Origin of the sequence: Nocardia sienata NBRC 100364 (assembly GCF_001613205.1) — a bacterium.
In the GTDB taxonomy this organism is placed as follows: domain Bacteria; phylum Actinomycetota; class Actinomycetes; order Mycobacteriales; family Mycobacteriaceae; genus Nocardia; species Nocardia sienata.
In genome coordinates this window covers 1-56788 of sequence record NZ_BDBX01000032.1, presented here as the reverse complement: position 1 = coordinate 56788, position 56788 = coordinate 1, and the positions used below count along the sequence as shown (strand labels likewise).

Sequence of the window (56788 nt, the reverse complement as noted above, 5' to 3'; positions counted from 1 at the left end):
GGGCACCGGAAGTTTCGCTCCGATCGCCGACGCCGTCGCGGCGGCCACGGTGGCCGCCCGCGATACCGGCACCGGCGGGTTCATCGCGGATATCGGTGCGGGTACCGGCTACTACCTGGCGCGTGTTCTCGACGCGGTTCCGGTGGCCCGCGGGATCGCCTTGGACATCGCCAAACCGGCCGGCCGCCGGTGCGCCCGCGCTCATCCACGCGCCGCCGCGGTGGTGTCCGACGCCTGGCGTGGCCTGCCGATCCGCGCGCACACTCTCACCACCGCGCTGTCGATATTCGCGCCGCGCAATCCGGACGCCGTGGCCCGGGCCCTCGGTCCCGGCGGCCGCTATATCGTCGTCACGCCCACGGACCGGCATCTGGCCGAGCTCATCGATCCGGTCGGCATGGTCACTGTCGACCCCGCCAAGGATCGCCGCCTCGCCGAGGCCATGACCGGCCGTTTCACCCGCACCGATGGCCGCACGGTCGAATATGCGATGCCCCTGTCCCGGGCCGATATCGCGAACCTGGTGGCGATGGGCCCGTCCGCCCACCACGCCGACGACGCGACGGCGCGGATCGCCCGCCTGCCCGACCCCTTCGAGGTCACCGCGTCGGTCACCGTGGGCACCTACACCCCGGTCTGACCTCACCGCCCACGCGCGGCGGCGGTGAGAACGGGGCAATCACACCGGCACAGCGGGCAATCCACTCGCGACATCGGCCTGATCGCCGAGTAACACGGTGCTGATGTCCTTGTTCTATGCGGATACCGACATTCGGCAAACGAAAAGAAACCACCACGACCATCTACGAGCAGATCGGCGGCCATGAGGCACTCGAAGTAGTCGTCGCGGATTTCTACACCCGTGTCCTCGCCGACGAGGAACTGGCCGGTTTCTTCAGCGGGACGAACATGTCCCGGCTCCGGGGCAAACAGGTCGAATTCTTCGCGGCGGCACTGGGCGGGCCCGAACCCTATGCGGGCGCGCCGATGAAACAGGTACATCAGGGACGCGGGATCACAATGCACCATTTCAACCTGGTGGCCGGGCACCTGACCGATTCACTGACGGCGGCCGGCGTCGACGAGGAGACCGTCGCTCGGATCATCGCGGCCGTCGCCCCGCTGTCCGACGACATCACCTCGGCGTCTTCCTCTGCCTGACGGACCGGCGAGGAGCTCACCGTTTGCAGACGGTGTGGTACACGGCCAGGGTCTGCTCGGCGATCCGGTACCAGTCGAATTCGGCCTGGGCGCGGCGACGGCCGGCCGCGCCCAGCTCGGCCGCTCGCGCCCGGTCCAGTGCCAGCTCGTTGATCGCGCTTGCCAGCGCGCGCTCGTAGGCGCCGGTCGCCCCCGCCTCGAAATGCACCAGCCGGCCGGTCCGGCCGTCGGCGACCACCTCGGGGATCCCGCCCACATCGGAGGCGATCACGGCGGTCGAGCAGGCCATGGCCTCCAGGTTCACGATTCCCAGTGGTTCGTAGACCGACGGACAGACGAAAACTGTGGCCGCCGCCAGCAGCTGCCGGATCTGCTCGGTGGGCAGCATCTCCCGGACCCAGAACACATTGCCCCGGCGGCGGTGCAACCCGGACACCGCATTCGCGACCTCGGCCTCCAGTTCCGGCGTGTCCGGCGCGCCCGCACACAGGACCAGCTGGATCTCCGGATCGATGTCGCGCGCCGCCCTCAGCAGATGGCCCACACCCTTCTGCCGGGTTATCCGCCCGACGAACACCGCCAGCGGCCGGTCCGCCCGGACACCGAGTTCGTCGAGGATACGGCGGCTACCGGGCTCCGGCGGGCCGGGATGCCAGACGTCGGCGTCGATCCCGTTGCGCACGACGTGCACCCGGGTGGGATCCAGCGCGGGATAGGCGTCCAGTACGTCGCGGCGCATCCAGTCGCTCACCGCGATCACCGCGTCGGCGTGAAAGAGTGCGTTGCGTTCCGACCAGGACGAGAGCCGGTATCCACCGCCCAGCTGTTCGGCTTTCCACGGTCGTCGCGGTTCCAGCGAATGGGTGGTGACCACGTGCGGGATCCCGTAGAGGGTGGCGGCCAGATGCCCCGCCAGGCCCGAATACCAGGTGTGCGAATGGACCACGTCGGCCACGCCGACCGCGTCGGCCATCCGTAACTGTGCCGACATCATCCGGAGGGCGGGATTGGCGCCGTCGAGGGCCGGATCGGGTCCGTGCACCTGCGCGTTCTCGCGCGGTACGCCCATACAGTGCACGGTCACCGCGCTCATCCGCCGTAACCGGGCCACCAGTTCGGTCACGTGAACGCCCGCGCCGCCGTAGACCTCGGGTGGAAACTCTCGGGTCAGCATGGCCACCCGTAGCTCGTCGGCCGCGGACAACTCGGCCGCGCCGCTGGAACCGGAACTCACCGATTCACGGTAGCCGCCGAGCGGTCGATGCCCGCCGACCACCTCGTTCGGTAGTTTGGCACTGTGAGGAGCCAGCCGCACGTACTAGGAATCGTGCTCGCCGGTGGTGAGGGCAAGCGGCTCTTTCCGCTGACCGCCGACCGGGCCAAGCCGGCCGTCCCCTTCGGCGGTGCCTACCGTCTCATCGACTTCGTGCTCAGCAATCTCGTCAATGCCGGTTTCCTGCGGATCTGTGTGCTCACCCAGTACAAATCGCATTCATTGGACCGGCATATCTCCCAGACCTGGCGGCTGTCCGGTTTCGCCGGTGAATACATCACGCCGGTTCCCGCCCAGCAGCGGCTCGGGCCGCGCTGGTACACCGGCAGCGCCGACGCCATCATGCAATCGCTGAATCTCATCTACGACGAGGATCCCGATTACATCGTGGTCTTCGGCGCCGATCACGTCTACCGGATGGACCCCGAACAGATGGTGGCCCACCATATCGACTCCGGGGCCGGGGTCACGGTGGCCGGTATCCGGGTGCCGCGCAGTGAGGCGGGCGCTTTCGGCTGTATCGATTCCGATGAATCGGGCCGCATAATCGGTTTCCTGGAGAAACCGGCCCATCCGCCCGGTATCCCCGACGACCCGAATTCGACCTTCGCCTCGATGGGCAACTATGTGTTCACCACCAAAGTGCTGGTGGATTCGATCAGGGCCGATGCCGAGGATTCCGATTCCGACCACGATATGGGTGGTGACATCATCCCCAGCCTGGTTTCGGCGAGTCAGGCGTCGGTCTACGATTTCGCCGACAACGAGGTGCCCGGCGCCACCGACCGCGACCGCGGCTACTGGCGTGACGTCGGCACAATCGACGCTTTCTACGAAGCGCATATGGACCTGGTCTCGGTCAACCCGGTGTTCAACCTCTACAACCGGCACTGGCCCATCCGGGGCGCCGCGGAAAATCTCCCGCCGGCGAAATTCGCGCGGGGTGGCCTGGCCCAGGAATCGATTGTCGGGGCGGGCAGCATTCTGTCCGCGGCGACCGTTCGCAATTCGGTGCTCAGCGCCAATGTGATGGTCGACGACGGAGCCACGGTCGAGGGCAGTGTGCTGATGCCCGGGGTACGGGTCGGACGGGGTGCGGTTGTCCGGCGCGCGATCCTGGACAAGAACGTCATGGTGTCCGAGGGCGAGATCATCGGCGTGGATTCCGAGCGCGACCGCTCCCGCTTCGCGATCAGCAACGGCGGTGTGGTGACCGTCGGCAAGGGCACCTGGGTCTGACGGATACGGAAGTGCCCCCTTCTCGACGGAAGGGGGCACCTGGCGTGCGGCGGCGGGTCAGCGGACGTCGCGGCCCCGCACCCCGGCGAGCCCGGCCGCGAGCAGCACCGCGGCGACCGCCGTGACCGCGACGACCGGAGTCGCGGTGAATTCCGACCCCGGCACCCTGGGCGCGTGACTGAACGGTTCCAGGTCGCGGAACCATTGCGGAGCGCCGGAGAACGAACCGAGCAGGAACACCGCGATCGCGGCGGTGAGCAGTCCCCAGGCCACCGGCGTCCAGCGCGGCACCAGCCCGAACAGCGCCAGGGTCACCCCGGCGAAGAACCAGATCGCCGGAAGCTGGACCAGCGCCGCGGCCACCACACCGGGCAGTTCCCCGCCGATATCGTCCTTGGCGAGACCGTAGGCCACCCCACCGAGCAACCCCGCGGTCAGCATGATCACCACGGGTCCACCCAGCGCGAACAACAGGTGGCTGCCGGCCCAGCGCAGCCGGCCGACGGCCCCACTGAGCACCGATTCGGCCTGGTGGCCGTTCTCCTCGCCGAACAGGCGCAGTGTCGCCGAGACGGCGTACGCCGCCCCCGCCACCCCGAGCATGGTGAAGGCGTAGGAAATGAACGAATCCTCGATCGATTCGGAGCCGCCCATCCGGGTGATCAGGTCGCGCAACGTCTGGTTCGCGGCGAAGCTGTCCCCGATACCCGCCACCACACTGCCGATCACCAGGCCGTAGAGACCGACCCCGATCGTCCAGGCCAGCAGCGTACCGCGTTGCAGCCGCACCGCCAGGCCGAACGGTCCGGCCAGGCCCGCACCCGCTGCCGGCGCCCCCAGTCGTTCCGCGATGAGACCCGCACCGACATCGCGGCGGCGCAACAGCGCGTAGGCGACGGTCAGCAGCACCACCAGCAGGGCAAGGTGCAGTAGCAACACCCACCAGCGGTCACCGGCGTACGGCCGCACCTGCAACGACCAGCCCTGCGGGGACAACCACGTCAGCGGGCTCGCCGGGCCGGCCCCCGCGCGGGCGTCACCGATCGCCCGCAGGGTGAAGGTGACCGCCAGCACCGCGAACGCCAGCCCGCGCGCCAACCGGGCACCTGTGCAGACCTGCGCCGTCACCGCGGCCACGGCCGCGAACGCCATGCCGGATCCGGCCAGCGCGAGCCCGAAGGCCAGCGATCCGCTCGCCGGGACATCGGTCGCGCTCAGGCTCACCGCGCCGAGCAGACCTGTGAGCAGTGAGCCACCCAGCGCCAGGACGAGCGCGGCCGTCAGGTTCGCGTAGCGACCGACCGAGGTGGAGGCCAGGATCTCGCTGCGCCCCGTCTCCTCTTCGGCCCTGGTATGCCGGATGACGGTGAGGATGGTGGCCACCGCGATCAGGGTGTGGAACATCCCGGCCTTCCAGATACCCACCGCGCCGATCGAGGTGTTGTAGATCGGGCCGTACATCGCCAGTTGCGCCGGGCTGGCCAGGACGGTGGCCGCGAAGGAGGCGCGATCGGCCGCGGTGGGATACACCGAGTCGATACTGGCCACATAGACCCCGCCCAACGGCAGGGACAGCAGCAGGATCCACAGCGGCGCCACGATCCGGTCGCGGCGCAGGTACAGCCGCAGCAGCCGGGCGGTCCCGGTGAATCCGGTGCGGCCAGGCCTCGTATGGAGCACGCTGTGCCGTGCTCCGGCGACGACGGTCGTCATTTCCGCGCCTCTTCCAGTTCGCCGGCCTCCTGGCCGTTGATCGAGTAGTGCCGCATGAACAGTTCTTCCAGCGTCGGCGGGCGGCTGGTCAGGCTGCTGACACCGGTATCGCCCAGGACGCGGATGAGTTCGGCCAGATGTTCGCCGTCGACCTGGCAGCGCAGGGTGTGATCGTCCATACTCACATCGGCCACCCCGGGCATCGCCGCGATATCACCGGGATCGCCGGTGAGTTCTGCGGTGATCGAGGTGCGGCTCAGATGCCGCATGGACGACAGCGTGCCGCTCTCCACCGTGCGCCCGGACCGGATGATGGTGACCCGCTCGCACAATGCCTCGACCTCCGAGAGGATGTGACTGGACAGCAGCACTGTCGCCCCCCGCTCGGCCGCCTCGGCGACGCATTCCCGAAAAACCTGTTCCATCAGCGGGTCCAGGCCGGAGGTGGGCTCGTCCAGCAGCAGCAGCCGGGCGTGCGAGGAGAAAGCCGAGACCAGCGCGACCTTCTGCCGGTTGCCCTTGGAGTAGGTGCGTGCCTTCTTCCGGGGATCGAGCTCGTAGCGTTCGATCAGTTCGGCCCGGCGCGTGGTGTCGAGCCCACCGCGCATCGAGGCCAGCAGGTCGATGGTCTCGCCGCCGCTCAGCGACGGCCACAGGGTCACATCTCCCGGCACGTAGGCGATCTCGCGGTGTAGCGCCACCGCGTCCGCCCAGGGGTCGCGCCCGAGCAGCCGCACCTCGCCGGAGGTGCGCGCCAGTAGGCCGAGCAGCACCCGGATGGTGGTGGACTTGCCGGCTCCGTTGGGGCCCAGGAATCCGTGGACCTCGCCCTCGGACACTTCCAGGTCGAGGCCGTCCAATGCCCGGACCTGACCGAAGTGTTTGTGCAGATCCCGGATCCGAATTGCCGAAATCATCGTGTCTCCTCGTGGGACAGAGATAGAGCGTTGATGGAGAGGGTTCGTCGGCGCGGCGGATCGGACGCCGCGCCGGCTCAGTGCGCGTCGCCGGCGGTTGGGGCCGGCGCGGGCGTTTGTGGTGGGTGCGCGGCGGCCGGTGTCTCCGCGCGGCCGGCGGTCGGCGCGTCCGACGGTGGCGATACCCCGTGTTCGGTCCGGCCCGCGGCATCGGCCAGGACGGCGTCGAGCATGGTGGAGTCGGGCAGCAACCCTTCGGTGAAGATCTCCAGAGCGGGCAGCAACATCTGGTCGCCGTACTCCCGCAGCGCCTGCCGGTAGTCGACCGCGCCCGACGCTCCGGCCCGCAGTTGGATGAACAGCAGCATGCCGCCGCCGTTGACGGTCGCCAGATAGCGTGCCATCACTTTCAGGTCCCGCGGCCGCCGGACGGCGCCGGAGGCGATACCGGCTTCCAGGTACTGCTCGACGTCCTCGACCATGTGCTCGAACATCGATACCGCGAGATCGCCGCCGGCCTGGAAGCTGCGCATCATGTAGGCGATGATCGGGGCGAACTCCTCGATTTCGGCCAGCTGTTGCAGCAGATTCCCCGACGACGGCCGGTTCATATAGCTCATCTTCGATTCGCGGATGACCGCGCGCACATGATCGTCGCATTCGCGGCGCAACCCGTCCTTGGAACCGAAATGATGGTTGACCAGGCCCGGCGATACGCCCGCGGCCGCCGCAATGGCGCGTACACCGACCCCGAAGCCCGCCTCGCCGAACAGGACGAGCGCGGCGTCCCGGATCCGGGCCCGCGTGGTCAGATCATCGCTTGAACGCATGTTCAATACGTTAAACATACGTTCAACCGTACGCAAGAGGTGGCGCCGTAGAGATTTCGTAAAGACGTCCCGCTCAGGCCTCAACGATTACGACGAACATGCGAAGAAGCAGGTCGAAGCCGTGCACCAGCGCCGGGAACCGCTGGATCCGGCCTTCCCTCGCGCACCGACGGATAGACCCCGTCCAAGCTGCCCGGCACCGGTTCGCGTGGCGACCCGCCCCCGCAGAACATGGTCTCGACCGAGCGCTCCGCACCATCTCGGCAATATCGCAGCAATACGCCGGGGGGTCGACGTGATGCGGCCACAGGGGCGGCGGCCGATCCCGGCCGCGCGGCTAGCCCTTGGACGCGCAGAGCAACCCGTCACCGAGCGGGATGAGCACGCTGGTCAGCCCCGGATCCTCGGCCACGTACCGGGTCGCCGAACGGACCGCCTGGGTGGCCGCGTCGCGATTCGCCGGATCCGGGACCCGGCCGCCGAGCAGTGCGTTGTGCAGCAGTACCGCCCCACCGGCCCGCAGCAATCGCACCGCCTCCACGATGTACTGCGGGTGCTCGATCGGGGAGGCATCCAGGAACACCAGGTCGTAGGCACCGTCGGCCAGCCGCGGTAGTACGTCCAGCGCACGCCCGTTGATCAGCCGGGTCCGGGCGAGCGGGATATCGGCGGCCCGGAACGACTCCTTGGCCGCCCGCTGGTGTTCGGGTTCGGAATCGATGGTGGTCAGCGTGCCGTCCTCCCGCATACCGTCGAGCAGCCACAATCCGCTGACTCCGGCACCGGTGCCCACCTCCACCACCGCCCGCGCGTCCAGCAGTTGCGCGTACATGCTCAGCAGCGCGCCGACCGACGGCGGTACCGGAGCCACGCCCAGCTCGGTGGCCCGTTCGCGGGCGCTGACGAGTACCTCGTCCTCGACGACGGATTCCTCCACGTAGGCGAGATTGAGCTCCAGGTTCGATGCCACGCCCAAGAGGCTATGCCAAATGCGGCGATGCCGGTCGCAACATTCTCAGGTGTCCCTCAGGATCCCCATAACCGCCCCATACCGGGAGACGGAAGAGTGATGGCTACGCAAGACCAGCCGACCGAGCGCACCGCGCGGGAACAACGGAGTACCGATCCACCGTTGTACCCGATGAACGACGGCCCGAACAACGGGCCGCGTAGGAGAGCTTACGCCTCGGTCCCGATCAGGAGGTTGTCGCCATCCACATGGTCGATGCGGCACGCGAGTCCGCCACCCTGCCCGCACTACCCCGGGCCGACCGTTCGGCGACCGCCGCCGGGCACGGCCTGCCGGGGCCGGACGAATTCGGCCCGCGGCCGTTTACCGGGCCGGATTCGGAGGTAGCCGCGCAGCACGACCCGGTGACCGAGGACCCCGCTCCACCGGACGCCCTGATGGAGGTGCCCGATATGTCCAGTACCGACGAGCGAGCCGAGGAATACGACGCTACCCAGGCCGTGGTGGCCGATGCGTCGTCCGAACTCGACAGCATGCTGCCGCTGACCGGTACCGCCGCCTTCGACGCCACCGGCGACCGCACCGTGATGCCGACCTGGGACGAACTGGTCCGCGAACACGCCGACCGGGTGTACCGGCTGGCCTACCGCCTCTCCGGTGACGCGCAGGACGCCGAGGATCTGACCCAGGAAACCTTCATCCGGGTGTTCCGGTCCCTGTCGAACTACCAGCCCGGCACGTTCGAGGGCTGGTTACACCGCATCACCACCAACCTCTTCCTGGACATGGTCCGCCGACGCAGCCGTATCCGGATGGAGGCACTACCGGAGGACTACGATCGGGTGCCCGCCGACGGCCCGGGCCCCGAGCAGGTCTTCCACGACGCCAGGCTGGATCCGGACCTGCAATCCGCGCTGGATTCGCTGGCCCCGGAGTTCCGCGCCGCGGTGGTGCTCTGCGATATCGAGGGACTGTCCTATGAGGAGATCGGCGCGACCCTCGGCGTGAAACTCGGCACGGTACGCAGTCGAATCCATCGCGGCCGGCAGGCACTGCGCGAGTATCTTGCGCATAATGGAGTCGAGGAGCGTTTCGCCGCCGAGGCGAGCTTCGGGTGATCCTGCGATCATGACACCGGGATCACAGCAGTTTGTGATACCGGTCGGGAAGGATGGGCAGCGAATGAGTGGCGACTCCGAAACGCCCGGTCGTCGTTCCCCGCAGTTCCACTCCACCGAACATCTGGCGAGCGAGGCAGTCGCCGCCTACGTCGATGGCGAACTGCGGATGAATCCTTATCTTCGCGCGGCCCAGCACCTTTCGGTGTGCCCGGAATGCGCGGCCGAGGTCGAGGCCCAGCAGCAGGCGCGGATCGCGCTGCGCCGCGCCTCCCAGGTCTCGATTCCCACCGGCCTGCACGACAGCCTGTCCCGCATTCCGCTGGCCGAACCGCCCAGCGGCGCGCAATCGCGCAATTCGGCCGGAAATCAGCGCAACGAGGCGGTATTCGGCTTCACGAGCCAATCTTTCTCGGCAACCTTCGACAGCTTCCGGTGGTCGGTGTGGTGGCGCAAGTAGAGTTTGCCGCGTGAGTTCCGAACCGACGCAGAATTCCCCTGCCGATAACGCTCATTCGGCGGACGAAAACGGCACGACGACCGACAACGGCACTCTGCGCCCGCCCGATGCGCCCGTGTTGGCTCCGCGGCCGGTCTATCGGCCCCATGTGGACTCACATACCGCGAATGCCTTCCGCCGACCGTCGGGTCAAAATGGATCCTTCGCCACACGCCCGGCCCGCCCGGACAACGACCCCTCGGTCCGAGTGGCCCCGAAGGGACCGCCGCCCGCCGTGCTGGCCGAAGCCTTCGGCCGGCCCGCCGGGTCCACCGAACTACTTCAGCGCGATCCCGACGCCGGCAACGAGCGCGAACCGGTGGCCGGCCCGGCCGATCCCTGGCGCGATCCGGATTCGGCGGCCCGCCTCGGCGCGCCGGCACTCGCCACCCCGGCCGCGCGAGAACTCCCACGCGCCGAGCAACTCTCTGCCCGGCAGGTGCTCTTCGGGTCCCGGGTAGCCCCCAAGGCGCTACTCGTCCTCGGTGCGATCGCACTGGCGATCGGGCTGGTCGGAGGTCTGGTCGGCCGGTTGACCGCGGAAACCGCCTCGACCCTGACCTCCCGCAAGGTAAGTCTCGAACAGACCGACAGCGATCAGCCGCACGGCCCGATCGCCCAGGTCGCCGACGCGGTATTGCCGTCGGTGGTGTCCATTCGCACTACGGTCGGCGACAACGGCGCCACCGGGTCCGGGGTCGTCATCGACGGCAACGGCTATATCGTCACCAACAACCACGTCATCTCCATGGCGGCGCAGGACCAATCCGGGCGTGCCCGGATCCAGATCACCTTCTCCGACGGCACCCGGGCACCGGCCGATATCGTGGGGCGCGACCCCAAAACCGATCTCGCGGTACTCAAGGTGGATGTGAAAAATCTCACGGTTGCACAGCTGGGCAAATCGGATGACGTGCAAGTGGGAGACGCGGTGCTGGCCATCGGATCCCCGCTGGGCCTGAGCAAAACCGTCACTTCCGGCATCGTGAGCGCGCTGCACCGCCCGGTGAAACTCGAAGGTGAGGGCAGCGATACCAAGGCGGTGATCGACGCGGTGCAGACCGATGCTTCCATCAACCCGGGTAATTCCGGTGGCGCGCTGGTGGACGCGGACGGCCGGGTCATCGGGATCAACACCGCCATCCGCAGCGAGAGCGGCGGTTCGGTGGGCCTCGGCTTCGCCATCCCGGTGGACCAGATGACCCAGGTCGCGCAGACCCTCATTCGCGACGGGTCGATCCATCACCCGATGATCGGGGTGAGCGCCCGGCAGAAGACCGTCGCCAACGAAGTCATGAGCGGTGCCGAGGTCGCCGATGTGCAGCCGGGCAGCCCGGCCGCGAACGCCGGCATCGTCGAAGGCGATGTGATCGTCCGGATCGGCGACCGCGAGGTCACCAATCCCGACGAACTGGTCGTGGCGGTTCAGACGAACAAGATCGGCCAGACGGTGAACGTCCAACTCATCCGGGAAGGCCGCCAGGTGGACATCCCGGTGACGCTCGCCTCCGACTGACCCGCTGGTCGCGGCGCCGGGTAGCCTGTAGGGGTGTTCAGCAGTATCGGGTGGGGCGAGATGCTCGTGCTACTCGTCGCCGCCCTCGTGATCCTCGGTCCCGAGCGCCTGCCCGGCGCCGCGCGGTGGACTGCGCGCAGCCTGCGCCAAGTACGCGATTACGCCACCGGCGCGACATCGCAATTGCGGTCCGAACTCGGGCCCGAATTCGAGGAGCTGCGTAAACCACTCGCCGACCTTCAGGAATTACGCGGTATGTCACCGCGTTCGGTGGTGACGAAACATCTGCTGAACGGGGATGATTCCCTTTTCAAGGATCTCGACGGGGCGCTGCCGGACAGCAAGAATGTGCTGGGCACGCACAGCGGCATGCCAGATTACCCTATGCCCAAGTTGGATAAACCCTTGGAGCGCAACGAACGTCCCCCGATCGATACCGACGCCACCTGATCGTCAACCAGGCTAGACGCAGTTTAGCGTCTCCCTGTCTAGACTTCGCACATGTCGGCCGATGACGTGGCGCGAATATTCGCGATCGAAGACAAAGTCGAGCGACTCAAGGCCGCCACCGATGGAGTCGCAGCGGCTCAGCAGACCATCAACGAGCTCACCCGAATTCGGCGCGCGGTGATCCGGGAGTTACACGCCGAGGGGTGGACTTTCGCCAGAATCGGTGCCGCGGCGGGACTTTCGCGCGCCCGGATCCACCAGGTGAGTACTCAGGGCCCGGCGCCGGAGGGATTGTTCTTCGGGCACGGGCCGCTGACGCTGCTGATCCCGGATACCCGCGCGGGCAGGCTGATCGGAGCGCCCGACCCGGCGGCGGCGCCCCGGTTGGCCGAACAGCTGAGGGAACTCGGCTTCTCGGTCACCATCGAGTCCTTCGCCCCGGGACGCCCGATCGACCTGCTCCGGGACGGCCTCATCGTGATCGGCGGCCCGGAACTGTCACCCAGTCTGCGGCATCTCATCGCCGCCGACCCCCGCCTGCGCCGCGCGGTGGCCCGCCCCGGGGACGGCCGCCGCGGTATCGAGGACCGCGCCGCCCGGCGTATCTACCGGCCGGCCAGCCCGGAACCGCACGATATCGCCTATCTCGCACGGCTACCGCGCCCGGACGGCCGCGGATCGATCCTGGTTCTCGACGGTCTGCACGCGCCGGGCTCGCTCGGTGCGGTACGGCTGCTGGCCACCCGGTTGGCGACCCTGCACGAACGAGCGGCCAACCGCCGCTTCTCCGTACTGATCGGCGTTCGTTATGAGCGCACCACCGGCGAACCCGTGGACGCCGACCTGCTCACCCCCGTATATCTGCACGAACCGATGGATTCACGCCCTCAGGCGGTACGTCAGCGGCGCTGACCGCGACGCCGCCGGAAACCGCAAAAGATCGGCGGTCGGTACTGCCGACACGCCGGAAACACCGATAGCGACAGCGAATATTAGCTGGTCGAAGAATTGCTACTGTGGTGCGCAGTAGGCCGATTTTTCTTTTACCGCGACCGGTTACCCGGGCCCGACGATTCGATAGCCATAGCATTACTCGGCACCCTGTGGTGCACAGCGGCGATTGTCGGCTCCGGAAAATATTTCGTGGAGGCGCAGGTGAACGCGTTGATCATCCTGGCGGTGGCCCTGGTCGCGGTGGGCTTGCTGATCACCGTCGTACTGTGGCTGCGCGCCCCGCATTCCGCCGAAAGCGAGTATGTGACGGTCGCCGAACTCCGTGCGCGTCTGGAAAACGAACAGGAGCGCGGCGAAGAGGAAGAACCCGAGGAGCGGGGCGAAGAGGTAGCGGCCGAGGAGGCCGACGGGGATGAGCCGGAAACCGGGGGAACCGGAGCCGGACCGGAGCCGGCCGCGGAGGCCGGCAGACCCGCGGCCTCCGTCGTCACACCACCTACGTCCACCGGCTCCGGATCCGATACTCCGCCCGCCGCGGAATCCGCCCCCGATACCGGAATTGCCGGACCCGAACCTTCCCACCGCCCGACGAAGCAGCCCCGAGACGAACAGCCGCCGAAGGCCGGTGGCGAACCCACCGCGGGAACCGCTGACGAACCACCGGCGGGGGAACCGGGCCCGGATCACTGACGCCGGCGGATGCCGGATTCCGGCTCGGTGCGCTCAGGCGGCCGCGACGTCCGGCCGGATCGTGTTCATCGGCGGCCGATCGACCAGATCGACCGCGGTGCTGTGCGGTGTGAACTCGTCCCCGATCAACGGGAACTGGGTGAGCGCGGCGCCCGAATCCGGGACGCCGCTGCGGCCGAGCACAGTACCGAGGATTTGCCGACTCATCACACCGAGATCGGCCAGCGGACGGTTGCGGTGGGTGCGAACCCCCAGATTGACCTGCCCGATCGCGCCCAGACCCAGGCGGTCGTAGGTATCGAGCAGCAACCCGATCTCCACGCCGTAGCCGGGGGCGAACGGAACCGCCGTCAGCAACTCGCGGGTGCCGGCGTACTCACCACCCAGCGGCTGCAACACCTGGCTCAGTCCCGGCCGCAGTGCGGCCAGCAGTGGCCGGGCCACGAGCTCGGTCACCCGGCCGCCGCCGTGGGCGTCCACCCCGCCGCCGTGCCGCAGCGGTCGCCGGTAGTACGCCTTCACCAGATGCAGATCCGGAGTCGTGAGCAGCGGGCCGAGCAACTTCGGCACAAAAGCCGGGTCCGGGTCGATCAGGTCGGAATCGACGAACGCCACCAGATCACCGGTGGTGACCGCCAGCGAACGCCACAGCACCTCGCCCTTCCCCGGGGCGGGTTCCAGCTCGGGTACGGCCTGCTCCCGGGTGATCACCTCCGCGCCGGCCGCGCGAGCGCGCTGGGCGGTGGCGTCGGTCGACCCCGAATCCAGCACCACCAGCTCGTCCACCAGAGTGCCCAGCAGCGGACGGATGCTGGCCACCACCTCGGCGACGGTTCTCTCCTCGTTCAGCGCGGGCAGTACCACCGATACGGTGCGCCCGGCCTTGGCGGCGACCAGATCGGTCACCGGCCAGTCGGGGGCGTCCCATGTGTGGGTCGACGCCCAGTCGAGCTCGTGATGGGGGAATTTCATACGAGACCTCGCAGAGTTCGTACAGGGGGCCGGATGCCCTGGATCGCGGCGATCATGTCCACGACGCGACGCGTCGCGGCGACCTCGTGTACCCGGAAAACACGAGCGCCGGCCGCGGCCGACCACGCTGTTGCCGCCAATGTGCCCTCCAGCCGTTCGGAAAGTCCGACACCTAATGTCTCTCCGATGAAATCCTTGTTGCTCAGCGCCATCAAGACCGGCCATCCGCTTTTAACAAGAACGTCCGCTGCCCGCAACAGTGCGAGTCCGTGATAGGTGTTCTTCCCGAAATCATGGGTGGGATCGATGAGGATCGAATCCCGGCGCACCCCCGCGGCCGCGGCCTCTTCCGCCGCGCGCACCACGGTATCGGTCACCTCCGCCACCACATCTGTGTACCGGACCCGGTACGGCCGCGTGCGCGGCACCGCTCCGCCGGTATGACTGCACACGATCCCGGCCCCGGTCTCGGCCGCCACCGCCACCAACTCCGGATCCGCACCCGCCCACGTGTCGTTGATCAGATCCGCCCCCTCGGCCACCGCGGCCCGCGCCACCTCCGACCGCCAGGTATCCACACTGATCAACAGCTCGGGATAGCCCTCCCGGATCGCCGCCACGAACGGCACCACCCGCCGCGACTCCTCGGCCGCGTCCACGTGTTCGCCCGGCCCCGCCTTCACCCCGCCGATATCGACCAGATCGGCACCCTCGTCCACAGCCCGCGCCACCGCGGCCAGCGCGGCGGAATCGCTGAAAGTCGCGCCGCGGTCGTAGAAGGAATCGGGGGTGCGATTCACAATGGCCATCACCAGCGCGCGATCGGTCGCGACGGTCCGGCCGCAGAGTGTCGGCAACGGCCGGACGGGCTCGAACATGAACCGAGTTTATGGCGCGCCTTCGGCGCGCGGGGTCGAGGCCCCCTCGGTCTCGCCGTTTCGGTCTCGAGACCCGAGCTTCGCCCGGATCAGCTCACTGATCCGAGTCCTTGCTCAGGGCCGCGAAGGCTTCGGTGAGGTCGGGGGTGACCGTGATGCGGTCGAGGGCCGCCTGCGGGACGAAGCCGCGGTCGTGGAGTTCGGTCAGCCAGGTGAACAGGCCGCTGTAGTGCCCGGTGGGGTCGAGGATGGCCATCGGCTTGTTGTGCTGGCCCAGCTGACCTCCGGTCCAGGTTTCGAAGAACTCCTCGAGGGTGCCGATTCCGCCGGGGAGGGTGAGGAACGCGTCGGAGCGGTCCTCCATCACCTGTTTGCGCTGGCGCATGGTGTCGGTGACGACGAGTTCGTCGGAGTCCACATCGGCCACCTCCCGGTGGACCAGGTGTTTCGGTATGACCCCGATCGTGTTGGCGCCGCCGGCCCGGGCGGCGGTGGCCACGGCACCCATCATGGAGACGTGTCCGCCGCCGGATACGAGTTGCCAGCCGCGCCGGGCTATTTCGGTGCCGACCCGGGCCGCCAGTGCCAGGTGATCGGGGTCGGTGGTGCCGGCCGAACAGTACACGCACACTGCGAAGGGTCGCGGAGTCACCATTCGTCCTCCGTACCGACCTTCTCGATGGTCGCGGAGCCCGGCTCGGACTCCTCGATGATGCGCACCGCGTCCTCGACCGAGTCGGTGACGTGCAGCAGATCGATATCGCCCGGGGAGATACGACCGTCGGCAGCCAGGGACTCGCGGATCCAGTCGACCAGCGGGGCCCAGTACCGGCTGCCGAACAGGATGATCGGGAACCGGGTGATCTTGCGGGTCTGCACCAGGGTGAGCGCCTCGAACAGTTCGTCCAGGGTGCCGTAGCCGCCGGGCATGCAGACGAAGGCCTGGGAGTACTTCACGAACATCGTCTTGCGCACGAAGAAGTACCGGAAGTTGATCCCCAGATCGACCCAGTCGTTGAGGCTCTGTTCGAACGGCAGCTCGATACCCAGTCCGATGGAGTAGCCGCCGGCCTCGGACGCGCCGCGGTTGGCGGCTTCCATCACCCCGGGCCCGCCGCCGGTGATGACCGCGAAACCGGCGGTCGCCAGAGCGGCGCCGAGGTCGCGCGCGGCCTGGTACTCCGGGTTGCCGGGTGCGGTGCGTGCCGAACCGAAGACGCTCACCGCGCGCGGGACCTCCGCCAGGGCGCCGAAACCCTCGACGAATTCGGCCTGGATCCGTAGCACCCGCCACGGGTCGGTGTGTACCCAGTCGCTGTCGCTGCGCTGATCGAGCAGATGCTGATCGGCGGTGGTGCCCCGCGGGGTCCGTTCCCGGCGGAACATGATGGGCCCGCGGTAGCGGGTCTTGGGTTTGCCGGCCATCCCGGATTCGGCGGCGTCGGTAGACATGGCCGCAGTTTATTGGGCGCGCTCAGACGATGCCTTCGCCGGTCCTATGGCCCCGATCACCACGCCGGTGTGTGTCCGCGCGGACCTGACCTGCGCTCGCCCCCATCCGAGAACCGGGCGGCTAGGAAGCTGTGAGATAGCGGCGCAGCATTTCGGTGACGGCGGTGATCTGGGCCAGCGGGACGTGCTCGTCGCGTTTGTGCGCGAGGTTGGGGTCGCCGGGGCCGAAGTTCACAGCGGGGATACCGCGGGCGGCGAACCGGGAGACGTCGGTCCATCCGTATTTGGCCCGAACGCCCGCCGACCCGTGTGCCTGCACCGTATCGATCAGACCGCGCGCCGCGGGCGCGGTGAGGCCGGGCAGCGCGCCGGCGGCCGCGTCGGTGATCTCCAGATCGAGTTCGAGACCCGCGAACACCTCGCGCACGTGGTCGATCGCCTGCTCCACCGAACGGTCCGGCGCGAACCGGAAATTCACCTCGACCTCGGCCGCATCCGGCACCACATTGCCCGCTACCCCGCCGCCGACCCGAACCGCGGAAAGCCCTTCGCGGTACCGGCAACCATCGATCTCGACCTCCCGGGCCCGATACTGCGCGAGCCGCGCCAGGGCCGGCGCCAACCGGTGGATCGCATTGTCGCCGAGCCAGGAGCGGGCCGAATGCGCACGCACCCCGGCGGTCCGCAACCGGACCCGCAACGTGCCCTGGCAGCCGGCCTCGATCCAGCCGCCGGAGGGTTCGCCGAGAATCGCCAGATCACCGTCCAGCCATTCCGGCACTTCCCGCTCGATGGCGTTGAGTCCGTTGAATTCGGCGGAGATCTCCTCGCAGTCGTAGAAGATCAGGGTCAGGTCGTGGACCGGTTCGGCTACGGTGGCGGCCAGATGCAGGAACACCGCGTCGCCCGATTTCATATCCACCGAACCGCAGCCGTAGAAGACCTCGGCGCCGTTCTCGGTGGTGAACCGGCCCGGCACATTGTCCGCGATCGGCACGGTGTCCAGATGCCCGGCCAGCACGACCCGGGTCGGCAGTCCCCGATTCGTGCGGGCGAGCACCACATTGCCGCGGCGCAACACCTCGAAACCGCTGGTCTGGGTGCGCAGCGCCGTTTCCACGGCGGCCGTGATCGCGGCCTCGTCCCGGGAGACGCTCGGAATATCGACAAGGGCCGCGGTGAGTGCGATGGGGTCGGCGTGCAGGTCGAGGGTCACAGCGTACGAGCGTAGAGGGGCCCCACCGTTGGGGACCGCCGGTGGGTAGGCTTCCGTGTCGTGAGCACTCAGGGAGCATCCGCCATCGGCATCGCCAACGTGACCTCGGACGGGACCGTACTGGACACCTGGTTCCCCAGCCCCGAGCTGGGTGAGTTCGGTGACACCGGCACCGAGCGCCTCGCCACCGCGCCCGCCGAATTCGCCGATCTGGTGGGCCCGGACCCGGCGCGCGGCGTCGACGTCGTCGCGGTGCGCACCACCATCGCCGATCTCTCCGCCGCCCCCGTGGACGCTCACGATGTGTACCTGCGGCTGCACCTGCTCTCCCACCGCCTGGTCCGGCCGCACGAGGTGAGTCTGGAGGGCCAGTTCGCCCTGCTCAGCAATGTGGTGTGGACCAACCACGGTCCGGCTGCGGTCGAGGGCTTCGAGACCACCCGCGCCAAACTGCGTGCGCGCGGCCCGGTCACGGTGTACAGCATCGACAAGTTCCCGCGCATGGTCGACTACGTGGTCCCGTCCGGTGTCCGCATCGGCGACGCCGACCGGGTCCGCCTGGGCGCGCATCTCGCCGCCGGCACCACCGTGATGCACGAGGGTTTCGTGAACTTCAACGCCGGCACCCTGGGCACCTCGATGGTCGAGGGCCGGATCTCCGCCGGGGTGGTCGTCGGCGACGGCTCCGATATCGGCGGTGGCGCCTCCACCATGGGCACTCTTTCCGGTGGTGGCACCACCGTCATCTCGATCGGCGAGCGCTCACTGCTGGGCGCCAATTCCGGACTGGGCATTCCGCTCGGCGACGACTGCGTGGTCGAGGCCGGTCTCTACCTCACGGCCGGCACCAAGGTCACCGGCCCGGACGGCACCGTGGTGAAGGCAGCCGAACTGAGCGGCAAGAGCAACCTGCTGTTCCGCCGCAACTCGCGCACCGGAACCGTCGAGGTGGTGCCCCGCGCCGGCACCGGTATCGAACTCAACGAAGCCCTTCACGCCCACAACTGATATGTAGAGAAGTTTGTCAAGAGGGCGTGGTGAGGCGCCGTCGGGAGCGACCCCGACGGCGCCTCGTTGCTTCCTGGCGAGTCTGTGGTGAGCGTGTCGTGAGCGACGCGCGGTCAGACTGATATGCGCGGGTTGGATACCGCAGGACGGGGTTTCGGCTGGATCTCATCCGCGTGTCTAGCATCGAGCGTCGACCTCATGGGTCTGCTCATAGTTGTGTCGCGGGTCGATCCACGCGCTGCCACCACCGGCCCGCCGAGGAAGCCGATCAGGTGGCGATCAGTCGTTCATGACCGCCAGGGACCAGCACCAGCCGGCGAGTTCTCGGGCGATCGCCACGTTCGCGACCGTAGACCGCTTGCGGCGTTCACCGAATCGCAGCCACCGCTGATGCAGGCGGCGGTTTCCCTCGTCGCCACGCGCCCGGGCCGCGGCCGGCGCCTGGTCCCATCGCCGGCGCATCACCGCGCCGACGTGGTAACGGGGCCGGTGGTGCCAGGCCGCTTCGACCAGCAGGCGGCGTGCGTGGGTGTTTCCGGTCTTGGTGATCGCCCCCTGCACGCGCGACGAACCGGAGGAATACTCCGAGGGCACCAGGCCGACGAATGATCCGATGGTGTTGCCACTGAACCGATTCCAGTCACCGATCTCGACCGCCAACGCGAAACCGGTCAGCGTGGAGACCCCACGCAGACACGACACCCGGCGCACGACCTGGGTGAACTCACTCGCAGCGGCCATCTCCTCGATCGCGGCGTCGAGGCGTCCGCGTCTGGCCTGCATCGTCAGCACGTGGTCGTAGTCGGCGTCGAACGCCATCCGGGTGGCCCGCGAGGTCAACTGTGGTGCCGCTTCGGTACGCAGCCATCGGTCGTGCGTCCCGGTCCAGGCAGCGCCGCCGTAGTAGACGATGCCGTGCCGAAGCAGCAATTTCGAGAGCCGATGCCGGGCGCGCATCAAATCGCCGCGGCAGTCCTCACGCGCGCGCACCAGATCCCGGGCCGCCTCCTGATCAACGGTCGGGATCGACACCGCGGTGATCTCGTCCAATCGCAGCAACCGCGCCAGATGCAATGCGTCGCGGGCGTCGGTTTTGACCCGGTCACCAGCCGGTTTCTGCAGCTTCGAGGGCGCGAGGACCTCACAACGTATCCCCGCATCGGTCAATGCCCGATACAACCCGAACCCGGTCGGTCCGGCCTCATAGGCCACCGCCACCGGACCCGGCAACCCCGATATCCACGACCCGATGTGCTCATACGACGGGGTCAACCGGGCTTGGAACACTTCACCCGTGACGCCGTCGATAGCTGCTGCCGCGACCGAACGTGCATGCACGTCCAGCCCGACACTCGTACGCTCGGTAAACACCGGGGCCTCCCACCACTGTCGGAAAGACCGGGCAGGCGACTCCCGCTCGGTAACCCACGAACATGGGTGAGCGAGGCCCCGGCCCGCAACCCCCAGCTCACCGCCGACGGCCACCCATACCGTCTAGTGCCGCATCAGGCAACGTTGGCCTTGTCGACCACGGCTCGTAGCCGTTGATCATCGATGTGACGGTTTCGCCAGATGATGTAGCGGCGGATCATGCGGCCCTGGTGGCCGGCGGCGGAGCCTCGGCTCCCGGTCGGGACCCTTGTGCCGTCCGCCGCGGTCGGCCCACTGCCGCCCGGGGTGGGGCTGGAGGTTGAGCGGGCCGGGACTCAGAGCGTGTCTGGGAACTGCAGTCCTTGGGCCTTGTCGATGTTGCTGCTGTCCCGCCCACGGTCGGCGGCGGGGTTTGTTTCGGTGGCCTGTGCGACACTCCCCGGTGATGAGCCGACACACCGCGTTCCGGTACTGCCTCGACCCCACGGTCGAGCAGTGTGCCCGGCTTGCCCGGCACGCGGGTGCGGCCCGGTTCGCGTTCAACCAGTGCCTGCATATGGTGAAAACCGCGCTCGGTGGTGGCTGGGTCGGGATCGACCGCGGTTTGTCGGCGTTCCTGGTCGCCGCCACCGCCGACGGTGCTGAAACCGTCCGGATCAATCGGGCGCCCAAGCCGCTGGCCGCCGGGCAAGCCCGGCAGCGGCGGTTGGCGAAAGCATTGTCGAGGAAACAGAAGGGATCACGTAACCGGACCGAGGCCGCCGCCCGGTTGGCGCGCCACCATCACCGGATCGCCGATGTTCGTCGCCATTTTCTGCATCAGGTCACCAACCGGCTGGTCAAGACCCACGACCGGCTCGTAATCGAAGACCTGCATGTGGCCGGGATGCTGCGCAACCGGCGTCTGTCACGGCGGTCAGTGATGCCGGATGGACGGATTTCGCGTGGCTGCTGCACTACAAACAGCAGTGGCGCAGTGGCGCAGTGGTGCCGTGGTCACGGCGGATCGCTGGTTCCCGTCGAGTAAACGGTGTTCGGCCTGTGGTGCGGTGAACGCGGGTCTCACCTTGGCGGATCGGGTGTTCACCTGTGGGTGTGGGTACCGGTCGGATCGGGATCTGAATGCCGCGGTCAACCTCGCCGCCTGGGCCGGCAATGGAGACGTGTCAGGATCCCCGAACCTCCGAGCAGGGGGCCGGGTTACCAATGTCCGCCGACGGGAAGGCACTGACCGGCACCCTGCGGGTGCCGGTGCAACCGGCCCGGACGACGCGGAAACCCACGGTTGATTCCCCGGTCAGGGTGTGAACCGCGGACGCCCGGGAAGGGCGGTGTCCGGTAATCCACACGAGTTACCAGACACGCTGTCAGAGGCCGAAGGCGATCACGCGTTCGGGGTGGATTCGGATGAGTTCGCTCTCCTCCGGCCCGATGTAGGTGACCGTATCGGTGAGCGCTTCTGCGGTGCCGCGGATCTCCAGGCACCGCACCCGCCACGGCTGGACCGAGGCGATATCGTCCACCACGAATGCCACCCGGTTGTTGCCCGCGAGATTACGGAACTTGCGGGATCGGCCCATATTCCAGCCCGCGATATCGATGGTGCCGAGTTCGGGGTTGTAGCGGAAACCGACGGGATTGTTCTGCGGTGCCCCGTCCGGCGCTACGGTGGCCAACCGGCCCAGCCGCTGTCCGGCGAGATAGTCGACATGGTCCCGGGTGAGCGTGGTGTTCATGATCGAACCGTAGAACCTCGACCTGAGTTGAGGTCAAGACCGGGATCACCGCCGGCCCGCGGCTTGCTTCAGGGCCGACGACGCTGGTCGAGCAGCTTCTTCTGGACCTTGCCCATGGCGTTGCGCGGGAGCGAGTCCACGAAGCGGATCTCACGGGGCCGTTTGTGCGCCGAGAGTTCCCCGGCCACGTGGTCGATGAGTTCCTGTTCGGCGGGCGCCGCGGCGCGCGGGACCACGAAGGCGACGATGCGTTGCCCCAGGTCGGCATCCGCAAGACCCACAACGGCTACTTCCGCCACCGATGGATGGCCCAGGAGCGAGGTTTCCACCTCGCCCGCACCGATCCGGTAGCCGCCGGACTTGATGAGGTCCACCGATTCGCGGCCCACGATCCGATGGAAACCGTCCGCGTCGATGGCGGCGACATCGCCGGTGCGGAACCACCCGTCCTCGGTCCAGCATTCGGCGGTGGCCTCGGGGCGGCCGTGATAGCCGTCGAAGAGCATCGGCCCGCGCACCTGGAGGCCGCCGATACCGGCGCCGTCGTGCGGGACCGGCCGGCCCGCCTCGTCCCGGAGCCGGGTCTGCACACCGCGCACAGGTACGCCGACCCACCCGGGCCGGCGTTCGCCGTCCGCCCGGGCCGACAGGGTGATCATGGTTTCGCTCATGCCGTAGCGCTCGATGGGCCGGTGCCCGGTGAGTTCGGCGAGCCGCTCGAACACCGGCACCGGCAGCGGGGCGCTCCCGGAGATCAACAGCCTGGCCCCTGCCAGCTTCTCGGCCGCGGCCGGATCCTCGGAGATCCGGGTCCAAACCGTCGGTACGCCGAAATACATCGTGCCCGAGGCCGCCGCGTAGTTCGCGGGGGTCGGTTTCCCGGTGTGCACGAGTGGACTGCCGATACGCAACGGCCCCAGCAGACCCAGGATCAACCCGTGGACATGGAATAGCGGCAGGCCGTGGACCAGCACATCGGCCGCGGTCCAGGCCCAGGCATCGGCGAGCGCGTCGAGTCCGGCGGCGATGGCCCCGCGGCTCAGTACCACGCCTTTGGGGGCACCGGTGGTGCCGGAGGTGTAGAGCACGAAAGCCGGTGTGCCCGGATCGGGCTCGGGATAGGTATGCCAGGAGCGGGCATGCCGGCGCACCGGGACCACCGGCAGGGAAGTGCCCTCGGGCGCTTCGCCGAGCCAGGCCCGGGCGCCGGAATCGGTGAGCATATGGTCGAGTTCGGCCGTACCGGAATCGGGGGGCACCGGTACCACGGTGACTCCGGCGATCAGGCAGCCCACCACGGCGAGCACGGTCGCCGGAGTCGGCCTGGCCAGCACGGCGACCCGTTCGGCCCGGGCGATGCGCTCGGCCACCGAGGTGGCCGCCCCGAGCAGATCGCTGCGGGACAGCGTCACACCGTCGATGGTCACGGCGTCCGGGATATCGGCGCCCGCGGCGACAGCGAGGGGGTCGAGGGAGCTGAGCAGGCGGTGGCCGTAGGACATGCGCCCAAACTACTGCCCCGGCCCCGGCCGGCGGTCGGGCACCTGCCCCGGAGAAATCCCGGGATATCCGCCGGTCGGAGGTCCGCGTATTCGTTGCGCGTGGTTTCCGCGCCCGCCGTGGGATGCATCGATTCGCATTTCGCAAACCACGTCCCGTCGGCGAGTGCGCACACGATCGCATTCCTCCGGTGTCGCTTGACACATATGGACAGCGGCGAGAAGGTGAATCGTCAGGCTTCTCGAGCCCTCGAAACGGTGCCTTCCATGATCAGCACACCCGCCGCGGGACCGCCCGTACCCGGCCCCGCCGATCGACCGGCCGATTCGGCCGGCGCGGTGCACGACGAGGATTTCGATTTCCGCCCCTATGTCGAGGGCGCCGCGATACTCGGCGCCGCCGCCAATGTGATCATGCAGCTCGCCGTCCCCGGAGTCGGATACGGAGTTCTGGAAAGCCCGGTCGACAGCGGAAAGCTGACATTGCACCCGGTGAAGCGCACCCGCACCACACTCACCTATCTGGCGGTCGCACTGCTGGGCAGCCCGGCCGAGCGGGCCGCTTATCGGGCAGCCGTCGACACAGCGCATCGCCAGGTACGCTCGACCGCGCGGAGTCCGGTGCGGTACAACGCATTCGACCGCGATCTGCAACTGTGGGTGGCCGCTTGCCTGTACTGGGGTGCGCGCGATATCCGCGAGCGGATGCACGGCCGGGCGGACGCCGGACTCGAAGAGACGATCTACCGCCATTCCGCACGATTGGGCACCACCCTGCAGGTACCACCACAGGCCTGGCCCGCGGACCCGGCGGCATTCGACCGCTACTGGACCGAAAACCTGGCCGCTACCAGGATCGACCCACCGGTGCGGGACATGTTGAACGAGCTCGTCGATCTGAAGATGTTCCCCCGTCCGGTCCAGCTCCTCGGCGGCCGATTCAACCGATGGGTCACCGCGGGCCTCCTACCGCCGCATCTGCGCGCGGAGATGGGCATGGACTGGTCGGCGGACGACGAACGCCGGTTCGGGCGCGTGCTCCGCGGACTGGGCCGGGTTTCGGCGACGCTGCCGGCACCGCTGCGCAGTTTCCCGATCCAGGCCTACCTGGTCGATTTCCGGATCCGCCGCAGGTTCGGACTGAAACTCGTCTGATTCGAATTCGCGGATACGAGAACGATCCTGTTCGAATCTCAGGATCCGGCGACCTGGCCCGGCACCCGGAACGAGACCGCCACATGATCACGCGCATATCTGCGCACCGCGACATCGTCGTCCAGCGGGATAACCGTTTGCGGTGTCAGCGCCAGCGACAGCGCGGTCCGCGCGATCATCTCGGCCAGCGGCAGCGGATCGTAGGCCGGCAGTTTGCCTTCCCCCTGGAGGCGGGTGATGAATTCGGCGACATAATCGCGGCCCAATTCGATCACCGGGGCGCCCCGGGTGGTCAGGTAGGGCAGCACCATCTCCGGCTCGGTGTTCAGCAGCCGATCCAGCAGCTCGTTGCCGCGCAGACCGGCCAGGAACGCGACGAACAGTTCCACGATCTGATCCTCGGCGCCGGCGTCGCGCTCGATCTGCTGCGCCACCGCGGCATCGACACCCTCGATGAAATCGCGGGTCTGCGCCAATCCGACCGCCTGGATCAAATCCGATTTGCTGGAGAACCGCCGGTACAGTGTGGCCAGGGAGAGGCCGCCACGCCGGGCGACCTCGACCATGCTCGTGCGCTTGATCCCGAAGTCGAGAAAAGCCTGCAACGCCGCGGACAGCACGGATTGATCTTGATCTCGGCGCGGTGTTCGCACCAGAGGCAACAATTGAGCCAGCGCACCCATCTCGGCACCTTCCCGCGCTCGGCGATGCAATGACACGGTAAGCATCGCACAATTGCGGGGGCGGTTGACGCAACATCGAGAGAATGAGATGGTTATCATATAATCTTCTCATAGGAAAGAGGTCACCGATGACCGCGCCCCGGCCCGCTCCGATGAACGATCCCGAACCCCAGCGGCTGTACGCACCCGACTTCGATATGAACGATCACATCGTCGGAGTCACCGCGTTCCTGGGCGGCACCGCGAACGTCATCATGCAGCTGGGTCTGCGGCCGGTCGCCTACGGCGTGATGGAGAGCGACGTCAAGAGCGGCAACGTCATGGAGCATCCCTTCAAAAGGCTCCGCACCACCCTCACCTATCTCGCCGTCGCCATGCTGGGTACCGACGAAGAGCGCAACGCCTACCGGCTCGCGGTCAACACCTCCCATCGCCACATCCGTACCAAACCCACCAGCCCCGTGAAGTACAACGCCTTCGACCCGAAACTCCAGCTGTGGGTCGCCGCCTGCCTGTACTACGGTTTCGTCGACCTGCTGGAGAAGGTCCAGGGCCCGATGGACGAGGCGACCGCCGATACCTTCTACGCCCACAGCATCCGGCTCGGCACCACCCTGCAGGTACGACCGGAGATGTGGCCGGCCGACCGCGCCGCGTTCTGGCAGTTCTGGGAAGAGAATCTCGACGCCCTGGAAATCGACGACACCACCCGCGCCTACTTCAACGACCTCATCGACCTGAAGATGGTGGCGCGCCCGATCCAGTGGGTCTCGGCACGATTCCACCGTTTCGTCGTCACCGGCTGCCTGCCGCCGCAGATCCGCGAGAAAATGCATCTCACCTGGACCGAAGGCAACCAGCGCTGGTTCGACCGCACCATGAAGCTCATCGGCGTGGGCCTGAAGATCCAGCCCCGCGTCCTACGTCAGTTCCCGATGAACTACTACCTGTGGGATATGCGCCGCCGTATCCGCAAGGGCAAACCGCTGGTCTGAAAGGTTGCCGGGGCGCCCCCGTCAACGCCCGGCGAGCGCGCGGAGGAAGAACGTCAGGTTGGCGGGCCGTTCCGCGAGCCGGCGCATGAGGTAGCCGTACCACTGGTGACCGTAGGGCAGGTACACCCGGACGAAGTCTCCACGGTCGGCGAGATGGAGCTGCTCGTCGGTGCGGATGCCGTACAGCATCTGGTATTCCAGGCGGCCGGGGCGGCGGCCGGTGATCGTCGCGAGGTCGGCCGCCGCCGCGAGGACCACCGGATCATGGGAAGCGACCAGAGGCCGGCCCGCACCGCGCATGAGGACCCGCAGACAACGCAGATAGGCGCGGTCCACATCGACACGCCGCTGGTAGGCGACGGTTTCCGGTTCCCGGTAGGCGCCCTTGCACAGGCGCACCCGGGCGCCCGCGTCGGCCAGGTCGCGGCAATCGTCCTCGCTGCGGTACAGGTAGGCCTGGATCACCGTGCCCAGCCAGGGAAAGTCCGGGCGGACCCGCGCGGTGGTGGCGAGGGTGGCGGCGGTGGTGGTGTGGTCCTCGGCGTCCACGGTCACCCAGACCCCGGCCTCGGCCGCCTTGGTGCACACGGTGCGCAGATTCTCGGTGGCGATCGCCGGGCCGTCGGCGCCCAGTGCCTGCCCGAGCGCGGACAACTTGACCGACACCTCCAGTGGTGCCGCACCGGCGGGCACCTCGGTGGTGGGCAGGGCCGCCAAATCGTTGATCAATGCGAGATACTCGGCGACCGCCGCGTCGGCCTGCGTGCGGTCGGTGGTGTTCTCCCCCAGGTAGTCGACGCTCACCGCCCGCCCGGTCATCAGCAGCGCGCGGGCCGCGGCGATCAGATCCGGCCGGGTTTCCCCGGGTACGAAGCGCGCAACCAGGGCCGCGGTGGCCGGGCTCGTGGTGAGAATTCGTTTCGCCCGGTCCGATCCGGCCACGGCGAGGACCGCCGGACGCAGCGGGTTCACCGCAACTCCCCGCCGGAACGGGGCGGGTCCGCGTACCGCCCGGCGCGGCGGGGCGGGCCGCTCATCCCTGCTCCATATGGGGATAGCGGTGATCGGTGTGCGGGACGAAGGTTTCCTTCACGGTTCGCGGGGCCACCCAGCGCAACAGGTTCAACGGAGATCCTGCCTTGTCGTCGGTTCCCGAGGCGCGTGCCCCGCCGAACGGCTGCTGTCCCACGACCGCGCCGGTGGGTTTGTCGTTGACATAGAAGTTGCCGGCCGCGAACCGCAACAGCTGGGCGGCCTCTTCCACGGCGTGCCGGTCCTGCGCGAAGACCGCACCGGTCAGGGCGTACGGGGCGGTGGATTCCACCTCGGCCAAGATCGTCCGGTAGGCGTCGGGCTGGGAATCGTCGTACACGAACACCGACAGGATCGGGCCGAAGTATTCGGTGGCGAACGATTCGTCGCGGGGGTCGTCGGCGAGCAATACGGTCGGCCGGACGAACCAGCCCTCGCTGTCGTCGTAGGTGCCGCCCACCGGCACGTCCACCCCGGCCGACCGCGCCCGCTCGATCGCCCGCACACTCTTGTCATAGGCCCGCCGGTCGATCACCGCGCCACCGAAGTTCGACAGATCCGCGATATCGCCGTAGTTCAGGCTCTCGGCGATACCGAGGAAATCGTCACCCATTTCCCGCCACAGCGAGCGCGGCAGATAGGCGCGCGAGGCGGCCGAACATTTCTGCCCCTGATACTCGTAGGCCCCGCGTATCAGCGCCGTACGCAATGCGGCAGGATCCGCCGACGGATGCGCGACGATGAAATCCTTGCCGCCGGTCTCCCCCACGAGCCGTGGATATCCGTGATAGCGCCCGATATTGGCGCCCACCTGACTCCACAGATATTGGAAAGTGGCGCCCGACCCGGTGAAATGGATACCGGCCAGCCGGGGATCGGCCAAGGCGACCTCGGAGAGTTCTCGCCCGTCACCGGTGACCATATTGATGACACCGGGCGGCAGCCCGGCCGCCTCCAGCAGTTTCATCGTGTAATAGGCGGCCAGCGTCTGGGTGGGCGAGGGTTTCCACACCACCGTATTGCCCATGAGCGCGGGCGCGGTCGGCAGATTGCCGGCGATCGCGGTGAAATTGAACGGAGTGATCGCGTAGACGAACCCTTCCAGCGGCCGGTAGTCCAGCCGGTTCCACACCCCAGCACTGGACTGCGGCTGCCGGGCCAGGATGCCCCGGGCGAAGGAGACATTGAACCGCCAGAAATCGACCAGCTCGCACGGTGCGTCGATCTCGGCCTGCGCCACCGATTTCGACTGGCCCAGCATGGTCGCCGCGGCGAGAGTCTCCCGCCACGGTCCGGCCAGCAGATCCGCGGCCCGCAACAGCACCGCGGCGCGTTCGTCGAACGGCAGCGCGCGCCAATCCGGAGCGGCCGCGATGGCGGCCTCGATCGCCGCCGCGGCTTCGGTGTGTGTGGTGTCGGTATAGGTCCCGAGTACCTGCCGGTGTCGATGCGGCGCGACGATATCCCGCCGCATACCGATCCCCGGACGATGCTTACCGCCGATAACCAGGGGAATCTCGGCGGTGCTGTCGGAGATTTCGGCGAGCCGGCGCAGCAGCCGCTCCCGCTCGGGGCTGCCCGGCGCGTACGTGTGCACCGGCTCGTTACCGGGGGTGGGGACAACTGTGACAGCGTCCATACCCCAGGCTAGCGCCGACCGCCCGGCTACGGCCGCACTCGACGCGCGAATCTCTGCGGAGTCGTTACCGCACCGCCGCCCGGCGGCGGCCGCGAGCGGTCAGCCGCGCAGCCGCTGTGCCGCCGTTTCGATCCGCTCGTCGGTCGCGGTCAGTGCGATACGCACGTGGCCGGCGCCCGCGGGACCGTAGAACTCGCCCGGAGCCGCCAGAATGCCGCGCTGGGCCAGCCAGTCGAGCGTGGTCCGGCACGGTTCACCACGAGTCGACCACAGATACAGCCCGGCCTCGGAGTGGTCGATCCGGAAACCGGAATCCAGCAGCGCCGACCGCAGGACCTCCCGGCGGGCGCGGTACCGCTGCCGCTGCACCGATTCGTGCGTGTCGTCGTCCAGTGCCGCCGTCATCGCCGCCTGGATCGGGAAGGGCACCATCATGCCGGAATGCTTGCGCACCTCCAGCAACTCGGCCACCAGCTCCGGATCACCGGCCACGAATCCGGCCCGATAACTCGCCAGATTCGACGTCTTCGACAGCGAATGCACCGCCAGCAGGCCCGTGTGATCTCCGTCGCAGACCCGCGGGTCGAGAATCGACACGGCCGGTTCTTCCCAGGCCAGCCCCAGATAGCACTCGTCGGACGCGACGATCACGCCGCGCTCGCGCGCGAAGGCGACCACCTTCCGCAGATGCTCCACACCCAGCACCTTGCCGGTCGGGTTGGACGGTGAGTTGAGATAGATGAGCGCCGGGGTCTCCGGGCCCAGCCGGGTGAGTCCGTCGGCACGCAGAATCCGGGTCCCGGCGAGCAGTCCGCCCACCTCATAGGTCGGATAGGCGATCTCGGGAATCACCACCAGATCCGCGGGCCCCAGCCCGAGCAGCCGCGGCAGGCCGGCGATCAACTCCTTGGTGCCGATCACCGGCAGCACCGCCGCCTCGGGCACCCCGGTGATACCGAAACGCCGGTTCAACGCGGCCACCGCGGCGGCACGCAACTCCGGCGTGCCGTGCGTGGTCGGGTACCCCGGCACCTCGGCGACCGAACTCAACGCCGCGCGGATCACCGGATCGACCGGATCGACCGGCGTACCCACCGACAGATCGACGAGTCCGCCCGGATGCGCGGCCGCCCGCGCCTTCACCTCGGCGATCGTGTCCCACGGGAAATCGGGCAGGGCCGCACTCACCCGGCGACGTCCGGTTACCTCGGTGCTCATCGCAGCAATGCTCTACTCGCCCGCCATCGGCGGCAGCTCTTTGATGAACGCCGGATCGGAGTCGACCTTGCCCAGCTTGGTGGCACCGCCCGGCGAGCCCAGTTCGTCGAAGAAGTCGACGTTGGCGTTGACGTACCCGCTCCACTGATCGGGCGTGTCGTCCTCGTAGAAGATCGCCTCCACCGGGCAGACCGGCTCACACGCGCCACAGTCAACGCATTCGTCGGGATGGATGTAGAGCATGCGACCGCCCTCGTAGATGCAGTCCACAGGGCATTCCTCGATGCACGCCTTGTCCTTCACGTCAACGCACGGTTCGGCGATGATGTACGTCACTCCCGCTCCTAAGTCTTCCTTCTCCGGGTAACTGCGCCCGCACACAAGTATCCCTGGCGCCCCACAGGCTACGCCTGGTGAGCCTGCCCTAATACTCGGTGCCGGGTCCGGCGTCGCGTGGCCGGAGCTCGGTGACCCCGGTACTCCACTCCTGCGCCCGGTCCCTGTGCGCCCGCGCTCGAGGGCCACGCACCTAGACGAGTTCCAGGCCGGGGGCCGCGGCACTCCGCCGGGGTGGAACACCGTAGGTGGTGGTGCGTTCCCGGACCGGCCGGCCGATGCCCTCGGCGATCTCTGTGAGTTCGGCCACCGTCTTCGCCGACCCGTGCTGGGAACCCGCCATCCGGGAGATGGTCTCCTCCATGAGGGTACCGCCGAGGTCGTTGGCGCCGCTGCGCAGCATCACCCGGGTGCCCGTGGTGCCGAGTTTCACCCAGCTGGTCTGGATGTTGTCGATCCGGCCGTGCAGCATGATCCGGGCCAGGGCGTGCGCGGCGCGGTTGTCGCGGTTGGTGGGGCCCGGCCGGGAGGCGCCGGCCAGATAGAGCGGGGCGCTCTGGTGCACGAACGGGAGCAGGACGAATTCGGTGAAACCCCCGGTCTCGTCCTGGATACCGCGCAGTACCCGCAGATGCCCGACCCAGTGGCTGGGGTTGTCGACGTGGCCGTACATCATCGTCGAACTCGACCGGATGCCGACCTGATGGGCGGTGGTGACCACATCGATCCACGCGGAGGCGGGCAATTTGCCCTTGGTGAGGACCCAGCGGACCTCGTCGTCGAGGATCTCGGCGGCCGTGCCGGGGATGGTGCCCAGCCCGGCTTCGCGCAGCGCGGTGAGCCAGTCTCGAACGCTCTCACCGCCGCGGGAGGCACCGTTGACGATCTCCATCGGGCTGAAGGCGTGGACGTGCATGGACGGCACCCGCGCCTTCACCGCGCGCACCAGATCGGCGTAGCCGGTGACGGGCAGGTCGGGGTCGATACCGCCCTGCATGCAGACCTCGGTCGCGCCGTCGACGTAGGCCTCCCAGGCCCGGTCGGCGACCTCGTCGGTGCTGAGGGTGAAGGCGTCGGCATCACCCTTGCGCTGTGCGAACGCACAGAACCGGCAGCCCGTGTAGCAGATATTGGTGAAGTTGATATTGCGGTTCACCACGTAGGTGACATCGTCGCCGCAGACATCGCGGCGCAGCTGGTCCGCGAGACCCGCGACCGCGTCCAGGTCGGGTCCGTCGGCGGTGGCCAGCGCCAGATACTGGGCATCGGTGAGACCGGCCGGATCCCGTTCCGCGGCACGCAGCGCGGCGAGCACGTCGGCGTCCAGTCGCTGTGGCGCGGCGGCGAGATCGCGGACCTGTTCGCGGATGGTGTCCCAATCGCCGAACGCGTTGTCGATATCGCTGCGGGTGTCGGTATTGCGGCCGGTGGTGTCGATCTCGGTGTTCAGGTCGGTACGACCCGCCGACTCCCAGGACTCGTCGGGTTCCTGCCAGGGCAGGCCCACCGGGAGCGCGCCGGCCTTCGCCAGGCCGGTGTCGGCGTCGGTCAGAGCCGCGACATGCGCGCCGATCCGCGGATCGATCCACGGGTTACCCGCTCGCACATATTTCGGATGCGCCGACGTGCGTTCCACGAGTTCGAAACCGGCGGCCGCGGTGATCTCGGCCAGTGTGTCCAGGTTGGGCCAGGGCCGCTCGGGATTCACATGGTCGGGGGTCACCGGCGAGACGCCGCCCCAGTCGTCGATCCCGGCTTCCAGCAGGGCACGGCATTCGGCCTCGGACACCAGGTTCGGCGGCGCCTGCACCGACACGTCGGGTCCGAGCAGCAGGCGGGTCACCGCGATGGTGGCCAGGAACTCCGTGAAGTCCGCGTCGGGCGCGTTGCGCATGGCGGTGTCGTCCTTGGCCCGGAAGTTCTGCACGATGACTTCCTGGATATGGCCGAACGCCTTGTGCTGCTTGCGGATCGCGGCGATTGTGTCGGCCCGTTCGGCCATGTTCTCGCCGATGCCCACCAGGACCCCGGTGGTGTAGGGCACCGAGAGGCGGCCCGCGTCGGTGATGGCGCGCAACCGCACCGCGGGATCCTTGTCGGGGCTGCCGTAGTGGCAGTTGCCCTTCTCGGTGAACAGCCGGGTCGCGGTGGTCTCGAGCATCATGCCCATCGACTGCGCCACCGGCTTCAGCCGCGAGATCTCCTCCCACGACATGACGCCGGGGTTGAGATGCGGCAGCAGCCCGGTCTCCTCGAGCACCAGGATCGACACCGCGCGCAGATAGTCGAGAGTGGAGTCGTAGCCGCGTTCGTCCAGCCACTGCGCGGCCTCGGGCCAGCGGGCCTCGGGCCGGTCGCCGAGAGTGAACAGGGCTTCTTTACAGCCCAGTTCGGCGCCCCGACGTGCGATATCGAGCACCTCGTCGGGTTCCAGGAACATCCCGCGACCCTGTGCCCGCAATTTCCCCGGCACCGTCACAAAAGTGCAGTAGTGGCAGGTATCGCGGCACAGATGGGTCAGCGGAATGAAGACATTGCGCGAATAGGTGATCGTGGCGGGCCGCCCGGCCGAGGCCAGCCCGGCATCGCGTACCCGGGCGGCACTGCGGCACAGATCGGCGAGGTCGTCGCCGCGCGCGTGCAGCAGGACCGTCGCCTCGTCGACGTTCAGCGTGACCCCGTCACGTGCCCGGCGCAGCGCCCGGCGCATGGCGGACGGGGTCGGCACGGGGGTCGGGACGGTCGGTTCGGGTAGGTCGGTCACGCCCTCGATCATGCGGCACACATCCGGAACTGTCTCCTCCCAGGTCGTCGAGCGTTCACAACCGCGGTGCGTCTCGGGCTATTCCGTGCAGGTCGGGGCTGCGCCGGCGGCTCCGGGCACCTGGAGGCCATGGTGCCCACGGTTGTCCACTCCGCCGATCGGTCGCTGCGCTTCGTCACTTCGTCGCTCTGGAACCGGGTCGGGCCCCGGCCACGGCTGCCGACCATCCGGCGGGGCCGGAAGGGTTCGAGCAGACGTGCATCTCGACCGTCCCGAGCAGGGGCACGTCGCGGTAAGCGCTCGGTGGTCGCCGATCCGCGGCCGGCCGGCCGCACGTCGAACCGTGCGACGATGAATATATGTCGCCGGACAGCCCGCCACGACCACCCGACGTGCTCGCCGATCCCTCGTGGCGGCCCAGTCCGCGCGCGAAGACGCTGTGGACCGTGCAGATCGCGCTGTCGTGGCTCGGCGTCTTCGCCGTGCTGCTCGGGTGGGTCGTCTTCGACCCCGATCGCCGGACCTGGCAGGCGGCGGTGGCGGTGGTCGCGGTACCGATGGCCGTGCTCACCTCGATCGTGGTGCCCCGTTGGCGGTACCGGGTCCACCGCTGGGAGGTGACCGGCGACGCCGTCTACTCCCGGTCCGGCTGGCTGACCCAGGAGAGCCGGGTGGCCCCGATCTCCCGGGTGCAGACCGTGGACACCGAACGCGGCCCGCTGGAACGCCTCCTCGACCTGTCGACGGTCACGGTGACCACGGCCTCGTCCGCGGGCGCGGTACACATCAGTCTGCTGGACCGCGCGGTGGCCGAGCAGACAGTGACCCGGTTGACCGAGATCGCCGCGCGTCACCGCGGTGACGCCACATGACCGAACCGCATCCGGCGGACGCGCCGGCCCCGTCCGCCGAGCCGCAGACCATCCACGTCCCGGGCGACGACGAGCCGTGGCTACGCCTGGATCGCCGGATGCTGCTGGTCCATCCGATCCAGGAGATCGTGAAGTTCCTGCCCGCGGTGATCGGCGCGGTCATCCTGGGTGTCAGTTCCGGTAACCCGCTCTACAGCCTGCTGGGCCTGGTGTTCGTGGTCCCCTACGCGCTCACCCTCTGGTTCACCACCACCTACCGGGTCGGACCGACCCATGTCGAACTGCGCACCGGTCTGGTCCGGCGCAAACGACTGGCGGTGCCGCGGGCGCGGATCCGGTCGGTGGATATCGAGGCCGACCCGCTGCACCGGATCCTGGGCCTGGCCGTGGTGGTGATCGGCACCGGCCAGGAAGCCGACGCCCGCGACCGATTCAGGCTGGACGCACTCGCCGCCGCACACGTCCGGCCGCTGCGCGCCCAACTGCTGGCCCACACCCATACGGCACATCCCGCTGCCGGCGATCCCACTCCGGCCCACCTGCCCGCCGGCCGGGACACCGGGCCGGGGATCCCCGCGACCGAGCAGGGTGAGGAGATCGGCCACTGGCAGCCGGGCTGGGTCCGGTACGCGCCGCTGTCGCTGACCGGTTTCGCGCTCGCCGCCTCGGCGCTCGGCCTGGCCGCTCAATTCGGATTCGGCGCGGCCGAGATCGGCATCGGCCACGACACCGTCGACGCGGTGCGCGATTTCGGGCTGCTGTCGCTGCTACTGGCCGGCCTCGCGGCGCTGATCGCCCTGATGGTCGCCGTCAGTGTGGCAGCGTGCGCCCACTATCTCGCCACCTACTACGGACTCCGCGTCACCGATCACGGCAGCACCCTGCAGATCCGCCGCGGATTGTTCACGCTGCGCCGTATCACCCTCGACACCGCACGATTGCGCGGCGCCACGGTCCGTGAACCGCTACTGCTGCGCCTCGCCGGAGCCGCACAACTGGAAGCCGTGATGACCGGCGAGAACCCGCGCCAGAAGATCCTGCCGCAATCCCCCCGCGCCGCGGTCGAGCAGACCCTGGCCCGGCTGCTGAGTCCGCACTCGAACACAGACGATGCGGCGATCGCGGCACCGCCGGCCGCCCTCGCCGATATTCCGCTCACCCGGCACGGCCCGGCCGCCCGGCGCCGCCGCTACGTCCGGGCCTGCTGGCCGGTTCCGCTGGCCGCGGCGGCCCTGTTCTCGGCACACGCCGCGGGCCGGCCGGTCCCGGGGTGGTGGTGGCTGCTGCCGGTCGCCCTGGCCGCGATCGGTGCGCTGCTCGCCGAGGACCGCTACCGCGGCCTCGGTCACGCGGTCGTCCCCGCCACCGCCGGCTCCCCTACCTGGCTGGTCGTCCGCGCCGGCTCCCTCGACCGCGAACGCACCTGCCTCGAAGCCCCCGGCATCATCGGCTGGACTGTGCGGCAGACCTTCTGGCAGCGCCGAGCGGGGCTGGCCACGGTGGGCGCCGCCACGGCGGCGGGGCAGAAGCTCTACCTGATCCAGGACATACCGTTGGATCGGGCCTGGACTGTGCTGGATCGTGTCGCCGCCGGCGTCGCGAATCGGGGCCCGGCCACCGAGGCAGGCCGTCGGCAGAAGATATGAGGTGCGACCGGCGTGCCCTGAATCGATCCGGGCGCGCGCACGGGACTGCCCGGGTCCGAGGAGAACCGGCAGCCCGCGCGCAAGCTCCGGAATATCAGGTCTGGCAGTGGCGGGTGGCGGACTCCCGCAGATCGGGCTCGTCGGCTACCACCCGCAGACCGGGTCGGGTATCCGGACTCGCGTGATCGCCCCTCCAGGACAGCAGGGACCACCGGGACAGCCCGGACAGGGCCGAGCCGAGGCTCAGGAAGGACCCGCTGGATATCGCCGAACCGAACGATCCGATGGACCCGATCGACAGCACCGAGCCCACGCTCCCGATGGACAGGATCGAGTACGCGGAGCCGATGGACAGGATCGACCCCTCGGAGCGGATCGACAGAATCGACCGGGACGAGCCCCGGCTCCGGATGCCTGGCTTGCGCGAACTTTCGACAGTCGCCATCAACCCGGTCTACCACAGCCGAGCGGGCCGCGCGGTACACCCCGGACCGACGCTCCGGCGCCGGGTCGCGCTCTGGGCGAGCGCCGCACATCGACTCGCCGTTCGCGCGGACAGCCGAGGGATCGGCGACCTCGAGCGCCGGCGGCGCCCAAGCCGATGAAGGCGCGATGCGCGCACATCCTCGAGCCGTTTCCGCTCGTCGGCGTCCGTGGTCGGGACCGTGCGGCCCCGACCCTGCGGCGGGTGTGCCGTAGTCGACTCAGCCGACCGTGAAGAATCCGATGGTCGGCATGAAGGTGCAACTGCGGGTTTCGGTCTCGGTGGCCTGGGTGGTGAGTCCACCGCCGATCACCGCGACGATACGGCCGGTGCCGGTGTTCGCGATGGCCGACAGGGTGGCCGGGCCGTCCGGGTTGATCTTGGCCGCATCGGTGAGCGGCTGCGAGCCCGATTCACCGGTGTCCAGGTTCCGCCACTGCACCATCATCGGCTGAGCCTGTTCCGCCGTCGGGCGTTCGGTGCCCAGCGCGGTGAACACGAAACCGGTCTGACCGACGCCCGGTCCGGGCGGCGGCAGCTGCGCCGGGCCGGGCACGGCGAGGGCGGTGCCGACCGAATCACCGGACGGGGCGATGCAATCCTGCCCGATGGTCGGGTACAGGAACTGGGCGATCGCCGGCCCGGATTCGGGAATCTCGGGACCGCCGCCGCCGCTGCCGTCCAGGAACGTGATGACCCGCTCCAGCGTCGATTTGATCTGCGGGGGGAGATTCACCGCGGCCAGCAGCGCCCGGGCCTGGGCCAGAATGGCCTCCTGCGGGCTGCCCGGCGCGGCGATGTCCTTGGCCGCCGGAGCCGATGCGTTGACTATGGCCGGGGCAAGGGCGGCGAGAACGTCGACGGGAACCCCTTCGGGAACCATCGGGACGCTGCTCACCGACGCCTCGGTGGCCGGGGCCGCGACGGCCGTCGCGGGCGCCACGAGGGAGGCGCCCGCAGCAATGGCGAGCGCGGACATTGCGATCCGCGATCCTCGGGTGCGAAGCACTGGTCTAGCCGTCCTTACCTCGGGTACATCTGGGCGACGCTGAAAAGCCGTCGTTTCGGGGTCACTCTAAGGACACTGACGCGCGTTGTACAGCACCGGGGTCGGGATTGCGAGCCCCGATTCGCTGTGCTACCGAACAGTAGCGAACAACGCGAGTGACTGGTGTGAAAAATGAGGCGTATGTGCACTCGTAACCCATCGGTTGCCCGATGGTTACCGGATGCTGTGCCCACTGTTTGCCGCCGGCCGCGCGCAGCGCCCGCAAAGGCTCGCGTTCGCGCGGAAATCGGTGGGGTTAATGTATTCCGGGCCGGAAAACCGGCGACGCGCCCACCAGCACCGGGTCCGGCCGCCGGCCCGGACCGACTCGAAAGCTCGTGTATTGACTCAGCCCAGCGGCGCCCGGACCGACATTCGGGGGTTCGTACCGTTTCGCCTGGCCCTGATGGCGCTCGGGATCACCGTACTGGCGCGGCTGCTGTGGATGCTGCTGACCCCGAACGGGATGAACCTGGTCGACCTGCACGTCTATGTCGACGGGTCGGCGGCCCTGCTCACCGACCATCTGTACGACTTCACCTACGCCGAGAAGACACCGGATTTCCCGCTGCCCTTCACCTATCCGCCGTTCGCCGCGGTCGTGTTCTTCCCGCTGCACTTCCTGCCGTTCACGGTGGTCGCGATGCTGTGGCTGTTCGCCATCGTCGCCGCGCTGTACTGGGTGGTGCGGATCGCGTTCGAATTGATGCTGGGACCCGACGCCCTGCGCGAAGCACGGTGGCGCACCGCCATGGTGGCGTGGACGGCGGTAGGACTCTGGTTCGAGCCGGTGCGCACCACCATCGACTACGGGCAGGTCAATGTCTTCCTGATGCTCGGCGTGATGGTCGCGATCCGCAGCTCCCGGTGGTGGCTGTCGGGAACCCTGGTGGGCGCGGTCGCGGGTATCAAACTGACGCCCGCGATCAGCGGCCTCTATTTCGTGGCGCGGCGCCGCTGGGCGGCCGCAGTCTGGTCGGCGGTGGTATTCGGCCTGACCGTGGCGGCCAGTTTCCTGATCAATCCGGAGGAGACGCGGCGTTATTTCGGCACCCTGCTCGGCGACGCCGACCGGATCGGGCCGGTGGGCTCGGTATGGAACCAGTCGCTGCGCGGCGCGCTGAGCCGGCTGCTGGGCAGCGATGTGGGTACCGGGCCCTGGTGGATCGCCGGTGTCGCGGTGGCGGCGGCGCTGGGGTGGTGCGCGTGGCGGGCACTGCGTCGCGACGATCTGCTGGGCACCGTACTGATCGTGCAGTTGTTCGGGCTACTGGTCTCGCCGATCTCCTGGTCGCACCACTGGGGCTGGCTGCTGCCGACTGTCCTGTGGTTGCGCTACGGGCCGTACCGGACCGTTCCCGGCGCGCGGCTCCTGGCCGGATACTGGCTGGTGACGGCGCTGATCGGCGCGCCGTGGGTGCTCTCGTTCCTGCAGGATTCGATCTGGACCATCTCCCGCTGGGGCGTGTGGTCCTGGCTGGGCACCGTCTACGTGCTCGGCGCGCTGGTCTGCTACGGCTGGATCGTCTGGGCGGGCCGCGTGGCCGCCCGGACCGCTACGACGCCAGCCGATCTATCTCCCGGGCCAGCGCCACGTCCTGTGCCGTGAGCCCGCCCGCGGAATGCGTGGACAGGGTGAAGGTGACCTTGCGCCACCGGATATCGATATCGGGATGGTGATTCGCCGATTCGGCGATATCGGCCACCCGCCGTACGAGTTCTATTCCGGCGGGAAAGGTGGCGGCCTCGACCGTGCGGGTCAATGCGTCACCGGCCCGGCTCCATTCCGGCAGGGTTTCCAGGGCCGCGGCGATCTCGGGCTCGGAGAGCAGTGCTGTGGTCATCCCGCCGTATTACCCCGGAATTCACCCCCTACAACCGCGGACTATCCGACTTCCGTAGCGGACGCCGGGAGCGAAGGCGCAGGCCCTCAGGCGGCACGCGCCTTCTTCAGACCTTTCTTCAGCTCTTTACCGGAGGCGCCTGTGGCCTCCAGTTTCTTCATCCGCATGATGACCACAGGGCATTTCACGCAGCGCGTCTTCTTACGACAGCACTTCTTCTTCGGCTTGAGGCCCGAAACCTCGCTCGCCTTGACCTTGCCCATGCGGGTTAGCATACCCTTACCTCTGGGCGGCGCCAGTAGGCCACCGAGTTCCCGGTAGGGTGTAACCGGCCCAGATGCCCGGTGAGTTCGAATCTCCCTGTCGCAGGGTCCGGCCGCAAGCAACAATTACCAGCAGGAGGAACCGGCGTGTCGTCTGCACGCGATTTTCGCAACGTCGCCATCGTGGCCCACGTAGACCACGGTAAGACGACGCTCGTCGACGCCATGCTGCGGCAGTCCGGCGCATTCGCCGAACGGGCCGAATTGGTCGACCGGGTGATGGACTCCGGCGATCTGGAGCGCGAGAAGGGCATCACCATTCTCGCCAAGAACACCGCCGTACACCGGCACCATCCGGACGGCAGCGTCACCGTCATCAATGTCATCGACACCCCGGGTCACGCCGATTTCGGTGGCGAGGTGGAGCGCGGCCTGTCCATGGTCGACGGTGTGGTGCTGCTGGTCGACGCCTCGGAAGGCCCGCTGCCGCAGACCCGGTTCGTGCTGCGCAAGGCGCTGGCCGCCTGCCTGCCGGTGATCCTGGTCGTCAACAAGACCGACCGTCCCGACGCGCGGATCGCCGAGGTGGTCGAGGAAAGCCACGATCTGCTGCTGGATCTGGCCTCCGATCTCGACGACGACGCCGCCGAAGCCGCCGAACTCGCCCTGGACCTGCCGGTGCTCTACGCCTCCGGCCGCGCGGGCAAGGCATCCAAGGAGCAGCCGCGCAACGGCGAGGTGCCGAACGCGGAGAACCTGGACGCACTGTTCGATGTGCTGCTGGAGAACATCCCCGCCCCCAAGGGCGACGCCACCGCGCCGCTGCAGGCCCATGTGACCAACCTCGACGCCTCGGCCTTCCTGGGCCGGCTGGCGCTGGTACGTATCCACAACGGCGAACTCCGCAAGGGTCAGAACGTGGCGTGGATGCACGCCGACGGCGTGAAGAACGTCAAGATCACCGAGCTGCTGCAGACGATCGGCGTCGAACGGCAGCCGGGTGAGGTCGCGGTGGCCGGCGATATCGTCGCCGTCGCCGGTATCCCCGACATCATGATCGGCGACACCCTCGCCGACCCGGACGAGCCCGTGGCGCTGCCCCGCATCACGGTGGACGAACCGGCCATCTCGGTGGTGATCGGTACCAATACCTCACCCCTGGTCGGCCGGGTCCAGGGACACAAGCTCACCGCCCGCATGGTGAAATCGCGGCTCGACCAGGAACTAGTGGGCAATGTCTCACTGCGGGTACTCGATATCGGCCGCCCGGACGCCTGGGAGGTCCAGGGCCGCGGCGAGCTCGCGCTGGCCATCCTGGTCGAGCAGATGCGGCGCGAAGGTTTCGAGCTGACCGTCGGCAAACCGCAGGTGGTGACCCGGCAGGTCGACGGCAAGGTGCACGAGCCCTACGAAGAACTCACCATCGACTGCCCGGACGAATACCTGGGCGCCATCACCCAGCTGCTGGCCGCCCGCAAGGGCAAGATGGTGCAGATGAACAACCACGCCGCGGGCTGGGTGCGGATGGAGTTCATCGTGCCCTCGCGCGGTCTGATCGGTTTCCGTACCGATTTCCTCACCGAGACCCGCGGCACCGGTATCGCCAACGCCGTCTCCCATGGTTATGCGCCGTGGGCCGGGGAGATCCGGGCCCGGCACACCGGTTCGTTGGTGTCCGACCGCTCCGGTTCGGTGACCCCCTTCGCGATGATCCAGCTCGCCGACCGCGGGCAATTCTTCGTCGAACCGGGCGCGGAAACCTATGAGGGCATGGTCGTCGGGATCAATCCGCGCGCCGAGGATCTCGATATCAATGTGACCAAGGAGAAGAAGCTCACCAATATGCGCTCCTCCACCGCCGATGTGATGGAGACGCTGGCCAAGCCGCTGCAGCTCGACCTGGAAATGGCCATGGAATTCTGCGCCGCCGACGAATGCGTCGAGGTCACGCCGGAGGTCGTGCGAGTGCGCAAGGTCACCCTGGCCGCCAATGAGCGGGCCCGGGAGCTGTCGCGCCGCAAGGCCCGCGACCGGGCCGCGCTGTAAGCGGTTTCGCCCCCGGACGGGCCGGCTCGGGTTTGGGTAGAGTGCCGAACGTGATTTCGGGGAGGCGCGCGATGCGGCGCGGGCTGCTGGTGCTCATAGCGGTGCTCGTTCCGGTGCTTGCCGGATGCACTGCCGACCCGCCGCCGCCCATCGCCAGCACGGACAGCCCGAAGACCGAACCGGCGCAGCCGACCAAGAACACGGTGGTGGTCGCCATCGACGACATCGGAATCGGCTTCAATCCCCATCTGCGGTCGAACCAGTCCCCGGCGACCGCCGCGGTGGCGGCCATGGTGCTGCCGAGTCCCTTCCGGCCCACCCCCGATCCGGCCCTGCCCGGCGGCACGCTGTGGGTTCCGGATACGGCCCTGGTCGATTCGGCGACGGTGACCGCCGAGGCCCCGTTCACCGTCACCTACAAGTTGAAGGATCAGGCCAACTGGTCGGACGGGGCCCCCATCGCGGCCGAGGATTTCCACTACCTGTGGCAGCAGATGATCACGCAGCCGGGTGTGATCGACCCGGCCGGATACCGCCTCATCACCGAGGTCCGTTCCGCTGGCGGGGGTAAAGCGGTTTCCGTGGTGTTCGACAAGCCCTATCCGGCCTGGCCGCAACTGTTCGCGAACCTGTTGCCGTCGCATCTGATGAAGGATTCGCCGGGCGGCTTCCAACGGACGCTGGTCGAGCAGATACCGGTCTCGGGCGGCAATTTCACCATCGAATCCGCCGATCCCGGTCGCGACGAGATCCTGCTGGAACGCAACGACCGCTACTGGGGCACCCCGGCGCGCCCCGACCAGATCCTGCTGCGCCGCGGCGGCACCCCGGCCCAGCTGGCGGATTCCCTGCGCACCGGCGACACCCAGATGGCGCTGGTACACGGCGGGGTCGCCACCCAGGCCCAGCTGGCCGCGATCCCGTCGGTGCGCACCGCGATCATGCCGCAGTCCCGGCAGTTGCGCCTCACTCTGAACGGACGCGTCGGAGTACTCGGCGACCACCGGGTCCGGACCGCGGTCCTCGCGTTGCTCGATCCCGCGCTGCTGGCCACGGTCGGCGCGCAGACCGGTAACTGGGTGGAACCGGTGCGCGCGCAGGTGCTGTCCCCCTCCGATCCCGGATACACGCCCACCGAACCGCCGCGCCTCAACCCCGACCAGGCGTTCGGCCTGCTGGCCGAGGCCGGTTTCGGCCGCGCCCCGGAGCCGCCGCCGGTCTCGGCGACCTCGCCGGCTCCCCGGCCCCGCTCGCTGGCCCGCAACGGCGAACCGCTAGTTCTGCGGATCGGAGCGGTGACCGGCGACGACACCGCGCTGGCGGTGGCCAATACCGCGGCCGACCAGTTGCGCAGCGCCGGGATCGACGCGTCGGTGCTCAACCTCGCGGCCGACGAACTGTACGGCAAAGGCCTGGTGGAGAATTCCGTCGACGCGGTGGTGGGCTGGGAGGCGACCGGCGGTGATCCGGCCACCGCGCTGGCCTCCCGCTACGGATGCCCGCCGGCGGCGCCCATCACGCCCACCACCGACGGCGCACAGGCCGAGGTCCCGGCCGCCGTGGAGGCGGCCCGCCGGTCACCGAGCAATCTGTCCGGTATCTGCGATCCGCAGTTCCAGCCGTCGATCGACGGCGCGCTGCACGGCGTGGAAGTACCGCGCACGCTGGGCGAAGCCGAACCCCGGCTGTGGGGTGCGTCCACCGTGCTCCCGATCGTGCAGGACAACGTGGTGGCCGCGGCCGGTCCCTCGGTGGACGGGGCGTCGCTGAGCGGAGCGATCCAGGCCGGGATATTCGGCGACGCGGCGATGTGGCGGCGCGTCCCGTGACCGGCTCCGGCGAAGGACGTACGGGCGGGTTGCTGCTGGTCCACGCCCACCCCGACGACGAAACCATCACCACCGGGGGCACGATCGCCCACTACCGGCGCCTCGGTGTCCCGGTGACGGTGGTGACCTGCACTCTCGGTGAAGAGGGTGAGGTGATCGGCGACCGCTGGGCCGGCCTGACCGCCGACCGCGCCGATCAACTGGGCGGGTACCGGATCGGTGAACTCACCCGCGCCCTTGCCGAACTGGGCGCCGGACCGCCGTGCTTCCTGGGCGGCGCCGGCCGCTGGCGCGATTCCGGTATGGCCGGAACTGCGGCTGCGCAGCATCCGCGGGCCTTCGTCGATTCCGGCCCGGCGGCGGTCCGGGCCCTCACCGAGGTGATCCTGGACCTGCGGCCCCGCGTGGTGGTGACCTACGACCCGCACGGCGGTTACGGCCATCCGGACCATATCCGCGCCCATCGGGTGACCACCGAAGCCGTGGAGGCCGCGGCCGGACAGGGCTGGGACACGCCCAAGTTCTACTGGACCGTGACCGACGGCGAGATCCTGCGCGACCATCTACGGGCGCTGGCCCGCCGCACGGTGGACGGCCTGCCCGGCGCGCTACCCCCCGGCTGGCGGCTGCCGGCCGAGGACGAGTTGGCGTGCGTACCCGGTGATTCGGTGACCACGACAATCGATGTCACCGAATCGCTGCCCCGGAAACGCGCCGCGCTGCGCGCCCACGCCACCCAGCTCACGGTCGCGCCGTCGGGCCGGGAATTCGCGCTGACCAATATGATCGCCCAGCCGATCCTGCCGGAAGAGCACTACATCCTGGTCCGCGGTCGCGCCTGGGCCGGTGGGCCGGACGGCCGAGAAGACGACCTGTTCGCCGGTTCGGCGTAGCCGCACCGCGCCCGCGCACCCATAGACTCGTGACTATGCAGCACTCGGAATCGGAGAACGGTACCGGACCGACAGTGGGCACGCGACGGTGTTCGCCACCCCGGTCGCGCGGATGACCGCCGCCGTGGACGACGAGGCCGGCGCGGATCCTCGTGCCCGCTGGACCGCACTGGCGACCGCGGCAATCGGCCCGGCGCTGATCGTGGTCCTCATCGTGGACGCGGTGATCACCTCGGTTCTCGAAGTGCTCTATCTGCCCTTCTATCTCGGCAGCGTCGCCGTACCGCTGGCCGCGTTGATCGCCGCGCCGGTCAATGTGGCCCTGGTGTGGGCGGCCGCCACCGTGACCACCCGCTCGACCGTGCTGTTCCTGCCGATCGCGGCCTGGCTGGCCGTCTTCCTGATCGCGGCGAGCCGCGGCCCCGGCGGCGACGTCCCGCTGCGCAACGATCTGCCGACGCTGCTGCTGTTCCTGTGCGGGTCGGTGGCACCGCTGATCTACATGTACGTGGCGGTCAACCGGACGAAAGGCCCGGCACGCTGACCGATCCGCCGGGCGGTGGTCACCAGGCTCCGTACTCCGCGAGGAGGATATTGTTGACATCCACTCCCACCCCGTCGACCGTACGGTCGTCGATCTCGAACTGGTGCAGGTGCGCGGCCGGATGCACGTATCCCGGTGCGGTTCCCCAGTCGTGCTGCCAGAACCACGCGCCCACGCCGGCCGTCCGGGCCAGGTCGATGGTGGGTGCGTTGGCGTAGACGCCGGTGTTCTCCCGGCCGAGCACCGCCTGCCAGCCGAGCAGGTACGGCAGGATCATGGTCGCGAATTCCACCGGATCGGGGTTGTCGTCGATGGAGGCGTAGATCGGGCGGTTCTCCGGTCCCCCGGCGGCCCGATGCAGAGCCAGCCCGCGCTCGGCGTGCCGGCGGCCCGCGTCGTATCCGCCGCGCCAGTCGGCGGTGGGCCCCTTGCCGAACTGGTAGCAGGACACGATGGCCAGTCCGGCGGCCCGCAGCTCCTCCACTTCGCCGGCGAGCAGCGGTTTCCCCGCCATCCATTCCGCTCCCGGCCGACGATCGGACACATACCGGATGACCCCGGTGTGCCCGGCCGCCTTGATCGCCGCCGCGGACGGCACACCCGCCGCGTAATCGAGCAGGGTCCCCAGCGAAGCCGCACCGGCGCGGGGAGTTCCGAAGGCCGGCCCCACAGCACCCGCGGCGAGGGCGGCGGCCGTGTATCCGAGCAGAGCCCGGCGAGACAGTGCAGAAACCATCGAGACTCCTTCGCACACCCCGGGTGAACAAGTAGCGGCGTGCCCGGCGCACCTTCCCCATCAGCAACTGCGCGCGCCGGGAGCCTCGAACGTGGGGTAATTCCATCACATCCCCCACCGAATCGCCACGACCGCCGACCGCGCTGTGTTCGTGGCGGCGCCAGGAACACAGCGCCGGATCACAACAGCCGGTCTATGCGTTCGCCTACGTCGAGAGTTCGTACGGCCGGGTCGGCGAGTTCGGTGCGGACGACCCGGACCACCTGCGCGACGATCTGTTTCTTGATGCCCGCCAGGACACCGAGGACGGCGGCGCGCATGCCCTGGGCCGCGTATTCGAGGCGGACGCTCTCCCGTTCCGGCGGGTCGACTTCCACCACGATGAGCAGGGGGTCGGCCGCGTGCGCGGTGAGTTGCAGGGGTATCTCCACGTCCGCGCGGTAGTGGTTGTCCTTGAGCACGCTGACCGTGATGTCGAGGGTGACCGGAACAATGAGGTCGAAGCGGACCAGTGCCGGATCGTCTTCGGCCGTGGCGGTTTCGGTGACCCGGTCGGTCAGTACCGGTCGGCCGACCTCACCGCGCACGGTGACCTCGGCCGCCGCCCGGGGGCCGGTACGCAGGGGGCCGATCTCGATCTGCCGGTCGGCGAGATGGGTGACGAATTGCCCGAGCCGGTCCCGGGTGACGATGCGCGGGAAGAAACGCCGCCCGAATTCGGCGTGGTCGATCCAGTCGAACCGGGTGCGGGCGCGGTGCGGGGAGCGTTCACGGGCGACGATGGCCTCGATATCGTAGATCCGGCTACGCATCACGCCCGGGTCGCGCAGCATCCCGTTCACCCGATGGGCGACCTCGCGTTGCAGCAGCCCGGCGATCGGGTCGAGTAGCCATTCGGCCACCGAATCGGCGGCGGACAGGCGCAGCAGCACACTCACATCCGTGGGCTCTACCCGGGGGATATCGATCACGATCAGCAGCGGGTCGGCGGTGCGGGCGTGGAAGGTGAGACCGATCGATACCACCGTCTCCGACCGCAGAGGTTTGCCGCCGAGCAGGATCTTGGCCCGCAGGGTTACCGGTATCCGCACGTCGAAGGCGACTTCGGAGCCGCGGCGCACCACCACTGGATGGTCGATCCGCCCCTCGGCGAGGAACCCGGCGAGTCCGGCGGGCGCCAGATTGACCGGGCCGATGGTCAGCCCGCGCCCGGTGAGCCCGGCGACCGCCTTCTCGATCCGGCGCTCGGTCACCGCATGGGTGACGAACCGCCTGCCGAACTCGGCGTAGTCGATCCACCCCGGGTCGCCTACCTCGATCGGTTCCATGAGTCGTTCCGACACCTCTACCTCCACCGAACAAGGGTCACGGTACGCGATGAAGGTATCGATCCGGCACGCCCGTCACCACCCGGGCGACAGCCGCCCGTAACCGACGATGTGGATATCGGGGACGGCCGCGGGATCAGCGTGCGCCGGCGGCCACGGCGCGCATCGGGATGAGGGCGGTGAGTGCGATGGCGACACAGGCCGCGGTGGTCGAGATGAGGAAGGCCGTCTGGAAAGCGTCCCGCGACGGCAGCTGCCGGGCACCCAGAGAGATGGTCATATTGGCCAGTACCGCGCTCATCACCGCCGCCGAGGTGGAGGTGCCGACCGAGCGCATGAGCGCGTTGAGCCCGTTCGCCGCGGCGGTTTCGGTGATCGGAACCGCGCCCATGATCAGCGCGGGCATCGCGGCGTAGGCGAGGCCGACCCCGCCGGCCACCAGCACCGAGGCGATCATGATCTGCCAGACCGTGTCCATCATCGCCGCGGCACACAGATAGCCGAGGCCGATCACCGCCGATCCCACACCGAGGGTCAGTTTGGGGCCGAAACGCGCCGAGATCCGGGCCGAGACCGGCGAGAGCAGCATCATCACGCACCCGCTGGGTGCCAGGGCGAGTCCGGCGGCCACCATCGTCAGTCCGAGGCCGTAACCGGTCTCCGCGGGGGCCATCAGCAGTTGGGGGAAGCTCAGCGACATGCCGTAGAGCGCGAAACCCACTGCGATCGAGGCGATATTGGTGAACAGCACCCGTGGCCGCGCCGAGACCCGTAGGTCGACGAGCGGATGCCGGCGCCCGAGTTCGTAACGGCCCCAGCCGAGGAACACCAGGATCGACACCGCGAACAGGGTCAGGATGGAAGCGCTGGTCCAACCCCACTGCGCGCCCTGAGTGATGGCGAGGAGCAGCGCGAGCAGGGCCGTCGCCAGCCCTGCGGCGCCGCCGAAATCGAAGGGGGCGGGGGTGCGCACCGGGGATTCCGGGACGAACCGGAAGATCAGCAGCGCGCCCGCGCCGCCCATCGCCGCGGCCGCCCAGAACAGGACGTGCCAATCCGCGTGTTCGGCGATCAAGGCGGCGACCGGCAGTCCGATCGCGCCGCCCACGCCGAGGGTGGAGCTCATCACGGCCATCGCCGAACCGACGCGTTCGGGCGGCAGTTCGTCGCGCAGGATGCTGATACCCAGCGGAATGGCACCGATCGCCACGCCCTGCAGGGCGCGGCCGGCCACCGAGGGCAGCAGTGAGGAGGACATCGCGCACAGGACCGAGCCGATGATCATGGCGAGCAGGTCGAGCAGCAGGATGCGGCGTTTGCCGAACATATCGCCGAGCCGGCCGCTGATCGGGGTGCAGACCGCGGAGGCCAGCAGGGTCACCGTGATCACCCAGGAGGCGTTGGTGGCGGTGGTGTCCAGGAGGGTGGGCAGGCTCGGGATGAGCGGAACAACCAGAGTCTGCATGAGTGAGACGACGATGCCGATGGTGCTCAGGGTCGCCACCAGGACCGTCGGTGAGGTGCGGGGCCGATCGCGTTCGTCGGATCTGGAAGGGTCGTCGGCCACAGCGGTCACGCATATGCACGTTACATAGCCTGTGTATGGTGCACAATTTTGTATTCGGGCGAAACAGACGACATAGTGTCCGAATGTCCGATTCGGCTGTACCGCTCGCCGCCTCCGCGGCGGACCGCCGGGACCCCGCCGTCCTGGCGCGGCTCGTCCTGGAACTGAACCTGCTGTCCCGGCAGTATCCGGCCGCCCGCCGGAATTCGCCTTTCCGGCTGGACAGATCCGCGTACCTGATCCTCACCCGGCTGCGTCTCGGCGATCCGCTGTCCCTGCGCGAACTGGCCGAAGCGTTCGGTCTCGACGTGTCCACGGTGAACCGCCAGGTGGCCGCCATGCTCGACCAGGACCTGGTGGAGCGGGTACCGGACCCCGAGGGCGGCGTCGCCCGCAAGGTCCGGCCCAGCGAGAAAGGACTTCGGCTGTTCGAAGCCGATCTGGCCCTGCAACGCCGCGGTGTCGGCTCCGTGCTCACCGATTGGCCCGACGAAGAGGTCGAGCAATTGGTACGCCTCCTGGAACGGTTCAACGAAGGGGTCGAGGGGCTGGCCCGCCATCCCTGGCCGCGCCCCCATCGGACCACCGGTTCCCCGGTCCACTGACCGGGAACTCGGTGGTCACCCGGTGTTCTCCGGCAGCCGGTACCGTTGAGCCATGATCACGCTCAAAAAGGAAGACGGCGCAGCGGATCTCGCGGGGATCGCCAAGCTGAGTGTCGGTGTCAGCTGGGACCCGTCCGCGGGCGCCAGCGGTGGCGCGCTCGGCTGGGCGCGCCGCAAGAAAGGTGTCGACCTCGACCTGATCGCCATCCTCATGCAGGGCAGCGAGCCGGTCCGTTTCGCCGGGCTGGATTCGCTGGACCCGCTGGGCAACGGCTCGGTCCAGCACTCCGGCGACGAACAGACCGGTGCGGCCGCCGGTGACGACGAAACCGTTCATGTCACCTTCGCCGAGATCCCCGGCGGTATCGACGCCATCGTCTTCGTCGCGGCGGCCTTCAAGAAGGGCTCCTCGTTCGAGAAGGCGAACAACATCTCGTTCAAGGTCTACGACGCCACCGGCGGCAGCAGCCAGCAGGTGGCCGATATCTGGCCGTCGCTGCTGGGCAACGACAATGCCAACGCCGTGGCCCGCGCCTTCCGCAACGGTGATGTCTGGCAGCTGGAGGTGCTCAACCGCAAAGGCAAGATCAAGCAGGGTGACAAGCAGGCCCTGCTGCGGTTCGCCATGGGCGGCGCCGGCTCCTGATCCGCCGGGCGTGATCAACCCGCCGCCCAGCCCGACCAGCGCGCGATATCTAGCGCGATGACCGGGCCGGGCGGCGGCTCCGTCGCATAGACGGGGTAGCGGGCGGTCAGGTGTGTCAGGCCGCGGCGCGCCTCGTCGCCGGTCACGATGCGTGCCCGCCCGTCGGCGCGCACCCACCACAGGCGGGTCCAGTCCTCGTCGTAGAAATCGGCGAGTACGGCGATCTCCGGGTTCGCCTCGATATTGGCCAGCCGGCGCAGCGCGGTGGTCGACTTCGGTTTGGCGTCGACCGCGGTGTAGACGGTATCGCCGACCGGCGCGAACACGATCGGGACGAGATGTGGTGCACCAGAGGGAGTCACGGTCGCGAGCCGGGCGACCCTGGCCTCGGCGAAGCGTGTCCGCGCCCGATCACGGTCCAGCCGCATACCTACACCTCTCCCGCCCCGGCGCTCAGCGTCGGCCGCGCAGATAATCGCTGACCACCGCGGCGCCGAGCCCGTCCAGGTCCGGCGCCACCACCCGGCCGCCGCTGCGCCGGGCCACCAGATCCACGAACGCGGCCAGCCGCGGTTCCTCGCCCAGCATGAATACCGAGATCGAGGCGCCGAGCCGGGCCAGCGAATCCACCTGCGTCATGGTGACGGCCAGGGTGCGCCGGTCCGGCGGCCAATTGAAGTAGGAGGTGCCGTCCGGCTCCAGGTGCGCGGTCGGCTCCCCGTCGGTCACCACCAGCACCACCGGTACCGCGTCGGGATGCCGGCGCAGATGCCGGCCGGCCAGCAGCAGCGCGTGGTGCAGGTTGGTGCCCTGCTCCCACACCGGTTCCAGCCCGGTCAGTTCCGCGATGTCCACGGTGCCGGCGTGGCGGCCGAAGGTGATCAGTTCCAATGCGTCGGACCTGAACCGGGTGCTGATCAGATGTTGCAGGGCCAGCGCCGTTCGCTTCATCGGCACCCAGCGCCCGTCCTGCACCATCGACCACGAGGTATCGACGCACAGCGCGACCGCCGCCCGAGAGCGCTGTTCGGTCTCGGCGATCTCCACATCCGCCACATCCAGCGACACCGTGCGGCTTCCGGTGGAGGCCGAGCGCAATACCGCGTTGCGCACCGTACGCGAGACATCCCACGGCTCGGTATCGCCGAACTGCCAGGCCCGGCTCGCGCCGGTCGGCTCCCCGGCCGCCCCGGCGAGCGCGGTTTCCCGCTGTCCCTTGCGGCTGCGCAATTTGCCGACGATATCCCGGAGCGCGACCTCCCCGAGCCGCCGCAGCGCCTTCGGGGTCAGCCGCAGTGAGCCGTCGGGGGCCCGCTCGAACAGGCCCTGGCGACGCAATTCGCGTTCCAGTTCGGCCAGCCGGGCCGCGTCCACCCGGGCCTCGGCGCCGAGCTGTCGTTCCAGCATCTCCAGGTCGATATCTTCCAGCCGCGCGCCCGGATAGGACTGGGCGAGCTGGGCGGCGAGTTCGTCGAGTTCGCCCAGATCCTGCATAGCCGATACGGCCTCGCCCATCCCCAGCGGGTCCTGGCCGCGGAAACGCCGCGCCGAGTCCCAGTCCTGGCCGGGACGTAGCGCACGCAGATTCGCGTCCAGGTCGGCGATCTGCTGCGCTATCCGCGGATCCCCGAATGCCTGGCCGATCAGCTCATTCAGTTCCGCGCGCTGCTGCGCCGACATCGAATTCATCATCCGCTGCGCCGCCGCGGCCCGCGCGGCCAATGCGTCGATCAATTCCTCGGTATCACGCGGATTCTCCGGGAAGAACTCGCCGTGTTCGGCCATGAACTCGGCGAACCGCTCGGTGGTGTCCTCGCCGCGGGCGTGGGCCGCGAGCAGATCGTTGAGGTCCGACATCATCTGCCGGACCCGCTCCACATCCTGCGGCGTGGCGCCCTGCAGCGCCTGTTTCATGCCCTGGAAACGGGATTCCAGCAGTTGCTCGCCGAGCAGATCACGGATCTTCTGATAGTTTTCCCGACCGGTCTCCGAACGCCAGGAATATTCGCTCAGTTCGTTCACCGCTTTGGCGGTGCTCGACGGGAGTGCGTCCAATCGCATTTCGGCGAACCGCGCGTCGTCGGAGGGGTCGGGGAACAACGCGCGCCGTTCGGCCTCCAGGGCGCCGTCCAGCAGTTCCCGCACCTGCTGCAGGGTGCCGTCCAATCGGTGGGATCGGGAGATCTCGGCCCGCCGCTCCCACAGACGGCGCGTGAGTTCTTCGAGCCCGGGCATACCGGATGTCCCCCGCCGTAACAGCTCCTCCAGCGCCGAACGCGGCGAGGAACCCTCCATCACCTCGCGCCCGATCTCCGACAGCGCCGCGCGCAGATCCAGCGGAGGCGCCAGTGGATCGGGCCCCTCGTGGTAGGGCCCGTAGGAATAACGGTCCGCCGCTGTCATCACACCTCTTCGCAACCGGGTGCCGCGGTCATCGGCCGTACACCGCGCTGCCCTCGTCGCCGGAGTCCTTGGCCACCTGGCGGGCCAGATACAAAGACTCCAGCGCGAATTCGACGGCCGCGGCGATCCGCTGTGGTGGATCACCCGCCGCGACATCGAGCCGCAGCGCCACCTCGTGCAGTACCGGAAGCTCCGGTAGCGCGGACAGGACCTGCGCGCCGGGCACCCGCTCGCCCGTGGTCACCAGATGTCCCTCGTCCACCGCGTCGGCCAGCGGCCGCAGATCCAATCCACCGAGCCGCTCTCGCGCGGTATCGGCGAAGGCCCGCCGCAGCAGATGGGTGAGATGTTCCTGTTCGCGGCCTTCCTCGCGGGATTCGAACTCCAGTTTGCCGCGCAGGACGGCCGGCACCGATTGCAGATCGACCGGCCGGGCCACCGCGGGATTCTCCCCGGTGAGCGCGGAACGTCGCAGCGCCGCCGCGGCCACGGTCTCCGCGGCCGCCACCGCGAACCGGGCCGAAACCCCGGAGCGCTGATCGATGGCCGGGGATTCGCGCAACCGCCGCACGAACCGGGCCAGCACCTCGATCAGCGGGTCGCCCACCTCGGCGACCAGTTCGGCTTCCTGGCGCACCAGCGCCATCTCCGCCTCGACGGTCAGCGGATAGTGCGTCCGGATCTCGGCGCCGAAGCGGTCCTTCAACGGGGTGATGATCCGGCCGCGATTGGTGTAGTCCTCGGGGTTGGCGGTCGCGACCAGCAGCACATCCAGCGGTAGCCGCAGCGTATAGCCGCGCACCTGGATATCGCGCTCCTCCATGACGTTCAGCAGCGCCACCTGGATACGTTCGGCGAGATCGGGCAACTCGTTGACCGCCACGATGCCCCGGTGCGCCCGCGGCACCAGGCCGAAGTGGATGGTCTCCGGATCGCCGAGGCTGCGGCCTTCGGCGACTTTCACCGGATCCACATCGCCGATCAGGTCGCCCACCGAGGTGTCCGGGGTCGCGAGCTTCTCGGCGTAGCGCTCGCTACGGTGCCGCCACGACACGGGTAGGTCGTCGCCGAGTTCGGCCGCCCGCCGCCGACTCTGCGGGCTGATCGGTTCCAGCGGATGTTCGCCCAGCTCGGCGCCCGCGATCACGGGGGTCCATTCGTCGAGCAGTTCGACCACGGTCCGCAGCAGCCGGGTCTTGCCCTGCCCCCGCTCGCCCAGCAGCACCACATCGTGACCCGCCAGCAGCGCGCGCTCCAATTGCGGCAGCACGGTCCGCTCGAAGCCGACGATCCCGGGCCACGGATCCTCTCCCGATGCCAGCCGGGCCAGCAGATTCTGGCGGATCTCGGCTTTCACACTCCGCGGCGCATACCCGGCCGCCCGCAACGCGCCCGCGGTGGCGGGCAGCTTCGATGGCGCAGTCACCTCATCGACGCTACGACGATTTCCCCCATCGGTCGACAGGTGGCGCGCCGTATCCGCCGCTCGACGCGGGGTCGCGGGCGGTGCGGCGGCCTCGGACGACCCCGGATCCCAGCCGCTGCCGCAGTGTGTCGAGCCCGTCTCCGTGCAGGTCGGCGGCCGCGACACCGCGCGCCGAGGCGATCAGCAGCAGCGACAGCAGCGGGCCGCGTACCTGTGGCCCCGACCCTGCACTGAACTCCGCGTCGTCGGCCACCAGCGTGAGCCCGGCGACGAGTTCCTTCCCCCCACCGAACCCGGCCGTGGTGCGGATCTGCAGCCGCAGGGCGTCGGCGACGGCATCGGCGGGGTACTCCCGGGTGATGCCCAGCGGCCGCCGGATGTCCTCTCCGTGCACGATCATCTCGACCAGTCTGCTGTCGAGCGGGGCGGGCGGGGTCACCGTCCTGTCCAAGGCCGCGCGCAACCGGTTCAGTGTCTCGGCGGGGGTGTCGGCCCGCTCTCGTTTCACACCGTTCGCGGTGAACCGGTCGAAATCGAAGCGGGCCCGGGCGAACTGCCGGACGAAACCGAGCCGGGAGGTTTTCGCCGTCGCCACGATATGCGCCAGCACATCGTGCACCGTCCACCCGGAGCACAACGAGGGCGTCGCCCATTGCTCGGCGGTGAGCCCTTCGAGATCCGCGATGAGCGCCAGTCTCTCGGACCGGACCGTCGGCCACACGTCTTGCACGATTCCTCCAGCTCGGTTCGCCCCCGGCCGGGGGTGACGAACCGCACACTACGGTCCGTCACCGACATATCGCCCGGACCGGCCCGGGCCGGTCCGGGCGGGTTCGCCAGACGGCGACCGCTCCGAAGGGCACACCACTCGTTCGACTGTCCGCGGTCAGTCGTGTGCCGCGCCCGACACCCGTGCCTCGTCCCAGAGCCGCCGCAGGATCGTCCCCGCCGGGTCCGGCGCCGCCTTACGGAAACCGGTACCCGCCCAGAGCGCCATATCGCCGGCGGCGTCCCGTTCTGCCGCGGCCGCCCGGATGGGGCTGGTGAGGTGATGGATCTGCGGGTACGCGGCGGGCGCTGTGCCGTACTCGGCGATGAAACCGTTGGCCAGCCCGCGGGCGGGACGGCCGGAGAACACGCGCGTCACGACCGTCCGGTCGAACCGCGGATCGGCGAGAGCGTTCTTGTGTGCGGCTTTCGCCCCGGATTCGGCGCTGCGCAGGAACGCCGTACCCAGTTGCACGGCGACCGCGCCGTGCGCGAGCACCTCCACGATCCGCGCGCCGTCGGAGATTCCGCCCGCAGCGATCACCGGCAACGGGCACCACGCGGTGATCTCGTCGAGCAGTTCGATCAGCGAGGCCGTCCCCGGCTCGTCCTCCACCCGGAAGGTGCCCCGATGACCCCCGCCCTCGGGCCCCTGCAGGCAGAGCGCGTCGACACCCACCTCCACCGCGGCACGGGCCTCGTCCGGACCGGTCACCGTCGCGATCACCGCCGATCCCGCGGCACGCAGCCGCCGCACGGTGTCCACCGGCGGCAGGCCGAAGGTCAGCGAGACCACCGGCACCCGCTGTTCGACGACCAGATCCACCTTCTCGTCGAACCGGTCGTCGTCGAATTCCCGGACGGCGGGTACCTCGAGCCCGTACTGCCGGGCCGTCTTCTGCAGCCTGTCCCGGTACTGCTCCACCGCCGCGCCATCGTAGGAAGTGCGCTGCGGCACGAAGAGGTTCACCCCGAACGCCGCGTCCGTACCCGCCCGCACCTGCCGGATCTGCTCGGCCACCGCGTCGGGCGTTTTGTACCCGGCCGCCAGAAAACCCAGTCCGCCCGCTTCCCCGACGCTCACCACCAACTCCGGCGTGGACGGCCCACCCGCCATCGGCGCCGCCACGATCGGCACGGCGAGATCTCCGAATCCGAACACGATCCACCTCCACGGTCGATACCGAATCGAACGGTACCCAGCCTCCTCACCCCCCGGCACCGAACAGCGACCGGGTGGCGCCGCTGTTCCCTGCGTCACGGCCGCAACCCGCTTCACTCGACCTTGCGGCACGATCATGCGGGCCGTTCACCGGGGCCGGGAGCCGGCTGTGGGATTCGCCCGAAACGGGGGACCGTGGTAGCTGCTCACCGCCGTGTGCGCGAGGCATAATTCCGGTGACCGTGGCGCATTGCCGTGCCGTCGCGCCTCCCTTCCCGCAGGAGAAGAGGGTATGTCCGATTCGAGTACGTACCTCGTCGAACGCGCCACCAGGATCGCCGCGCCCGAGCCCCGGATCCGCGCCCTCATCGACGACTTCCACCACTGGCGCGATTGGTCGCCGTGGGAGGACACCGATCCCGACTTGCGGCGCACCTACTCCGGTCCGGGATCGGGAGTGGGCGCCCGTTACGACTGGGAGGGCAACCGGAAGGCGGGCGCCGGGACGATGACGATCACCACCTCGGAGCCCGGACGGGTCGGGATCGACCTGACTTTCCGCAAACCGTTCGAGAGCCGGAACGAGGTGACGTTCCTGCTGGTGACCTCCGGTGAAACCACCGAGGTGACCTGGCGGATGACCGGCCGCAAAAACCTTTTCTTCAAACTGGTCGGCTTCCTGTTCCCCATGGACCGCTTCATCGGCCCGGACTTCGAGAAAGGCCTCGTGCGCTTGAAGGGACGGGCCGAGGCCGGCATCTGAATTCCGGCACCGGCGGGAGCGGAAGCGAGGAACGGCAGCGCGGTCGCGCGCAGGGTCCTCGCGACCGCACTGCCGGATCGACGTGTCCGGGCGATCCGGCCCCCGCGCCGATCAGCCGGCGTCGGGTTTCGACGGGTCCGGCATGGAGAATCCGGTCACCCGTTCGGGTGTGACGCGGACGATGAACCGGCGGATGCTGTCGGGCTCCGGCGCCGGCCGCGCGCCGAGATACTTCTGGGACAAGCGCTGTGGCAGCGATTTGTCCAGGTCGTCGATCAGTTCGGCGGTTCCCTGGATATCCACGGAGCGGTAGGGGTTCGTGGCATCGAGAACGGTGAGTGCGATCCGCGGGTCGCGGGCCAGATTGCGCACTTTGCGGCGGGTGGTCGTCGAGCTGAACAGGATCGTGTCGCCCTCCCGGTCCATCCAGACCACCGAGGTCTGGGGGCGGCCGTCCGGGTCGATCGTCGCCACGGTGGCGAAATTCTTCCCGTCCAGCAGGCGGCGGGCCTCCGCGGGCAATTCCATCGTCATATCGCTTCCTTCGCGTTGTTGCGGTTCGGTCGGACGTCGGTGCGGGGTCGGGCGCCCCGCGTCACGCGGCACGGGCCGCGGCGGCCGGGGTGGCCGG

Annotated in this window: 55 protein-coding genes and 1 pseudogene (1 of these 56 cut by a window edge); 24 read left to right on the top strand and 32 right to left on the bottom strand. The window is 68.8% G+C overall.

The features are described from left to right. Positions 1 to 640: the 3' portion of a putative RNA methyltransferase gene (locus NS4_RS18120; RefSeq protein WP_063060710.1), read on the top strand. The gene continues 230 nt to the left of window position 1, outside the view; 640 of the gene's 870 nt are visible here — the last part of the coding sequence; its start codon lies beyond the left edge, outside the window; its stop codon occupies positions 638 to 640. A gap of 116 nt (positions 641 to 756) precedes the next feature. Then, on the top strand, positions 757 to 1161 hold the full coding sequence (locus NS4_RS18115) for a group I truncated hemoglobin (RefSeq protein WP_063060709.1): 405 nt from the start codon (positions 757 to 759) through the stop codon (positions 1159 to 1161). Between the two features lie 16 nt (positions 1162 to 1177). On the opposite strand, the gene glgA is transcribed toward NS4_RS18115, so the two are convergent. Next, a complete protein-coding gene (gene glgA, locus NS4_RS18110) occupies positions 1178 to 2335 on the bottom strand; it encodes a glycogen synthase (RefSeq protein WP_063060725.1) in 1158 nt (385 codons plus the stop codon). Between the two features lie 123 nt (positions 2336 to 2458). Here glgA and glgC point away from each other — a divergent pair, with 123 nt between their 5' ends. Continuing rightward, complete coding sequence (gene glgC, locus NS4_RS18105) at positions 2459 to 3673, top strand: glucose-1-phosphate adenylyltransferase (RefSeq protein WP_063060708.1); 1215 nt, start codon at positions 2459 to 2461, stop codon at positions 3671 to 3673. A gap of 57 nt (positions 3674 to 3730) precedes the next feature. Here glgC and NS4_RS18100 read toward each other — a convergent pair whose 3' ends face one another. From NS4_RS18100 to NS4_RS18085, 4 genes are all read right to left on the bottom strand, one after another. Beyond that, positions 3731 to 5386 (bottom strand): ABC transporter permease, encoded by a 1656-nt coding sequence (locus NS4_RS18100; protein ID WP_063060707.1) that lies wholly within the window; start codon positions 5384 to 5386, stop codon positions 3731 to 3733. After that, complete coding sequence (locus NS4_RS18095) at positions 5383 to 6303, bottom strand: ABC transporter ATP-binding protein (RefSeq protein WP_063060706.1); 921 nt, start codon at positions 6301 to 6303, stop codon at positions 5383 to 5385. The genes NS4_RS18100 and NS4_RS18095 overlap by 4 nt, the downstream gene beginning before the upstream one ends. Positions 6304 to 6380: 77 nt before the next feature. Further along, the gene (locus NS4_RS18090) at positions 6381 to 7133 is read right to left on the bottom strand and encodes a TetR/AcrR family transcriptional regulator (protein ID WP_084487467.1); all 753 of its coding nucleotides are present in this window, start codon (positions 7131 to 7133) and stop codon (positions 6381 to 6383) included. A gap of 337 nt (positions 7134 to 7470) precedes the next feature. Next, positions 7471 to 8103 (bottom strand): O-methyltransferase, encoded by a 633-nt coding sequence (locus tag NS4_RS18085; RefSeq protein ID WP_439955793.1) that lies wholly within the window; start codon positions 8101 to 8103, stop codon positions 7471 to 7473. A gap of 533 nt (positions 8104 to 8636) precedes the next feature. On the opposite strand from NS4_RS18085, the gene sigE reads away from it, so the two are divergent. From sigE to NS4_RS18055, 6 genes are all read left to right on the top strand, one after another. Continuing rightward, the gene (gene sigE / locus NS4_RS18080) at positions 8637 to 9221 is read left to right on the top strand and encodes an RNA polymerase sigma factor SigE (protein ID WP_051164998.1); all 585 of its coding nucleotides are present in this window, start codon (positions 8637 to 8639) and stop codon (positions 9219 to 9221) included. Positions 9222 to 9285: 64 nt separating this feature from the next. Further along, complete coding sequence (locus tag NS4_RS18075) at positions 9286 to 9681, top strand: zf-HC2 domain-containing protein (RefSeq protein WP_063060704.1); 396 nt, start codon at positions 9286 to 9288, stop codon at positions 9679 to 9681. A gap of 10 nt (positions 9682 to 9691) precedes the next feature. Beyond that, positions 9692 to 11236: a S1C family serine protease gene (locus tag NS4_RS18070; protein ID WP_063060703.1), complete on the top strand. Its 1545-nt coding sequence runs from the start codon at positions 9692 to 9694 to the stop codon at positions 11234 to 11236. 33 nt (positions 11237 to 11269) lie between these two features. Beyond that, entirely contained in the window at positions 11270 to 11686 is a 417-nt protein-coding gene (gene tatB / locus NS4_RS18065; protein ID WP_063060702.1) for a Sec-independent protein translocase protein TatB, read from the top strand. A 51-nt stretch (positions 11687 to 11737) separates the two neighbouring features. Then, positions 11738 to 12598 (top strand): hypothetical protein, encoded by an 861-nt coding sequence (locus NS4_RS18060; protein ID WP_063060701.1) that lies wholly within the window; start codon positions 11738 to 11740, stop codon positions 12596 to 12598. 243 nt (positions 12599 to 12841) lie between these two features. Then, positions 12842 to 13330 (top strand): hypothetical protein, encoded by a 489-nt coding sequence (locus tag NS4_RS18055; RefSeq protein ID WP_157106103.1) that lies wholly within the window; start codon positions 12842 to 12844, stop codon positions 13328 to 13330. Between the two features lie 33 nt (positions 13331 to 13363). Here NS4_RS18055 and NS4_RS18050 read toward each other — a convergent pair whose 3' ends face one another. The 5 genes from NS4_RS18050 to dapE all read right to left on the bottom strand — a co-directional run bounded on the left by NS4_RS18050 (position 13364) and on the right by dapE (position 17848). After that, positions 13364 to 14302 (bottom strand): glucosyl-3-phosphoglycerate synthase, encoded by a 939-nt coding sequence (locus tag NS4_RS18050; RefSeq protein ID WP_063060699.1) that lies wholly within the window; start codon positions 14300 to 14302, stop codon positions 13364 to 13366. Continuing rightward, a complete protein-coding gene (gene folP / locus NS4_RS18045) occupies positions 14299 to 15180 on the bottom strand; it encodes a dihydropteroate synthase (protein ID WP_063060698.1) in 882 nt (293 codons plus the stop codon). The genes NS4_RS18050 and folP overlap by 4 nt, the downstream gene beginning before the upstream one ends. 94 nt (positions 15181 to 15274) lie before the next feature. Beyond that, positions 15275 to 15835 carry an LOG family protein gene (locus tag NS4_RS18040; protein ID WP_063060697.1) on the bottom strand — a complete coding sequence of 187 codons (561 nt, stop codon included), beginning with the start codon at positions 15833 to 15835 and terminating at the stop codon, positions 15275 to 15277. Beyond that, positions 15829 to 16632, bottom strand: a complete 804-nt coding sequence (locus NS4_RS18035; RefSeq protein WP_063060696.1) for an LOG family protein — start codon at positions 16630 to 16632, stop codon at positions 15829 to 15831. The genes NS4_RS18040 and NS4_RS18035 overlap by 7 nt, the downstream gene beginning before the upstream one ends. Positions 16633 to 16753: 121 nt before the next feature. Next, positions 16754 to 17848, bottom strand: a complete 1095-nt coding sequence (dapE, locus tag NS4_RS18030; protein WP_063060695.1) for a succinyl-diaminopimelate desuccinylase — start codon at positions 17846 to 17848, stop codon at positions 16754 to 16756. Positions 17849 to 17908: 60 nt separating this feature from the next. Here dapE and dapD point away from each other — a divergent pair, with 60 nt between their 5' ends. Further along, entirely contained in the window at positions 17909 to 18856 is a 948-nt protein-coding gene (gene dapD / locus NS4_RS18025; protein ID WP_063060694.1) for a 2,3,4,5-tetrahydropyridine-2,6-dicarboxylate N-succinyltransferase, read from the top strand. Positions 18857 to 19135: 279 nt separating this feature from the next. Here dapD and NS4_RS18020 read toward each other — a convergent pair whose 3' ends face one another. After that, complete coding sequence (locus NS4_RS18020) at positions 19136 to 20227, bottom strand: IS110 family RNA-guided transposase (RefSeq protein ID WP_063060693.1); 1092 nt, start codon at positions 20225 to 20227, stop codon at positions 19136 to 19138. A gap of 445 nt (positions 20228 to 20672) precedes the next feature. Here NS4_RS18020 and NS4_RS18015 point away from each other — a divergent pair, with 445 nt between their 5' ends. Continuing rightward, positions 20673 to 21254, top strand: a complete 582-nt coding sequence (locus NS4_RS18015) for a transposase (RefSeq protein ID WP_063060692.1) — start codon at positions 20673 to 20675, stop codon at positions 21252 to 21254. Beyond that, positions 21157 to 21516 (top strand): zinc ribbon domain-containing protein, encoded by a 360-nt coding sequence (locus tag NS4_RS33900; RefSeq protein ID WP_084487465.1) that lies wholly within the window; start codon positions 21157 to 21159, stop codon positions 21514 to 21516. Before NS4_RS18015 ends, NS4_RS33900 begins: the two co-directional genes overlap by 98 nt. 78 nt (positions 21517 to 21594) lie before the next feature. Here NS4_RS33900 and NS4_RS18010 read toward each other — a convergent pair whose 3' ends face one another. Next, positions 21595 to 21963: a PPOX class F420-dependent oxidoreductase gene (locus NS4_RS18010; protein ID WP_063060691.1), complete on the bottom strand. Its 369-nt coding sequence runs from the start codon at positions 21961 to 21963 to the stop codon at positions 21595 to 21597. A gap of 68 nt (positions 21964 to 22031) precedes the next feature. Continuing rightward, positions 22032 to 23465: an acyl-CoA synthetase gene (locus NS4_RS18005; RefSeq protein WP_063060690.1), complete on the bottom strand. Its 1434-nt coding sequence runs from the start codon at positions 23463 to 23465 to the stop codon at positions 22032 to 22034. A gap of 264 nt (positions 23466 to 23729) precedes the next feature. Here NS4_RS18005 and NS4_RS18000 point away from each other — a divergent pair, with 264 nt between their 5' ends. Then, positions 23730 to 24617: an oxygenase MpaB family protein gene (locus NS4_RS18000; protein WP_084487463.1), complete on the top strand. Its 888-nt coding sequence runs from the start codon at positions 23730 to 23732 to the stop codon at positions 24615 to 24617. 38 nt (positions 24618 to 24655) lie between these two features. On the opposite strand, the gene NS4_RS17995 is transcribed toward NS4_RS18000, so the two are convergent. Continuing rightward, on the bottom strand, positions 24656 to 25300 hold the full coding sequence (locus tag NS4_RS17995) for a TetR/AcrR family transcriptional regulator (RefSeq protein ID WP_063060689.1): 645 nt from the start codon (positions 25298 to 25300) through the stop codon (positions 24656 to 24658). 128 nt (positions 25301 to 25428) lie between these two features. On the opposite strand from NS4_RS17995, the gene NS4_RS17990 reads away from it, so the two are divergent. Then, positions 25429 to 26295, top strand: a complete 867-nt coding sequence (locus NS4_RS17990) for an oxygenase MpaB family protein (RefSeq protein ID WP_084487461.1) — start codon at positions 25429 to 25431, stop codon at positions 26293 to 26295. A 21-nt stretch (positions 26296 to 26316) separates the two neighbouring features. Here NS4_RS17990 and NS4_RS17985 read toward each other — a convergent pair whose 3' ends face one another. The 5 genes from NS4_RS17985 to NS4_RS17965 all read right to left on the bottom strand — a co-directional run bounded on the left by NS4_RS17985 (position 26317) and on the right by NS4_RS17965 (position 33296). Further along, positions 26317 to 27267 (bottom strand): proline dehydrogenase family protein, encoded by a 951-nt coding sequence (locus NS4_RS17985; RefSeq protein WP_063060687.1) that lies wholly within the window; start codon positions 27265 to 27267, stop codon positions 26317 to 26319. Positions 27268 to 27328: 61 nt separating this feature from the next. After that, positions 27329 to 28966 (bottom strand): L-glutamate gamma-semialdehyde dehydrogenase, encoded by a 1638-nt coding sequence (pruA, locus tag NS4_RS17980; protein WP_063060686.1) that lies wholly within the window; start codon positions 28964 to 28966, stop codon positions 27329 to 27331. Between the two features lie 99 nt (positions 28967 to 29065). Continuing rightward, entirely contained in the window at positions 29066 to 30184 is a 1119-nt protein-coding gene (dapC, locus tag NS4_RS17975; RefSeq protein WP_063060685.1) for a succinyldiaminopimelate transaminase, read from the bottom strand. 12 nt (positions 30185 to 30196) lie between these two features. Next, positions 30197 to 30520 carry a ferredoxin gene (gene fdxA, locus NS4_RS17970; protein WP_030522084.1) on the bottom strand — a complete coding sequence of 108 codons (324 nt, stop codon included), beginning with the start codon at positions 30518 to 30520 and terminating at the stop codon, positions 30197 to 30199. A 193-nt stretch (positions 30521 to 30713) separates the two neighbouring features. Next, positions 30714 to 33296: a bifunctional FO biosynthesis protein CofGH gene (locus NS4_RS17965; RefSeq protein ID WP_063060684.1), complete on the bottom strand. Its 2583-nt coding sequence runs from the start codon at positions 33294 to 33296 to the stop codon at positions 30714 to 30716. A gap of 347 nt (positions 33297 to 33643) precedes the next feature. Between NS4_RS17965 and NS4_RS17960 the strand changes: the two genes are divergently transcribed. Next, entirely contained in the window at positions 33644 to 34156 is a 513-nt protein-coding gene (locus tag NS4_RS17960; RefSeq protein WP_063060683.1) for a PH domain-containing protein, read from the top strand. Beyond that, positions 34153 to 35802 (top strand): PH domain-containing protein, encoded by a 1650-nt coding sequence (locus tag NS4_RS17955; protein ID WP_063060682.1) that lies wholly within the window; start codon positions 34153 to 34155, stop codon positions 35800 to 35802. Before NS4_RS17960 ends, NS4_RS17955 begins: the two co-directional genes overlap by 4 nt. A gap of 94 nt (positions 35803 to 35896) precedes the next feature. Here NS4_RS17955 and NS4_RS17950 read toward each other — a convergent pair whose 3' ends face one another. Together NS4_RS17950 and NS4_RS17945 are read right to left on the bottom strand one after the other, a co-directional pair. Further along, the gene (locus tag NS4_RS17950) at positions 35897 to 36247 is read right to left on the bottom strand and encodes a hypothetical protein (RefSeq protein WP_063060681.1); all 351 of its coding nucleotides are present in this window, start codon (positions 36245 to 36247) and stop codon (positions 35897 to 35899) included. 259 nt (positions 36248 to 36506) lie between these two features. Then, the gene (locus tag NS4_RS17945; protein WP_245665502.1) at positions 36507 to 37265 is read right to left on the bottom strand and encodes an Rv1157c family protein; all 759 of its coding nucleotides are present in this window, start codon (positions 37263 to 37265) and stop codon (positions 36507 to 36509) included. 328 nt (positions 37266 to 37593) lie between these two features. On the opposite strand from NS4_RS17945, the gene NS4_RS17940 reads away from it, so the two are divergent. Next, positions 37594 to 38943, top strand: coding sequence for a mannosyltransferase (locus NS4_RS17940; protein WP_084487457.1), 1350 nt, complete (start codon positions 37594 to 37596; stop codon positions 38941 to 38943). Here NS4_RS17940 and NS4_RS17935 read toward each other — a convergent pair. Both NS4_RS17935 and NS4_RS32665 read right to left on the bottom strand, forming a co-directional pair. Further along, positions 38891 to 39178 carry a 4a-hydroxytetrahydrobiopterin dehydratase gene (locus NS4_RS17935; RefSeq protein WP_063060679.1) on the bottom strand — a complete coding sequence of 96 codons (288 nt, stop codon included), beginning with the start codon at positions 39176 to 39178 and terminating at the stop codon, positions 38891 to 38893. The two genes, NS4_RS17940 and NS4_RS17935, sit on opposite strands and share 53 nt — an antisense overlap. An 86-nt stretch (positions 39179 to 39264) precedes the next feature. Then, positions 39265 to 39441, bottom strand: a complete 177-nt coding sequence (locus NS4_RS32665; protein WP_169811775.1) for a hypothetical protein — start codon at positions 39439 to 39441, stop codon at positions 39265 to 39267. Positions 39442 to 39588: 147 nt separating this feature from the next. Between NS4_RS32665 and typA the strand changes: the two genes are divergently transcribed. From typA to NS4_RS17910, 4 genes are all read left to right on the top strand, one after another. Continuing rightward, entirely contained in the window at positions 39589 to 41487 is a 1899-nt protein-coding gene (gene typA / locus NS4_RS17925) for a translational GTPase TypA (protein ID WP_063060677.1), read from the top strand. A 71-nt stretch (positions 41488 to 41558) separates the two neighbouring features. After that, entirely contained in the window at positions 41559 to 43316 is a 1758-nt protein-coding gene (locus tag NS4_RS17920; protein WP_063060676.1) for an ABC transporter family substrate-binding protein, read from the top strand. Next, a complete protein-coding gene (gene mshB, locus NS4_RS17915) occupies positions 43313 to 44209 on the top strand; it encodes an N-acetyl-1-D-myo-inositol-2-amino-2-deoxy-alpha-D-glucopyranoside deacetylase (protein ID WP_063060722.1) in 897 nt (298 codons plus the stop codon). The genes NS4_RS17920 and mshB overlap by 4 nt, the downstream gene beginning before the upstream one ends. 88 nt (positions 44210 to 44297) lie before the next feature. Then, on the top strand, positions 44298 to 44753 hold the full coding sequence (locus tag NS4_RS17910) for a hypothetical protein (RefSeq protein WP_245665500.1): 456 nt from the start codon (positions 44298 to 44300) through the stop codon (positions 44751 to 44753). 19 nt (positions 44754 to 44772) lie between these two features. Here the strand turns inward: NS4_RS17910 and NS4_RS17905 are convergent, their stop codons facing one another. The 3 genes from NS4_RS17905 to NS4_RS17895 form a co-directional block, all read right to left on the bottom strand. Next, on the bottom strand, positions 44773 to 45489 hold the full coding sequence (locus NS4_RS17905; protein WP_063060675.1) for a DUF1906 domain-containing protein: 717 nt from the start codon (positions 45487 to 45489) through the stop codon (positions 44773 to 44775). 179 nt (positions 45490 to 45668) lie between these two features. Beyond that, complete coding sequence (locus tag NS4_RS17900; protein WP_245665498.1) at positions 45669 to 46832, bottom strand: hypothetical protein; 1164 nt, start codon at positions 46830 to 46832, stop codon at positions 45669 to 45671. Positions 46833 to 46953: 121 nt separating this feature from the next. Continuing rightward, a complete protein-coding gene (locus NS4_RS17895) occupies positions 46954 to 48393 on the bottom strand; it encodes an MFS transporter (RefSeq protein ID WP_501193452.1) in 1440 nt (479 codons plus the stop codon). Between the two features lie 74 nt (positions 48394 to 48467). Here NS4_RS17895 and NS4_RS17890 point away from each other — a divergent pair, with 74 nt between their 5' ends. After that, positions 48468 to 48989 (top strand): MarR family winged helix-turn-helix transcriptional regulator, encoded by a 522-nt coding sequence (locus NS4_RS17890; RefSeq protein ID WP_063060674.1) that lies wholly within the window; start codon positions 48468 to 48470, stop codon positions 48987 to 48989. Positions 48990 to 49041: 52 nt separating this feature from the next. After that, the gene (locus NS4_RS17885; RefSeq protein ID WP_063060673.1) at positions 49042 to 49635 is read left to right on the top strand and encodes a TerD family protein; all 594 of its coding nucleotides are present in this window, start codon (positions 49042 to 49044) and stop codon (positions 49633 to 49635) included. Positions 49636 to 49649: 14 nt separating this feature from the next. On the opposite strand, the gene NS4_RS17880 is transcribed toward NS4_RS17885, so the two are convergent. The 5 genes and pseudogenes from NS4_RS17880 to NS4_RS17860 form a co-directional block, all read right to left on the bottom strand. Beyond that, positions 49650 to 50063 (bottom strand): TIGR03668 family PPOX class F420-dependent oxidoreductase, encoded by a 414-nt coding sequence (locus NS4_RS17880; protein WP_174552106.1) that lies wholly within the window; start codon positions 50061 to 50063, stop codon positions 49650 to 49652. A gap of 25 nt (positions 50064 to 50088) precedes the next feature. After that, positions 50089 to 52038: a vWA domain-containing protein gene (locus NS4_RS17875; RefSeq protein ID WP_063060672.1), complete on the bottom strand. Its 1950-nt coding sequence runs from the start codon at positions 52036 to 52038 to the stop codon at positions 50089 to 50091. Between the two features lie 28 nt (positions 52039 to 52066). Further along, a complete protein-coding gene (locus NS4_RS17870; protein WP_063060671.1) occupies positions 52067 to 53464 on the bottom strand; it encodes an ATP-binding protein in 1398 nt (465 codons plus the stop codon). Between the two features lie 121 nt (positions 53465 to 53585). Then, positions 53586 to 54194 (bottom strand): annotated as a pseudogene (locus tag NS4_RS17865) (maleylpyruvate isomerase family mycothiol-dependent enzyme); the annotation flags it as partial. A 156-nt stretch (positions 54195 to 54350) separates the two neighbouring features. Continuing rightward, complete coding sequence (locus NS4_RS17860; RefSeq protein ID WP_063060670.1) at positions 54351 to 55394, bottom strand: NAD(P)H-dependent flavin oxidoreductase; 1044 nt, start codon at positions 55392 to 55394, stop codon at positions 54351 to 54353. Positions 55395 to 55686: 292 nt separating this feature from the next. Here NS4_RS17860 and NS4_RS17855 point away from each other — a divergent pair, with 292 nt between their 5' ends. Then, a complete protein-coding gene (locus NS4_RS17855; RefSeq protein WP_063060669.1) occupies positions 55687 to 56157 on the top strand; it encodes an SRPBCC family protein in 471 nt (156 codons plus the stop codon). Between the two features lie 111 nt (positions 56158 to 56268). On the opposite strand, the gene NS4_RS17850 is transcribed toward NS4_RS17855, so the two are convergent. Then, on the bottom strand, positions 56269 to 56691 hold the full coding sequence (locus tag NS4_RS17850; protein ID WP_063060668.1) for a PPOX class F420-dependent oxidoreductase: 423 nt from the start codon (positions 56689 to 56691) through the stop codon (positions 56269 to 56271). Positions 56692 to 56788 lie beyond the last annotated feature (97 nt).

What these genes read in the sequence shown, in the direction of transcription:
- NS4_RS18005 (WP_063060690.1), bottom strand. Translation starts at nt 23,465, where the DNA reads ATGTCCTACGGCCACCGCCTGCTCAGCTCCCTCGACCCCCTCGCTGTC.
- sigE (WP_051164998.1), top strand. Translation starts at nt 8,637, where the DNA reads ATGCTGCCGCTGACCGGTACCGCCGCCTTCGACGCCACCGGCGACCGC.
- NS4_RS17875 (WP_063060672.1), bottom strand. Translation starts at nt 52,038, where the DNA reads ATGACAGCGGCGGACCGTTATTCCTACGGGCCCTACCACGAGGGGCCC.
- NS4_RS17920 (WP_063060676.1), top strand. Translation starts at nt 41,559, where the DNA reads ATGCGGCGCGGGCTGCTGGTGCTCATAGCGGTGCTCGTTCCGGTGCTT.
- NS4_RS18040 (WP_063060697.1), bottom strand. Translation starts at nt 15,835, where the DNA reads ATGGTGACTCCGCGACCCTTCGCAGTGTGCGTGTACTGTTCGGCCGGC.
- NS4_RS33900 (WP_084487465.1), top strand. Translation starts at nt 21,157, where the DNA reads ATGGACGGATTTCGCGTGGCTGCTGCACTACAAACAGCAGTGGCGCAG.
- NS4_RS17885 (WP_063060673.1), top strand. Translation starts at nt 49,042, where the DNA reads ATGATCACGCTCAAAAAGGAAGACGGCGCAGCGGATCTCGCGGGGATC.
- NS4_RS17890 (WP_063060674.1), top strand. Translation starts at nt 48,468, where the DNA reads ATGTCCGATTCGGCTGTACCGCTCGCCGCCTCCGCGGCGGACCGCCGG.
- NS4_RS18000 (WP_084487463.1), top strand. Translation starts at nt 23,730, where the DNA reads ATGATCAGCACACCCGCCGCGGGACCGCCCGTACCCGGCCCCGCCGAT.
- glgA (WP_063060725.1), bottom strand. Translation starts at nt 2,335, where the DNA reads ATGCTGACCCGAGAGTTTCCACCCGAGGTCTACGGCGGCGCGGGCGTT.
- NS4_RS18090 (WP_084487467.1), bottom strand. Translation starts at nt 7,133, where the DNA reads ATGCGTTCAAGCGATGATCTGACCACGCGGGCCCGGATCCGGGACGCC.
- NS4_RS18095 (WP_063060706.1), bottom strand. Translation starts at nt 6,303, where the DNA reads ATGATTTCGGCAATTCGGATCCGGGATCTGCACAAACACTTCGGTCAG.
- NS4_RS17945 (WP_245665502.1), bottom strand. Translation starts at nt 37,265, where the DNA reads ATGTCCGCGCTCGCCATTGCTGCGGGCGCCTCCCTCGTGGCGCCCGCG.
- NS4_RS18010 (WP_063060691.1), bottom strand. Translation starts at nt 21,963, where the DNA reads ATGAACACCACGCTCACCCGGGACCATGTCGACTATCTCGCCGGACAG.
- NS4_RS17965 (WP_063060684.1), bottom strand. Translation starts at nt 33,296, where the DNA reads ATGATCGAGGGCGTGACCGACCTACCCGAACCGACCGTCCCGACCCCC.
- dapC (WP_063060685.1), bottom strand. Translation starts at nt 30,184, where the DNA reads ATGAGCACCGAGGTAACCGGACGTCGCCGGGTGAGTGCGGCCCTGCCC.
- NS4_RS18100 (WP_063060707.1), bottom strand. Translation starts at nt 5,386, where the DNA reads ATGACGACCGTCGTCGCCGGAGCACGGCACAGCGTGCTCCATACGAGG.
- NS4_RS18060 (WP_063060701.1), top strand. Translation starts at nt 11,738, where the DNA reads ATGTCGGCCGATGACGTGGCGCGAATATTCGCGATCGAAGACAAAGTC.
- NS4_RS17955 (WP_063060682.1), top strand. Translation starts at nt 34,153, where the DNA reads ATGACCGAACCGCATCCGGCGGACGCGCCGGCCCCGTCCGCCGAGCCG.
- pruA (WP_063060686.1), bottom strand. Translation starts at nt 28,966, where the DNA reads ATGGACGCTGTCACAGTTGTCCCCACCCCCGGTAACGAGCCGGTGCAC.
- NS4_RS18015 (WP_063060692.1), top strand. Translation starts at nt 20,673, where the DNA reads ATGAGCCGACACACCGCGTTCCGGTACTGCCTCGACCCCACGGTCGAG.
- NS4_RS18115 (WP_063060709.1), top strand. Translation starts at nt 757, where the DNA reads ATGCGGATACCGACATTCGGCAAACGAAAAGAAACCACCACGACCATC.
- NS4_RS17855 (WP_063060669.1), top strand. Translation starts at nt 55,687, where the DNA reads ATGTCCGATTCGAGTACGTACCTCGTCGAACGCGCCACCAGGATCGCC.
- NS4_RS17880 (WP_174552106.1), bottom strand. Translation starts at nt 50,063, where the DNA reads ATGCGGCTGGACCGTGATCGGGCGCGGACACGCTTCGCCGAGGCCAGG.
- NS4_RS17960 (WP_063060683.1), top strand. Translation starts at nt 33,644, where the DNA reads ATGTCGCCGGACAGCCCGCCACGACCACCCGACGTGCTCGCCGATCCC.
- NS4_RS17940 (WP_084487457.1), top strand. Translation starts at nt 37,594, where the DNA reads ATGTATTCCGGGCCGGAAAACCGGCGACGCGCCCACCAGCACCGGGTC.
- NS4_RS18075 (WP_063060704.1), top strand. Translation starts at nt 9,286, where the DNA reads ATGAGTGGCGACTCCGAAACGCCCGGTCGTCGTTCCCCGCAGTTCCAC.
- NS4_RS32665 (WP_169811775.1), bottom strand. Translation starts at nt 39,441, where the DNA reads ATGGGCAAGGTCAAGGCGAGCGAGGTTTCGGGCCTCAAGCCGAAGAAG.
- NS4_RS17990 (WP_084487461.1), top strand. Translation starts at nt 25,429, where the DNA reads ATGACCGCGCCCCGGCCCGCTCCGATGAACGATCCCGAACCCCAGCGG.
- NS4_RS18050 (WP_063060699.1), bottom strand. Translation starts at nt 14,302, where the DNA reads ATGAAATTCCCCCATCACGAGCTCGACTGGGCGTCGACCCACACATGG.
- folP (WP_063060698.1), bottom strand. Translation starts at nt 15,180, where the DNA reads ATGTTCGAGCCCGTCCGGCCGTTGCCGACACTCTGCGGCCGGACCGTC.
- NS4_RS17995 (WP_063060689.1), bottom strand. Translation starts at nt 25,300, where the DNA reads ATGGGTGCGCTGGCTCAATTGTTGCCTCTGGTGCGAACACCGCGCCGA.
- NS4_RS17905 (WP_063060675.1), bottom strand. Translation starts at nt 45,489, where the DNA reads ATGGTTTCTGCACTGTCTCGCCGGGCTCTGCTCGGATACACGGCCGCC.
- NS4_RS17950 (WP_063060681.1), bottom strand. Translation starts at nt 36,247, where the DNA reads ATGGCGACTGTCGAAAGTTCGCGCAAGCCAGGCATCCGGAGCCGGGGC.
- NS4_RS17850 (WP_063060668.1), bottom strand. Translation starts at nt 56,691, where the DNA reads ATGACGATGGAATTGCCCGCGGAGGCCCGCCGCCTGCTGGACGGGAAG.
- NS4_RS17935 (WP_063060679.1), bottom strand. Translation starts at nt 39,178, where the DNA reads ATGACCACAGCACTGCTCTCCGAGCCCGAGATCGCCGCGGCCCTGGAA.
- NS4_RS18035 (WP_063060696.1), bottom strand. Translation starts at nt 16,632, where the DNA reads ATGTCTACCGACGCCGCCGAATCCGGGATGGCCGGCAAACCCAAGACC.